The 47343-nt window shown below is 62.8% G+C and carries 50 protein-coding genes (1 of these 50 running past the window's edge); 21 read left to right on the forward strand and 29 right to left on the reverse strand.

Annotated features, from left to right (window positions below):
* From ACTJKL_RS02400 to ACTJKL_RS02410, 3 genes are all read right to left on the reverse strand, one after another.
* Positions 1 to 338, reverse strand: partial view of a hypothetical protein gene (locus ACTJKL_RS02400; RefSeq protein WP_440852078.1) — the 5' end (the start) only. It extends 811 nt beyond the left edge of the window; 338 of the gene's 1149 nt are visible here — the first part of the coding sequence; the start codon lies at positions 336 to 338; its stop codon lies off the left edge, out of view.
* A 61-nt stretch (positions 339 to 399) separates the two neighbouring features.
* Positions 400 to 1488: a hypothetical protein gene (locus ACTJKL_RS02405; RefSeq protein ID WP_440852079.1), complete on the reverse strand. Its 1089-nt coding sequence runs from the start codon at positions 1486 to 1488 to the stop codon at positions 400 to 402.
* 158 nt (positions 1489 to 1646) lie between these two features.
* Entirely contained in the window at positions 1647 to 2234 is a 588-nt protein-coding gene (locus ACTJKL_RS02410; RefSeq protein WP_440852080.1) for a thymidine kinase, read from the reverse strand.
* 309 nt (positions 2235 to 2543) lie between these two features.
* Between ACTJKL_RS02410 and ACTJKL_RS02415 the strand changes: the two genes are divergently transcribed.
* From ACTJKL_RS02415 to ade, 8 genes are all read left to right on the forward strand, one after another.
* Complete coding sequence (locus ACTJKL_RS02415) at positions 2544 to 3500, forward strand: choline ABC transporter substrate-binding protein (protein WP_100671859.1); 957 nt, start codon at positions 2544 to 2546, stop codon at positions 3498 to 3500.
* A gap of 156 nt (positions 3501 to 3656) precedes the next feature.
* Positions 3657 to 4502: a choline ABC transporter permease subunit gene (gene choW, locus ACTJKL_RS02420; RefSeq protein ID WP_003535852.1), complete on the forward strand. Its 846-nt coding sequence runs from the start codon at positions 3657 to 3659 to the stop codon at positions 4500 to 4502.
* On the forward strand, positions 4499 to 5548 hold the full coding sequence (gene choV, locus ACTJKL_RS02425) for a choline ABC transporter ATP-binding protein (RefSeq protein WP_338282750.1): 1050 nt from the start codon (positions 4499 to 4501) through the stop codon (positions 5546 to 5548). Before choW ends, choV begins: the two co-directional genes overlap by 4 nt.
* Before the next feature lie 33 nt (positions 5549 to 5581).
* Positions 5582 to 6325: a HugZ family pyridoxamine 5'-phosphate oxidase gene (locus ACTJKL_RS02430; RefSeq protein ID WP_440852081.1), complete on the forward strand. Its 744-nt coding sequence runs from the start codon at positions 5582 to 5584 to the stop codon at positions 6323 to 6325.
* A gap of 118 nt (positions 6326 to 6443) precedes the next feature.
* The gene (locus ACTJKL_RS02435; RefSeq protein ID WP_020487479.1) at positions 6444 to 6788 is read left to right on the forward strand and encodes an ArsR/SmtB family transcription factor; all 345 of its coding nucleotides are present in this window, start codon (positions 6444 to 6446) and stop codon (positions 6786 to 6788) included.
* 144 nt (positions 6789 to 6932) lie between these two features.
* A complete protein-coding gene (locus tag ACTJKL_RS02440; protein ID WP_440852082.1) occupies positions 6933 to 7466 on the forward strand; it encodes an ATP-binding protein in 534 nt (177 codons plus the stop codon).
* Positions 7467 to 7554: 88 nt separating this feature from the next.
* Entirely contained in the window at positions 7555 to 8883 is a 1329-nt protein-coding gene (aptA, locus tag ACTJKL_RS02445) for an omega-aminotransferase AptA (RefSeq protein WP_440852083.1), read from the forward strand.
* 87 nt (positions 8884 to 8970) lie between these two features.
* Positions 8971 to 10668 carry an adenine deaminase gene (gene ade, locus ACTJKL_RS02450; RefSeq protein ID WP_440852084.1) on the forward strand — a complete coding sequence of 566 codons (1698 nt, stop codon included), beginning with the start codon at positions 8971 to 8973 and terminating at the stop codon, positions 10666 to 10668.
* 45 nt (positions 10669 to 10713) lie between these two features.
* Here the strand turns inward: ade and bglA are convergent, their stop codons facing one another.
* The gene (gene bglA / locus ACTJKL_RS02455) at positions 10714 to 12357 is read right to left on the reverse strand and encodes a beta-galactosidase BglA (RefSeq protein WP_379942915.1); all 1644 of its coding nucleotides are present in this window, start codon (positions 12355 to 12357) and stop codon (positions 10714 to 10716) included.
* 133 nt (positions 12358 to 12490) lie between these two features.
* Here bglA and ACTJKL_RS02460 point away from each other — a divergent pair, with 133 nt between their 5' ends.
* The gene (locus ACTJKL_RS02460; protein WP_379942917.1) at positions 12491 to 13408 is read left to right on the forward strand and encodes a sugar kinase; all 918 of its coding nucleotides are present in this window, start codon (positions 12491 to 12493) and stop codon (positions 13406 to 13408) included.
* Positions 13409 to 13462: 54 nt separating this feature from the next.
* Here the strand turns inward: ACTJKL_RS02460 and ACTJKL_RS02465 are convergent, their stop codons facing one another.
* The 8 genes from ACTJKL_RS02465 to ACTJKL_RS02500 all read right to left on the reverse strand — a co-directional run bounded on the left by ACTJKL_RS02465 (position 13463) and on the right by ACTJKL_RS02500 (position 20935).
* Positions 13463 to 14230 (reverse strand): ABC transporter ATP-binding protein, encoded by a 768-nt coding sequence (locus ACTJKL_RS02465; RefSeq protein WP_440852085.1) that lies wholly within the window; start codon positions 14228 to 14230, stop codon positions 13463 to 13465.
* Positions 14227 to 15060 (reverse strand): ABC transporter ATP-binding protein, encoded by an 834-nt coding sequence (locus ACTJKL_RS02470; protein WP_018095700.1) that lies wholly within the window; start codon positions 15058 to 15060, stop codon positions 14227 to 14229. The genes ACTJKL_RS02465 and ACTJKL_RS02470 overlap by 4 nt, the downstream gene beginning before the upstream one ends.
* On the reverse strand, positions 15057 to 15989 hold the full coding sequence (locus tag ACTJKL_RS02475; RefSeq protein WP_018095701.1) for an ABC transporter permease: 933 nt from the start codon (positions 15987 to 15989) through the stop codon (positions 15057 to 15059). The genes ACTJKL_RS02470 and ACTJKL_RS02475 overlap by 4 nt, the downstream gene beginning before the upstream one ends.
* The gene (locus ACTJKL_RS02480; RefSeq protein WP_440852086.1) at positions 15986 to 17047 is read right to left on the reverse strand and encodes an ABC transporter permease; all 1062 of its coding nucleotides are present in this window, start codon (positions 17045 to 17047) and stop codon (positions 15986 to 15988) included. Before ACTJKL_RS02480 ends, ACTJKL_RS02475 begins: the two co-directional genes overlap by 4 nt.
* A 23-nt stretch (positions 17048 to 17070) precedes the next feature.
* Positions 17071 to 18711 carry an ABC transporter substrate-binding protein gene (locus ACTJKL_RS02485; protein WP_100671868.1) on the reverse strand — a complete coding sequence of 547 codons (1641 nt, stop codon included), beginning with the start codon at positions 18709 to 18711 and terminating at the stop codon, positions 17071 to 17073.
* A 47-nt stretch (positions 18712 to 18758) separates the two neighbouring features.
* A complete protein-coding gene (locus tag ACTJKL_RS02490; RefSeq protein ID WP_440852087.1) occupies positions 18759 to 19814 on the reverse strand; it encodes a dipeptidase in 1056 nt (351 codons plus the stop codon).
* 178 nt (positions 19815 to 19992) lie between these two features.
* Complete coding sequence (locus tag ACTJKL_RS02495) at positions 19993 to 20334, reverse strand: DMT family transporter (RefSeq protein WP_018095705.1); 342 nt, start codon at positions 20332 to 20334, stop codon at positions 19993 to 19995.
* Positions 20335 to 20380: 46 nt separating this feature from the next.
* A complete protein-coding gene (locus ACTJKL_RS02500; RefSeq protein WP_275597518.1) occupies positions 20381 to 20935 on the reverse strand; it encodes a TetR/AcrR family transcriptional regulator in 555 nt (184 codons plus the stop codon).
* Positions 20936 to 21109: 174 nt separating this feature from the next.
* Between ACTJKL_RS02500 and ACTJKL_RS02505 the strand changes: the two genes are divergently transcribed.
* A complete protein-coding gene (locus ACTJKL_RS02505; RefSeq protein ID WP_018095707.1) occupies positions 21110 to 21502 on the forward strand; it encodes a globin domain-containing protein in 393 nt (130 codons plus the stop codon).
* 5 nt (positions 21503 to 21507) lie between these two features.
* Positions 21508 to 21870 carry a DUF423 domain-containing protein gene (locus tag ACTJKL_RS02510; protein WP_018095708.1) on the forward strand — a complete coding sequence of 121 codons (363 nt, stop codon included), beginning with the start codon at positions 21508 to 21510 and terminating at the stop codon, positions 21868 to 21870.
* A gap of 307 nt (positions 21871 to 22177) precedes the next feature.
* On the opposite strand, the gene hmuQ is transcribed toward ACTJKL_RS02510, so the two are convergent.
* The 5 genes from hmuQ to ACTJKL_RS02535 all read right to left on the reverse strand — a co-directional run bounded on the left by hmuQ (position 22178) and on the right by ACTJKL_RS02535 (position 24991).
* A complete protein-coding gene (hmuQ, locus tag ACTJKL_RS02515) occupies positions 22178 to 22492 on the reverse strand; it encodes a heme-degrading protein HmuQ (RefSeq protein WP_440852088.1) in 315 nt (104 codons plus the stop codon).
* 168 nt (positions 22493 to 22660) lie between these two features.
* Positions 22661 to 22927, reverse strand: coding sequence for a hypothetical protein (locus ACTJKL_RS02520; protein ID WP_440852089.1), 267 nt, complete (start codon positions 22925 to 22927; stop codon positions 22661 to 22663).
* 50 nt (positions 22928 to 22977) lie between these two features.
* Positions 22978 to 23391, reverse strand: a complete 414-nt coding sequence (locus ACTJKL_RS02525) for a DUF2325 domain-containing protein (RefSeq protein WP_440852090.1) — start codon at positions 23389 to 23391, stop codon at positions 22978 to 22980.
* A 204-nt stretch (positions 23392 to 23595) separates the two neighbouring features.
* A complete protein-coding gene (locus ACTJKL_RS02530) occupies positions 23596 to 24522 on the reverse strand; it encodes an energy transducer TonB family protein (protein ID WP_127710169.1) in 927 nt (308 codons plus the stop codon).
* 40 nt (positions 24523 to 24562) lie between these two features.
* On the reverse strand, positions 24563 to 24991 hold the full coding sequence (locus ACTJKL_RS02535) for a hypothetical protein (RefSeq protein ID WP_127710171.1): 429 nt from the start codon (positions 24989 to 24991) through the stop codon (positions 24563 to 24565).
* 187 nt (positions 24992 to 25178) lie between these two features.
* Here ACTJKL_RS02535 and hemP point away from each other — a divergent pair, with 187 nt between their 5' ends.
* From hemP to ACTJKL_RS02570, 7 genes are all read left to right on the forward strand, one after another.
* The gene (gene hemP / locus ACTJKL_RS02540) at positions 25179 to 25361 is read left to right on the forward strand and encodes a hemin uptake protein HemP (RefSeq protein WP_100671877.1); all 183 of its coding nucleotides are present in this window, start codon (positions 25179 to 25181) and stop codon (positions 25359 to 25361) included.
* Between the two features lie 10 nt (positions 25362 to 25371).
* Entirely contained in the window at positions 25372 to 26433 is a 1062-nt protein-coding gene (locus ACTJKL_RS02545) for a hemin-degrading factor (protein ID WP_237674187.1), read from the forward strand.
* Between the two features lie 56 nt (positions 26434 to 26489).
* Positions 26490 to 27440 carry a heme/hemin ABC transporter substrate-binding protein gene (locus ACTJKL_RS02550; protein WP_100671987.1) on the forward strand — a complete coding sequence of 317 codons (951 nt, stop codon included), beginning with the start codon at positions 26490 to 26492 and terminating at the stop codon, positions 27438 to 27440.
* On the forward strand, positions 27427 to 28545 hold the full coding sequence (locus ACTJKL_RS02555; RefSeq protein ID WP_198516698.1) for a FecCD family ABC transporter permease: 1119 nt from the start codon (positions 27427 to 27429) through the stop codon (positions 28543 to 28545). The genes ACTJKL_RS02550 and ACTJKL_RS02555 overlap by 14 nt, the downstream gene beginning before the upstream one ends.
* An 8-nt stretch (positions 28546 to 28553) precedes the next feature.
* Entirely contained in the window at positions 28554 to 29345 is a 792-nt protein-coding gene (locus ACTJKL_RS02560) for a heme ABC transporter ATP-binding protein (RefSeq protein ID WP_100671988.1), read from the forward strand.
* A gap of 215 nt (positions 29346 to 29560) precedes the next feature.
* Positions 29561 to 29923 (forward strand): ElaB/YgaM/YqjD family protein, encoded by a 363-nt coding sequence (locus ACTJKL_RS02565; protein WP_324762161.1) that lies wholly within the window; start codon positions 29561 to 29563, stop codon positions 29921 to 29923.
* Between the two features lie 47 nt (positions 29924 to 29970).
* Positions 29971 to 30402, forward strand: coding sequence for a hypothetical protein (locus ACTJKL_RS02570; RefSeq protein ID WP_440852091.1), 432 nt, complete (start codon positions 29971 to 29973; stop codon positions 30400 to 30402).
* Between the two features lie 70 nt (positions 30403 to 30472).
* Here the strand turns inward: ACTJKL_RS02570 and ACTJKL_RS02575 are convergent, their stop codons facing one another.
* From ACTJKL_RS02575 to rsiA1, 3 genes are all read right to left on the reverse strand, one after another.
* A complete protein-coding gene (locus ACTJKL_RS02575) occupies positions 30473 to 31978 on the reverse strand; it encodes a sensor histidine kinase (RefSeq protein ID WP_324762163.1) in 1506 nt (501 codons plus the stop codon).
* 295 nt (positions 31979 to 32273) lie between these two features.
* Positions 32274 to 32828, reverse strand: a complete 555-nt coding sequence (locus tag ACTJKL_RS02580) for an RNA polymerase sigma factor (protein ID WP_003525557.1) — start codon at positions 32826 to 32828, stop codon at positions 32274 to 32276.
* Between the two features lie 7 nt (positions 32829 to 32835).
* Positions 32836 to 33003, reverse strand: a complete 168-nt coding sequence (gene rsiA1 / locus ACTJKL_RS02585; protein WP_018095722.1) for an anti-sigma factor RsiA1 — start codon at positions 33001 to 33003, stop codon at positions 32836 to 32838.
* 161 nt (positions 33004 to 33164) lie between these two features.
* Between rsiA1 and rsiB1 the strand changes: the two genes are divergently transcribed.
* Positions 33165 to 33959 (forward strand): PhyR-type response regulator RsiB1, encoded by a 795-nt coding sequence (gene rsiB1, locus ACTJKL_RS02590; protein WP_003525566.1) that lies wholly within the window; start codon positions 33165 to 33167, stop codon positions 33957 to 33959.
* A 446-nt stretch (positions 33960 to 34405) separates the two neighbouring features.
* Here rsiB1 and ACTJKL_RS02595 read toward each other — a convergent pair whose 3' ends face one another.
* The 9 genes from ACTJKL_RS02595 to ACTJKL_RS02635 all read right to left on the reverse strand — a co-directional run bounded on the left by ACTJKL_RS02595 (position 34406) and on the right by ACTJKL_RS02635 (position 44412).
* The gene (locus ACTJKL_RS02595; RefSeq protein ID WP_100671883.1) at positions 34406 to 35989 is read right to left on the reverse strand and encodes an FGGY-family carbohydrate kinase; all 1584 of its coding nucleotides are present in this window, start codon (positions 35987 to 35989) and stop codon (positions 34406 to 34408) included.
* 84 nt (positions 35990 to 36073) lie between these two features.
* Positions 36074 to 36748, reverse strand: coding sequence for an HAD family hydrolase (locus tag ACTJKL_RS02600; protein WP_198516699.1), 675 nt, complete (start codon positions 36746 to 36748; stop codon positions 36074 to 36076).
* Positions 36745 to 38229 (reverse strand): mannitol dehydrogenase family protein, encoded by a 1485-nt coding sequence (locus ACTJKL_RS02605; protein ID WP_440852092.1) that lies wholly within the window; start codon positions 38227 to 38229, stop codon positions 36745 to 36747. The genes ACTJKL_RS02600 and ACTJKL_RS02605 overlap by 4 nt, the downstream gene beginning before the upstream one ends.
* Before the next feature lie 26 nt (positions 38230 to 38255).
* A complete protein-coding gene (locus ACTJKL_RS02610) occupies positions 38256 to 39029 on the reverse strand; it encodes an L-iditol 2-dehydrogenase (protein WP_440852093.1) in 774 nt (257 codons plus the stop codon).
* Complete coding sequence (locus ACTJKL_RS02615) at positions 39026 to 40027, reverse strand: ABC transporter ATP-binding protein (RefSeq protein WP_018095727.1); 1002 nt, start codon at positions 40025 to 40027, stop codon at positions 39026 to 39028. The genes ACTJKL_RS02610 and ACTJKL_RS02615 overlap by 4 nt, the downstream gene beginning before the upstream one ends.
* Positions 40028 to 40057: 30 nt before the next feature.
* Positions 40058 to 40888, reverse strand: a complete 831-nt coding sequence (locus ACTJKL_RS02620; protein ID WP_018095728.1) for a carbohydrate ABC transporter permease — start codon at positions 40886 to 40888, stop codon at positions 40058 to 40060.
* Between the two features lie 4 nt (positions 40889 to 40892).
* Positions 40893 to 41765, reverse strand: a complete 873-nt coding sequence (locus tag ACTJKL_RS02625; RefSeq protein WP_018095729.1) for a carbohydrate ABC transporter permease — start codon at positions 41763 to 41765, stop codon at positions 40893 to 40895.
* Positions 41766 to 41954: 189 nt separating this feature from the next.
* Positions 41955 to 43265, reverse strand: coding sequence for an ABC transporter substrate-binding protein (locus ACTJKL_RS02630; RefSeq protein ID WP_018095730.1), 1311 nt, complete (start codon positions 43263 to 43265; stop codon positions 41955 to 41957).
* Between the two features lie 193 nt (positions 43266 to 43458).
* Positions 43459 to 44412: a sugar-binding transcriptional regulator gene (locus ACTJKL_RS02635; RefSeq protein WP_440852094.1), complete on the reverse strand. Its 954-nt coding sequence runs from the start codon at positions 44410 to 44412 to the stop codon at positions 43459 to 43461.
* Between the two features lie 200 nt (positions 44413 to 44612).
* Between ACTJKL_RS02635 and ACTJKL_RS02640 the strand changes: the two genes are divergently transcribed.
* Together ACTJKL_RS02640 and preA are read left to right on the forward strand one after the other, a co-directional pair.
* Positions 44613 to 45974: an NAD(P)-dependent oxidoreductase gene (locus ACTJKL_RS02640; RefSeq protein WP_440852095.1), complete on the forward strand. Its 1362-nt coding sequence runs from the start codon at positions 44613 to 44615 to the stop codon at positions 45972 to 45974.
* A gap of 31 nt (positions 45975 to 46005) precedes the next feature.
* A complete protein-coding gene (gene preA, locus ACTJKL_RS02645) occupies positions 46006 to 47319 on the forward strand; it encodes an NAD-dependent dihydropyrimidine dehydrogenase subunit PreA (RefSeq protein ID WP_440852096.1) in 1314 nt (437 codons plus the stop codon).
* The last annotated feature ends 24 nt before the right edge of the window (positions 47320 to 47343 follow it).

The following is a 47343-nucleotide window of genomic DNA, read 5'->3' on the forward strand; positions in this document are numbered from 1 at the left end:
AAATCGACCATTTCCTCGCGCAGCGCATCGGAGGAAGGAATGCTCGCAAGCCGCTTCTCCGCATTCTGCCGGTCGTTTTCGAGTTCCAGCACGTTCTGGAAAACCGGAAAGCCGCTTTCGGCGCGCGAGATGCGAAACTGTTCGACGAAACCGATCCGGTTTTCCCAGCAGGCGATCGAGGCTTTCAGCCGGGAAAGATAGGGACCGATGACTTCGCCGACGACGCTGTCGCGGTAAAGCGGCGAATTGCGGTCTCCGAGGAAGAGCTCGAGCCCTGCGAGCGCCGCCCGGACGGAGCCGAAATATTGCCTGACGGCCGAAGGAATGGCGGTATTCATGGCAGCTCTCCCGGCAAATGCCGAAAGGCGGTCGCAGATCGGATCATTGCCGCCTTGCCGATCACTGCTTCACATAATTTGCTGCATTATGCTTGTCCATCACCGTCTGGAAGCGGCGCGCGAAGGCGTCGTCGGCGAGTTTCTTGCGCCGCTGGATATCCTGCGTCGCAAGCATGTTCTTTTCATGCATCTCGAGCAAATCGCCGATGTGGCGCTGTGCGGCCGCGCCGATCCCGGCCATGGTCTCCTCGGCGGCCGTGTCCACCTGACTGCCGAGCGTGTTGATCTTGTGCGCCACGTCCTGCTGCGCAGCCGTCTTCAACGAATCTTCCAGTGCCTTGTAGAGAACGATGCGCTGTTCCGTGTCGATGGTAAGCTTGTTGATCAGCGTGTTCTGGGCGGCGATCTGGTTGTTCAAAGAATCGACGAAGGTCTGGAACATGGCCGTGTAGCGCTCGAGCGTCTGGCTCTCGGCCAGAAGCTCCTGTTCCTTCGCCTGCTTTTCATTGTATTCGGTCGCAAGCTGCGAGCGTTCGCCTTCGAGGTCGGTTCGGGTCTTCTGGTCTGTCGAGGCGGCGATCCTGTTCTCGATATCGAGCAGCAGCGGGTTGAGCTCTTCGATCCGCTTCTGAGTCTGTTCCAGCGCAGCCATCGTGCCCTTGCGGCGCTCGATCACCTGGATGAGGCTCTGCTCGGAGGTCTTGTAGCGCTGGTCGAGAATCGCCTTCTGGTCCTTGAGGATGCCGACGATGGTATCCGATTTCGACAGCAGTTCCTGCAGGTTGCCGGCAAGCGACATGTTGCGCACGCGATCGGTCCGCAGCCTCTGCATCTTCTGCTTCGAGAAGATTCCGATGAACTTCTCGTAGCCGGTGTAGCTCTTCATGCTTTCGAACTCGGCACCGAAGACGTTGGTGGCGTCCTCCAGTCCGATGATCAGATCGGCGATGTTGGCTTCCATCACCTTCTGCTGGTTGACGACGTCCTGAATGCGGGCGTTCTCGATATCGAAATTGACGTCGCCGAGCTTGGTGTCCGCCTTGGCGAATTGCTCGAGAACGACGCCGGACTGCTCGAGCTTGCTGCGCATCTCCTTGACGACGGTTCTGGTCTTCTCGATCTCGGTGTCAAAATTCTGAAGCGTCGTCATTGCCTTCTCCCCTAAGCCAGCCAGCAGTGCGAGCGGACTATTTCAGCCCTTGATTGCACTTATATAAAGGATGTTTAGCACGGATCGACAAGGGCGGTGGCCGCTTTTTCGAGCGCACGACAGTAGGGCCGGTGCATCGCCGCCGGCCGGCTTGCGCGTCACCCTTCGTGCATCCGGTCTTCCCAATGGCAACGACAATAGGAGACGTATTTCTCATTGCCGCCGACATCCACCTGAGCGCCCTCCCGCATGACCTTGCCGCGGCCGTCGAGGCGAACGACCATCGTTGCCTTGCGCCCGCAATGGCAGATGGTCCTGACTTCGCGCAGCTCATCCGCGATAGCGAGCAGAGCCATGGAGCCGGGGAAGAGCTTGCCCTGGAAGTCCGTCCTCAGGCCATAGGCCATGACCGGAATGCCGAGGCGATCCGCCACACGCGCCAACTGCCAGACCTGATCTTCACCGAGGAACTGCGCCTCGTCCACGAAGACGCAGGCGATTTCACCGGAGCCGTCGCCGTTCAGGCGCTCGATCAGCGCATGGAGATCGTCCTCGCTGCGGAAGGGGATCGCCTCCGATTCCAGCCCGATGCGAGACGCGATGCGACCCTGGCCGGCGCGGTCGTCGAAGGCTGCGATCAGCATCACGACGCGCATGCCGCGCTCTTGATAGTTGTAGGCGGCCTGCAGGAGCAGCGTGCTCTTGCCCGCATTCATCGTCGCATAGCTGAAATAAAGTTTGGACATGGTCCCATCTCCGGACATCGTGCCCGCTACATGACGGGGCACGCGTCCGATGACCAGAGCATCCCGCAGCGACTCACAGATTTCCGAGAGGGCGCACATGCGATGGCCCGCAAGTCCTGCTCGCATCGGGGGGGCGGTATTTCGCGGGCATTGCGACATCAGGCGTCGCTTTGTGCATCCCGTTAATGTACTGAGGCAATACACTTCTTTAAACGCCAGGGCGCTTGAATTCGCGCTTCATTGGTGTTTGGCTAACGCTTCATTGGTGTTTGGCTAAAAAAAAGAACACAAGGCAGGGGAACGACGACGATGATAAGGACGCTTTCTCTCAAATTCACGCTGGCGGGAGCCGTTTGCATGGCAACCCTGACCGCCGGAAGCGCTTTTGCAGCCGAACCGGAAAGCTGCGGCACGGTCCGCTTCTCCGACGTCGGCTGGACCGATATCACAGCGACCACGGCGACCGCGACGACCATCCTCGAGGCGCTCGGCTACGAAACGGACGTGAAGGTCCTGTCTGTGCCGGTTACCTACACATCGCTGAAGAACAAGGACATCGACGTCTTCCTCGGCAACTGGATGCCGACCATGGAAGCGGATATCGCCCCCTACCGCGAGGATAAATCCGTCGAGACGGTGCGCGAAAACCTCGCAGGCGCGAAATACACGCTTGCGACCAATGCCAAGGGCGTGGAACTGGGCATCAAGGACTTCAAGGATATCGCAGCCCACAAGGACGAACTCGACGGCAAGATCTACGGTATCGAGCCGGGCAATGACGGCAACCGCCTGATCATCGACATGGTCGAAAAGGGCACCTTCGATCTCAAGGGCTTCGAAGTCGTCGAATCCTCCGAGCAGGGGATGCTGGCGCAGGTCGCCCGCGCCGAGAAGTCCGGCGACCCGATCGTCTTCCTCGGATGGGAACCGCATCCGATGAACGCCAATTTCAAGCTCACCTATCTTTCCGGTGGCGATGACGTATTCGGCCCGAATTACGGCGGCGCGACGGTGCACACCAATGTGCGCGCCGGATACACGACCGAATGCCCGAACGTCGGCAAGCTTCTCCAGAACCTTTCGTTCTCCCTCCAGATGGAGAACGAGATCATGGGCAAGATCCTCAACGACGGCGAAGACCCGGAGAAAGCTGCGGCCGCGTGGTTGAAGGACAATCCGCAGAGCATCGAACCCTGGCTTGCGGGGGTCACGACCAAGGATGGCGGCGACGGACTGGCCGCGGTCAAGACCGCCCTCGGCCTCTGACCGGCGGCAGATCACGCGTGGCATTTTGAATTGCTGCATGTTCCGTGCTCAAATCGGCTCCGATATGGGAAATGCAGTGAGGCGGGGAAACACCCCGCCTTTTTTCCACCGGTCTTTTGACCTGAGTGTTGACCCTGGCAAGAGGGACCCTGTTTCGTGGAATTCCTGACTGAAAACCCCATCCCGATCGGCGCCTGGGCGAAGTCTTTCGTCGACTGGCTGACGACGAATTTCAACCTGTTCTTCGACCAGCTCGCCAACGTGCTTTCGGCGATCATTTCGGTCCTGCTCTACATCCTCCAGACGCCGCACCCGCTTATCATCATCGCCGTCGTGACGGCGCTCGCATGGTGGTTCCGCCGCTCCCTCGGCATTGCCGCCTTCACCTGTCTCGGGCTACTCCTGATCGTCAATCAGGGCTATTGGCAGGAGACCACGGAAACGCTGGCGCTGGTTCTTGCGGCAACCTTTGTCAGCATGGCCGTCGGCGTGCCCCTCGGCATAGCTGCGGCGCGCCGTGCCTGGATCTACTCGATCATGCGGCCGATTCTGGACCTGATGCAGACGATCCCCACCTTCGTCTACCTCATTCCGGCGCTGATCCTTTTCGGACTCGGAATGGTACCGGGGCTGATCGCCACCGTCATTTTCGCCATTCCCGCGCCGATCCGGCTGACGCGGCTCGGCATCATCTCGACGCCGCCGGCGCTGGTCGAGGCCGCCGAATCCTTCGGCGCGACGCCCTGGCAGGTGCTGCGCAAGGTCGAACTGCCCTTCGCCATGCCGCAGATCATGGCAGGCCTGACCCAGACCATCATGCTGTCGCTCTCGATGGTGGTGATCGCAGCGCTCGTCGGTGCCGACGGTCTTGGCGTGCCCGTCCTCAGGGCGCTGAACACGGTGAACATCGCAAGGGGATTCGAGTCCGGTCTCTGTATCGTCATTCTCGCGATCGTTCTCGACCGTCTTTTCCGCTCGTCCGATGAAGGAGAAGGCGCATGACCGACGCCGTCATTTTCAAGAATGTCGACATCATCTTCGGCAAAAACCCGCAGATTGCGGTGCAGATGGTCGACCAGGGCAAGACGCGCGACGAGATCGGTGCCGCCACAGGCCTAGTACTGGGCGTCGCCGGCGCTTCGCTGACCATCAATGAAGGCGAGATCCTCGTTCTGATGGGGCTGTCCGGCTCCGGCAAATCGACGCTGCTCAGGGCCGTCAACGGCCTCGCGCCGGTGGTGCGCGGCGAGGTCGAGGTCAAGACCGCGAACGGATCGCTGAACCCCTATCGCTGCAACGCCAAGTCTCTGCGCGACTTCCGCATGCATACGGTCTCGATGGTGTTCCAGCAGTTTGCGCTTCTGCCGTGGCGAACGGTGGCGGACAATGTCGGCTTCGGGCTCGAACTGGCCGGCGTTGCCGATGCCGAACGAAGAAAGCGCGTCGGCGAGCAGCTTGAACTCGTCAACCTGGCCAAGTGGGCGGACCGCAAGGTCAACGAGCTCTCGGGCGGCATGCAGCAGCGGGTCGGCCTCGCAAGAGCCTTCGCGACCGGCGCCCCGATCCTGCTGATGGACGAGCCGTTCTCGGCTCTCGACCCGCTGATCCGCACGCGCCTCCAGGACGAACTGCTCGAATTCCAGCGGCGGCTGAAAAAGACGATTCTCTTCGTCAGCCACGATCTCGACGAGGCCTTCCGTATCGGCAACCGCATCGCCATCATGGAAGGCGGAAGAATCATCCAGTGCGGGACGCCGCAGGAGATCGTGAAGGAGCCGGCAAATCAGTACGTGGCCGATTTCGTCCAGCACATGAACCCGATCACCATGCTGACGGCGAAGGATGTGATGCAGACCGGCGTCGGGCGAGCCGCCGCCAGTACCGGCGTTTCGGCAACGGCCAGGCCCACTACGCCGCTCGTCGATATTCTCGACGCCATGTCGCGTCAGCCGGGCAGCATAGGTGTGGTCGACAACGGCTCCGTCGTCGGGACCATCGACGCCCAGAACATCGTCGAAGGATTGACGCGCCACCGCAACAAAAGTTGACGCGGCACGCTGGCCCGCCGGAAGGAGTCGATCATGAGCGAGAAACCCAGTGTGCTACGCGAGACGGACGAGGAAGCACGCAAGCTCGCCCGGGTGCTTCTTCGTTCGGCGAGAAGCGGCGCGCTTGCCGGGATCGAGCCGGAGAGCGATGGTTTTCCCTTCGTCAGCCGTGTACTCGTCGGCATCGATATCGACGGAACGCCGGTCATCCTCGTGTCGCGGCTGTCGACGCATACTCAAGCGCTCACGGCGGACCGGCGCGCTTCGCTGCTGACCGGTGAGCCGGGCAAAGGCGACCCGCTCGCCCATCCGCGCCTGACGGTCCAGTGCGAGGCGGAGGCCGTCCCGCGCGATTGCGCGCTCCACCTGCGTCTTCGCGAACGATTCCTTCGCCGGCACCCCAAGTCCAAGCTCTATGCCGATTTTCCGGACTTCGGCTTCTTCCGTCTCAACCCGCTTCGGGCAAGCCTCAATGGCGGCTTCGGCCGCGCCTATGTGCTGACGGCGGAGGATCTCGCCATCGCTTCGCCGGCCGCTGCCGCCATCGCGGAAATGGAAGGCGGCGCGATCGAGCACATGAACGCCGATCACGCCGAAGCCGTGAGATATTATGCAACCACTCATTGCCGCGCACCGGAAGGCGACTGGAAGATCGTCGGCATCGATTCGGCAGGGCTCGACCTGTCGGACGGCGACCGTCTGCGCCGCCTGGAGTTCGAGACGCCCCTTGCCGACGAGGCCGAATTACGGCCAATTCTAAAAAAACTTTACCGTTAATCGCATCTTAGCTACCCCCATTTCTTGCAGGGGGTGGTTGCCCTTTTATGCATCACGGCTAATTATCGTGCTTCATCAATCATAACTACGTGTGATGAATTCTCGCATGGAGCACACGATGCAGCCTCTTCCGCCTGAAAAACACGAGGACGCCGAAATAGCAGCCGGTTTCCTTTCGGCCATGGCAAATCCGAAACGCCTGCTCATCCTCGACTCTCTAGTCAAGGAGGAAATGGCGGTTGGCGCCCTGGCCCATAAGGTCGGGCTGAGCCAATCGGCTCTTTCTCAGCACCTCTCGAAGCTTCGTGCGCAGAATCTGGTCAGCACTCGTCGTGACGCACAGACGATCTATTATTCGAGCTCGTCCGGCGCCGTGTTGAAGATTCTTGGCGCACTATCCGACATCTACGGCGAAGACACCGATGCCGTGGACGAAAAGCCTCTGGTTCGCAAATCGGCGTAACCTCCCAGCACGTCCGTTCGACCGAACAGCATGCCTCATCAAGCCCCGCCGATCCGATCGCGGGGCTTCATTTTTTGGCGGGCGAGCAGGCCTTCTCGGTCCTGTCGCAGACTGTCCCGCAGCATCGTGCTACATGATCGTGCCATGAACCTTGAAAGCGAAATTCTCATTCTCACCGGGCCACCCGGCTCCGGAAAGACCACGACAGCGCAGGCGCTCGCGGCAGAGCCAGGATCATCGAAGGTCCATCTTCACTGCGACGACTTCTGGCATTTCATCAAACACGGGGCGATACCGCCCTATCTGCCCGAAGCTCACGAACAAAACGCCGTCGTTGTTGACGTGTTGACGAAAGTGGCCGCAACCTACGCACATGGCGGCTATTTCGTCATTGTGGACGGGATCGTCGGACCGTGGTTCCTGGAACCATTCAGGAAAATCACGGCACTGCTCCACTACGTCGTTCTGCGTCCGCCGCTCGACGTCGCCATCCGGCGCTGCCAACAGCGCGGCGGGGACACATTGACAGACCCCGTGCCCATCGCGGCGCTTCATCAGCAGCTCTCATCGCTCGGCCCCCTCGAGCGGCATGTTCTCCCGACCGAAGGACACACTCGGGAGGGCACGCTGAGTGCCGTGATCCAGGCAGTGGAAAGCGGATCGTTTCGCCTGGCTTGACGCCCATCGGCGGGCTGATAGTTTGACCAACGGGTAAAGAATCCGCCCGGCAAATCCAGATTGCCGGGACTCGACGAGGAGGAAAGACATGTCCAACCGCCTGAACACCACGCCCAACGACCTCAGAGCCTTCTGGATGCCCTTCACGGCCAACCGGCAGTTCAAGAAGGAACCGCGGCTGTTCGTCGGCGCCAAGGACATGTACTACACCACCCATGACGGGCGGACGGTTCTCGATGGAACTGCAGGGCTCTGGTGCGTCAATGCAGGTCACTGTCGTCCGAAGATCACCGAGGCGATTCGCGAACAGGCGGGCGAACTCGACTACGCGCCGGCCTTCCAGCTCGGCCATCCGAAAGCCTTCGAGCTCGCAAACCGGCTGGTCGACATCGCGCCCGAGGGCATGAACCACGTCCTCTACACCAACTCAGGATCGGAATCGGTCGATACCGCCTTGAAGGTGGCTCTCGCCTACCACCGCGCCAAGGGCAATGGCTCGCGCTTCCGCCTCATCGGCCGCGAGCGCGGCTATCACGGCGTCAATTTCGGCGGTATTTCGGTCGGCGGCATCGTCGCCAACCGAAAGATGTTCGGCACGCTGCTGACGGGCGTCGATCACCTTCCGCACACGCATCTGCCTGCCAAGAACGCCTTTACCCGCGGCGAGCCCGAGCACGGCGCCGACCTCGCGGCCGAACTCGAGCGCATCGTCACCCTGCATGACGCCTCGACGGTCGCCGCAGTCATCGTCGAGCCCGTCGCCGGCTCGACCGGTGTTCTCATCCCGCCGAAGGGCTATCTCCAGAAGCTGCGCGAAATCTGCACCAAGCACGGCATCCTGTTGATCTTCGACGAGGTCATCACCGGCTACGGCCGCCTCGGCACGCCCTTTGCCGCTCAATATTTCGACGTGAAGCCGGACATCATCACCACGGCCAAGGGGCTTACCAATGGCGTCATTCCGATGGGCGCGGTCTTCGTGACATCGGAAATCTACGACGCCTTCATGACCGGGCCGGAACACCTGATCGAGTTCTTCCACGGCTACACCTATTCGGGCAATCCGATCGCCTCGGCCGCGGCGCTTGGAACGCTGGATACCTACAAGTCAGAAGGGCTGCTGACGCGCGCCGCCGAACTTGCCCCCTACTGGGAGGAGGCGCTGCACTCGCTGAAGGACTGCCCGCATGTCATCGACATCCGCAATATCGGGCTGATCGGCGCGGTCGAACTCGAGCCGATCGCCGGCGAGCCGACAAAGCGCGCCTTCTCCGCCTTCCTCAAGGCTTACGAGAAAGGTCTACTGATCCGCACTACGGGCGACATCATCGCATTGTCGCCGCCGCTGATCATCGAAAAGCAACAGATCGACGAGCTTTTCGACAAGCTGCGCGACGTTCTGAAGAACAATATCTGAGGCATTCCTGCCAAAGGCAAAATCCTTTCCCCGGATACGGGGAGAGGGTTATTGTCATGAAATCAATATCAAGGACGAGGTGCACGCATGTCCGAAGCGCTCGAACGTCTCATCGATCAGGGCGTCGGCCGCGAGCCGGCGGACATCGTGCTCAAGGGCGGGCGGTTCTTCGATCTGGTCACCGGCGAGCTGGTCGCCTCCGACATCGCCATTTCGGGCGAGCGGATCGTCGGCACCTGCGGCGACTATCAGGGCCGTGAGGAGATCGACGTTACCGGCCGCATCGTCGTTCCCGGCTTCATCGACACGCATCTCCACATCGAATCGTCACTCGTCACCCCGCACGAATTCGACCGCTGCGTGCTGCCGCTCGGCGTCACCACTGTTATCTGCGATCCGCACGAGATCGCCAATGTGCTCGGCACCGAAGGCATACAATATTTCCTGGATTCGGCGACAGAGACGATCATGGACATCCGCGTCCAGCTCTCCTCCTGCGTGCCGGCGACCCATCTGGAAACGTCTGGTGCCGACCTGCCGATCGAGCGCCTCACGCCCTTCCGCCACCACCCGAAGGTGATCGGCCTTGCCGAGTTCATGAACTTTCCCGGTGTGGTCAACAAGGATCCGGTTTGCCTCGCCAAGCTCGATGCCTTCCAGGACGGTCATATCGACGGCCATGCCCCCCTTCTCCGCGGCAAGGAACTGAACGGCTATCTCGCCACGGGGATCCGCACCGATCACGAATGCACGAGCGCGGAGGAAGCGCTCGAAAAGATACGCAAGGGCATGCACATCCTCGTTCGCGAAGGTTCCGTTTCCAAGGACCTGCAGGCCCTCATGCCTATTCTCACCGAGCGGCTGTCGCCCTATCTGGCCCTCTGCACCGACGACCGCAATCCGCTCGATATCGCCGAGCAGGGCCATCTCGACCACATGATCCGCACGGCCATCGCCGCCGGCGTCGAGCCGCTCGCCATCTATCGCGCCGCTTCGATTTCCGCCGCGCGCGCCTTCGGCCTGCGCGATCGCGGCCTCGTGGCACCTGGCTGGCGCGCCGACCTCGTCGTCGTCGACAGCCTGGAAAATTGCAAGGCCGAACTCGTCCTCTCCGCCGGCCGGCGCGTTACGGATGCTCTCTTCGCCGGGCGCAAGCCGGTCGAGCCGGTGGGGCTCGACAGCGTCAAGGCACGCGAGGTCAAGGCTGCGGACTTCGGCCTCCCCTACAATGAAGGCGAGACTTCGGTGCTCGGCGTTCTGCCCGGCAAGATCATCACCGAACACCGCCGATATCGCCTGCCCGCCGAAGGCAACCGGACCGGCGTCGATCTCGACCGCGACATCATCAAGGTCGCCGTGATCGAGCGCCACGGGGTCAATGGCAATCATGCCAATGGCTTCGTCCAGGGCTTCGGCCTGAAAAAGGGCGCGATCGCCTCCACGGTCGGCCACGACAGCCACAATATCTGTGTCGTCGGCGTGAGCGAGGAGGACATGGCTGTCGCCGCCAACCGGCTCGGCGAGATCAAAGGCGGCTTCGTCGTCGTCGAGGACGGCAAGGTCACCGGCGAGATCGCCCTGCCCGTCGCCGGCCTGATGAGCCTAGAACCGCACGAGCGCGTGCGCGATACGCTACACCATCTGCGTCAGGCCGCCTTTGCGCTGGGCGCCACGCTGGAAGAGCCCTTCCTGCAACTCGCCTTCCTGCCGCTGCCGGTGATCCCGCATTTGAAGATTTCCGACCGCGGGCTTGTCGATGTGGACAGGTTCATGCTGATCGGGTGAGGGTCGAGGCGCGGCATTCGCTGACGCAGCCGCACCTCGACTCCACTAGCGCAACCTTCCGCAGAAAACGTCGAGCGCGGCGAGACTGATCGCATTATCAGCGAAAACCGGTGCAAAACCGGGCATGGGATGCGGCTCGGCGACGAGCGTCGTCGGAAGGTGAAACGTCTGCGGCTCCTGGGTCAGGTTGAAGACGAACAGCAGCCGCTCGCCTTCCTTTTCTCTGGTGAAGACCAGAAGGTCCTGGTTGGTGCCCAGGAAGGTCATGTCTGCGTCGACCAGCGCGGACTGCGCCCGACGGAACGCAAGGGTCTGGCGATAATGCTCGAGCACCGATCCTTCGACGCCCTCCTGTGCATCCACCGCCAGCCTTCGGTGCCCGTCGCGCACCGGCAACCAGGGAGCCCCTTCGGAAAAGCCGGCATTCGTCAGCTCTCGTTCCCAGACCATCGGGGTCCGGCACCCGTCGCGTCCGGCGAAGGCCGGCCAGAAGCGGATGCCGTAGGGGTCGCGCAATTCTTCGAAGGCAAGCTCCGCTTCCGGCAGGCCGAGTTCCTCTCCCTGATAAAGGCAGATGGTGCCCCGCAGGCTGGCAAGCAGCGAGATCGCAAGCTTCGCCACGCGCTCCCGGTCGGCCTCGCGCGGCGCGAAGCGGCTGACATGACGCATGACGTCGTGATTGGAGAAGGCCCAGCAGACCCAGCCGTCCGTCACCGTTGACTGGAAATTCTCGACGCAGCGGCGGAAGTGGCGCGCGGTGAATTCCGGCCCGAGCAGGTCGAAGGTATAGCACATGTGCAGCTTGTCGCCGCCGCTCGTATAGGCGGCAACCGTCTGCAGCGAGCGTGACCCGTCGCCGACCTCCCCCACCGTCGCACGGCCGCCATATTCATCGAGCAGCGCTCGAAACCGGCGCAGGAAACCGAGGTTTTCCGGCTGCGTCTTGTCATAGAGGTGATCCTGCATGCCGTAGGGATTGACCTCCGGAGCATCGCGGCTCGTTGCATCCGGATCCGGCACCAGCGGCGGATTGTCCCGCAGAAGCTTGTCGTGGAAATAGAAATTCGCCGTATCGAGCCTGAAACCGTCGACCCCGCGGTCGAGCCAGAAGCGGACCGTCGCGAGCACCGCCTCCTGAACCTCCGGGTTGTGGAAGTTGAGGTCCGGCTGCGAAGACAGGAAGTTATGCAGGTAATATTGCCGGCGCACCCCGTCCCATTCCCAGCCCGGACCGCCGAAGATCGAAAGCCAGTTGTTCGGCGCCGTTCCGTCCGGCTTCGGGTCGGCCCACACATACCAATCCGCCATGGCATTGCTCCGGCTCGAGCGGCTTTCGACGAACCAGGGGTGCCGGTCGGATGTATGCGAGATCACCTGGTCGATGATCACCTTGAGCCCCAGCCGATGGGCCTCCGCCAGCATCTCGTCGAAATCGGCGAGCGTCCCGAACATGGGATCGACGTCGCAATAATCCGAAACGTCATAGCCCATGTCGGCCTGGGGCGACGTGAAGAAGGGCGAAAGCCAGATGGCGTCGACCCCGAGCGAGGCGATATGGGGAAGCCGCCGGGTGACACCGCGAAGGTCGCCCATTCCGTCGCCGTCCGTATCCTGGAAGGAGCGCGGATAGACCTGATAGATCACCGCTCCGCGCCACCAGTTTTCGTTCGATCCAGATGCCGCCGGCATGCGCAGCTCTCCATGGTTGGTTCAGCAACCCAGATTTATCTTCACCGCTTCTTCGAGTAAACGCCGCCGTCAACATTCGCTTGCTCGCGCAGTGACATGCGCTTAATTCGGATCAGCGGAAAGGGAGGACTGAATGACGGGCAAACTGCTTTCGATCGGCGAATGCATGGTGGAGCTCATGCAGGCGGAAGGCGACATGCTGCGCAAGGGCTATGCCGGCGACACCTTCAATACCGCCTATTACGCCCGGCTCTTCCTGCCGGCGGACTGGACGGTCGATTATTTCACGGCCGTCGGAACCGACACGGTTTCGGACGAGCTGCTGGCCTTCATCGAGAGCACCGGCGTCGGCGCGGCGCACATCCGCAGGATCGAAGGGCGAACGCCCGGCCTCTATATGATCCACCTCAAGAACGGCGAGCGCAGCTTTTCCTACTGGCGCTCGACTTCCGCTGCGAAACTGCTCGCGGACGATCCCGATCGGCTCCGGACGGCGATCGAGGCGGCGAATGTGGTGTTCTTCTCGGGAATCACCCTGGCGATCCTGTCGCCGGAGGCGGCAGAAACATTGCTTGCGGAGCTTCGGCGGGCAAAGGCGGGCGGGCGGCAGGTCGTCTTCGATCCGAACATCCGGCCACGCCTTTGGGACGACGCCGCACGGATGCGCGCGACGATCGAAGCCGGTGCGCGGGCGGCAACGATGGTGATGCCGAGCTTCGACGACGAGGCCACGCATTTCGGCGATGCATCCGTGGAAGCGTCGATCGAGCGCTATCGGGCACTCGGCGCCGAAAACGTTGTGGTCAAGGATGGTGAAAACGGCGTCACGCTCGATTTTACGGGTGAAGACCGGGTTCACGTTCCCGCCTCGCAGGTTTCCGCCGTCGTCGATACGACCAGCGCCGGCGACAGCTTCAACGGCTCCTTCCTCGCCCGTCTTGCCAGCGGCGACAGTCCGGCCGATGCCGCGGCCTTCGCCGCCCGTGTTGCGGCCGCCGTAATCGGCCACCATGGCGCGCTGATCGGACGGGACAAGCTGCCGCGGGGTTAAAGCGCGATCCGGGTGAAGGTGGCAGCAAGCCCCCCTGCCGGGCGGAGGGGTACCCTACGCGCTTCGTGCCACCGCTTCCCGCCGGAACCCCTTGCTCGCGACCATGAGATTGCGCGTATATTCCTCCGCAATGCGGCCGGCGACCAGGTCGGCCGAGGTCAGCCGCTCCACAACGCGGCCGTTCTGCATCACCGCCAGCCGTTCGCACATATGGGTGACGACGCCGAGATCGTGGCTCACCATGATGAAGGTCAGGCCGCGGTCCCGCCGCACCTCTTCGAGGAGGTTCAGCACTTCGGCCTGCACGGACGCGTCGAGCGCCGAGGTCGGCTCGTCGAGGAGCAGGATCGAGGGTTCCAAGATGAGGGCGCGTGCGATCGCGACGCGCTGGCGCTGGCCACCGGAGAGCTGGTGCGGATAGCGGAAGCGGAAACCGGATCCGAGGCCCACCTCGTCCAGGGCCTTCAGGATGCGGCGCTCGCCGTCGCCGACGCCGTGGATCGCCAGAGGCTCCATCAGCTGCCGGTCGACCGTCTGGCGCGGATGCAGCGAACCGTAAGGATCCTGGAACACCATTTGCACCGCCCGATAAAAGGCCTTGTCACGACGCGTGCCACGAACCTCGCGGCCTGAAACCCGGATCGTTCCTTCGCTTGCCGCGGTGAGACCGGCGACGGCGCGCAGCAGGGTGGACTTGCCCGAGCCGGATTCGCCGACGAGGCCGAAGGACTCGCCTTTCGCGACATCCACGCGGACGGCATCGAGCGCCTTGAACTCGTCGAAGACGACGCTCAGATTTTCGACGGATACGGCCTCGGTCATAGCGCCCACTCCGGTTTACGGTCGAGCACCGGCAACGGATGGCGATCCGCCCCGATCACCGGCATGCAGTTCAGGAGACCTCGTGTATAGGGATGCTTGGCATTGCCGAGTTCCGATGCGGCGATCTCCTCGACGATCCTGCCCGCATACATCACCAGAACGCGGTCGCAGAAGGAGGAGACGAGGCGCAGGTCGTGCGAGACGAAGATCAGCCCCATGCCGCGTTCCGCCACCAGCTTGTCGAGGATCGCGAGGACTTCGAGCTGAACCGTCACGTCGAGCGCCGAGGTCGGCTCGTCCGCGATCAGGAGTTCCGGCCCGGCAACCAGCATCATCGCGATCATCGCCCGTTGTCCCATGCCGCCCGAGACCTCGTGCGGATAGAGGTCGAAGACGCGGGAAGCATCGCGGATCTGCACGGCCGCGAGCATGTCGAGCGCCCTCTCCCGCGCTTCCGCGCGGCCGACCTTCTCATGCCGCCGCAAGGTCTCGACGATCTGCCGTCCAATGCTCATCACCGGGTTCAGCGAATATTTCGGATCCTGCAGGATCATGGCGATGCGCTTGCCACGCAGGTCCCGCCGGAGTTTTGGGGAGGCCGAAAGAAGATCGATCCCTTCGAAGGCAAGCCGTTTCGCCGTCACTTCCGCGTGCGGCGGCGTCAGCCCCATGATGGCACGGCCCGTCTGCGACTTGCCCGAGCCGCTTTCGCCGACGATGCCGAGGCGCTCGCGCCCGAGGGTAAAGGAAACCCCGCGAACGGCCTCGACAACCCCGGTGCGCGTCGGGAACCGGACCCGGAGGTCCTCGACTGTCAGAAGCGCGCTCATTGGCCGCTCTCCCGAGGATCGAGCGCATCGCGCAGCCCGTCACCGAGCAGGTTGAAGCCGAGGCTGACGATCAGGATGGCGATGCCGGGCATGGTCGCCACCCACCACTGGTCGAGGATGAAGCGCCGGCCGGAGGCGATCATGGCACCCCATTCCGGCAGCGGCGGCTGCGCGCCGAGGCCGAGGAAGCCGAGGCCCGCGGCCGTCAGGATGATGCCGGCCATGTCGAGCGTAACGCGGACGATCAGCGACGACATGCACATGGGCATGACATGGCGGAAGACGATGCGCAGGGGCGAGGCGCCCATCAGCCGCACAGCGGCGATGTAATCGGAGTTGCGCACTGTCAGCGTTTCGGCGCGGGCGATGCGCGCATAGGGCGGCCAGGAGGTGATGGCGATCGCGATTACCGCATTTTCGATCCCCGGGCCGAGCGCCGCGACGAAGGCGAGCGCGAGCACGAGCTTCGGAAAGGCGAGGAAGATGTCGGTGATGCGCATGAGGACCGCGTCGACCCATCCGCCGGCATAGCCGGCGACGGCGCCGACGATCAGGCCGACCGGTGCCGCGATGACTGCGACGAGAAGAACGACGAGGAGCGTCAGCCGCGAACCGTGTATCAGCCGGGAGAGGATATCGCGGCCCTGGTCGTCCGTGCCGAGCAGATAGCTTTCGCTGCCGGGCGGCAGAAGCCGCGCGCCGGCAAGGTTTCCGATGACCGGAGAGTGAGGCGCGAGCGCATCGGCGAAGATCGCAACGAATACGAGCGCGAGCAGAATGCAAAGGCCGAGCACCGCAAGCCGGTTGGCGGAGAAGCGCCGCCAGGTCATATAGGCGCGGCCGAGCCGAGCCTGGGTCCGCGACTGCGGGCGATCTGAAAGCAGCCACTCGCGGCGCGTCATCGGGCGTGTTTCGGTGGCAAGGCTCATCGGGCGCGCGTCCTCGGGTCAAGCGTCCGGTAGAGAAGATCGGACAGGAGATTGATGGCGATGAAGACCGATCCGATGATGATCGTGCCGCCGAGAACGGCATTCATGTCGGCATTCTGCAGCGAATTGGTGATGTAGAGGCCGAGCCCCGGCCAGGCGAATACGGTCTCCGTCAGGACCGACCCTTCGAGCAGGCCGGCATAGGAGAGCGCAATCACCGTCACCAGCGGCACCGCCGCATTGCGCAGCGCGTGCGTCCATATGATCCGCGCCTCCGAAAGGCCCTTGGCTCGCGCCGCAACGATATATTCCTGCTGCAGCTCGTTCAGCATGAAGCTGCGGGTCATGCGGCTGATATAGGCGAGCGAGAAATAGCCGAGCAGCGAAGCCGGCAGGATGATGTGCCGGAAGACGTCGCGGAAAACATCCCATTGGCCCTGCCAGGCCGAGTCCAGGAGGTAGAAACCGGTGGCCGGCGTGAAGCTGTATTCGTAGACGATGTCGATGCGGCCGGGATAGGCGACCCATTGCAGCCGCGCATAGAAAACGAGCAGCGCGAGCAATGCCAGCCAGAAGATCGGCACGGAATAGCCGACGAGGCCGATGACGCGAACAACCTGGTCGGCGATGCTGCCGCGCTTGACGGCGGCGAGAACGCCCAGCGGCACGCCGATGAATGCGCCGATCAGGGTTCCGAGCGTCGCGAGTTCCATGGTGGCCGGAAAGACGCGGCGGATATCCGCCATGACCGGATTGGTGGTCAGCACCGAGGTCCCGAAGTCGCCGGTGAATGCTTGCCGGCAGTAGATGAAGAACTGCTGGTAAAGCGGCAGGTTGAGCCCCATCGCCTCGCGCGTGCGTTCCACGAGGTGATTCGGCGCCCTATCGCCGAGAACGGCGAGCACCGGATCGATCGGGATGACGCGGCCGATGAAGAAGGTGACGGCGAGAAGGCCGAGATAGGTGGTTGCCACGACGACGAGAAACTGCAGTACCGCTACAAACGCCTTCCGGGAACGGGCGCGCCGGCGCCCGCTCAAGGGTTCAATTCCGCTCATGCTCAAGGGAACGGTCCTTTCGACTATTCCTTGGATACGTTCCAGACGTAGTTGGTGTCGAAGCTCGGTCCGAGCTTGAAGCCCTCGACGTTGCCGCGGAGGCCGGCGACCTCCGTCTGCTGAAAGATCAGGATGAAAGGACTATTCTCGAGAACCGTCTTCTGCAGCTCCTTGTAGATATCGGCGCGCTTGGCGCTGTCGCGTTCGAGGAGCGCGTCCTTGGTCTTCTTGCTGAGTTCCGGAACGTCCCAGGCGTTGCGCCAGGCGAGCGTCTTGTTCGTGCCTTCGTCGGAATTGTCCGGATTGTTGGTGAAGGTATCGGCATTGGAGTGCGGATCGAAATAATCCATGCCCCATTGACCGATATACATATCGTGGTTGCGGGCGCGGTACTTGGTCAGCGTCTGCTTGCCGTCACCGGGAATGATTTCGAGCTTCACGCCCGCCTCGGCCAGGGTCTGCTGGAAAGATTCGGCAATGCCGGTCACCGGCTGGGTGTTGCGCACATCCATCGTGACCGTGAAGCCGTCGGGATAACCCGCCTTCGCCAGCAGTTCCTTCGCCTTGGCAACGTCGAACGTGTAGGGGTTCTCGTTGAGAGCACCGAGCACGCCCTTCGGCAGGAAGCTCTGGTGAATCTCGCCTATGCCCTTGATCAGCGTCGAGCCGATCGCGTCATAGTCGACCAGATACTTGAAGGCCTGCTGCACCTCGGGTTTTGCCAGCGTCTCGTTCTTCTGGTTGAGACTGATGTAGTAGACCGTGCCCTTCGGCGCGCTCGCCATCGCCAGATCGGCATTCTTGCCGACCGCCTCGTAGTCGCCCGGCTCGAGGTTTCGCGCCACGTCGATGTCGCCGGCTTCGAGCGCCAGCCGCTGGCCGGAGCTTTCCTTCATGTGACGGTAGATGACGCGGGCGAGTTTCGCCGGTTCGCCGTAGAAGTTTTCGTTGCGCTCCAGAACCACGACCTCGTTTGCGCGCCATTCGCGCAGCTTGAACGGACCGGATCCGGCGTAACCGGTCTTCAGCCATTCATTGCCGAAGTCGTTGTCGTATTTGTATTCGTCGCTCGGCGTAACGGATTTCACGTGCTCGAGCACGAGCTTCTTGTCCACGACGGAGGCGACGGTCGCCGTGAGACAGTTGAGCACGAAGCTCGGCGCGTAGGGTTGGTCGACCGTGAAGACGAAGGTCTCGGCGTCGGCGGCCTTCGCCTTTTCCGTGACGTTGTCGCCGGTGAGGCCGAACTGCGTAAGAATGAAGGCCGGGCTCTTGTCGAGCTTGACGGCGCGTTCGAACGAATATGCGACGTCCTCGGCGGTGATCGGATTGCCGGAGGCGAATTTCATGCCGGACTTGAGCTTGAACGTATAGGTCAGGCCGTCATCGGAGACCGTCCAGCTTTCGGCGAGGTCGCCGATGACCTTGGACGTGTCGTTGAGATCGAGCCGGACGAGCAGGCTGTAGGTGTTGCTGGTCATCTCGGCGGTCGACAGCTCGAAAGCTTCGCCCGGATCCATGGTGATGATGTCGTCGAACGCGAATCCCTCGACCAGCGTATCCTTCGGCGTTTCCGCGAAGGACGGCTGGGCCGCACCCATTGCCATGGCGAGTGCCGCCGAGGCGGCAAGAACTCGAAAACGTCCGTTGAGCTTGTGCATCATATCGCGCTTCCCTCTTTTAACCCTTCTCGGGCTTTTCTTCATGATGATCAGGCAGGCTTGTGCCACGCCTGACCCAGAACTCTCAGCCAGTTCTCCCGGCATATTTTCGCCAGGTCGGCGTCACCATATCCGGCGTCTTCCAGCGCGGCAACGAGCTTCTGATTCCCCGCCGCGTCGGCGATTTCCTCGGGGATGGTCGCGCCGTCGAAGTCCGATCCGAGCCCCACGCAATCGATACCGATACGCTCGACCAGATAGTCGACGTGGCGGACCATGTCGGAAAGCGGCGTCGTCGCGTTCTCCTGCCCATCGGGGCGCAGCATCGTCGTCGCATAGTTGAGGCCGACGATGCCGCGGCTCTCGCGGATGGCGTCGAGCTGCCGGTCGGTCAGGTTACGGGCGACCGGCGTCAGCGCATGAACATTGGAATGGCTGGCGACGAGCGGCTGGTCGGTCGTTTTCGCCACGTCCCAGAAACCCTTTTCCGTGATGTGCGCGAGGTCGATCAGAATGCCGAGCCGGTTGCAGGCGCGCACGAGTTCGAAGCCGGCTTCGGTAAGGCCGGCCCCCGTATCGGGCGACATGGGGTAGGCGAAGGGAACGCCATGACCGAACACGTTATGGCGGCTCCATACGGGGCCGAGCGAGCGAAGTCCGGCGGCGTGAAAGGTCTCCAGCGCCGCGAGGTCGGGTCCGATCGCCTCGCAGCCCTCCATATGCAGGACGGCAGCAAACACTTCGTCAGCCATTGCCGCGCGTATCTCTTCAACCGAACGGCAAAGCCGCCAGGCGCCGGCACGGTCGAGCTTGAACGCAATGTCTGCGAGCTCCATGGCGGTCGCGAGCGACGGCAAGTGGTCGAGCGGCGCCGCCATGGGCGTCGCGTAATGGCCATTCTCATCCGGCGTCTTGAGCACCAGATCGCCGGACGGGACGTAAATCGCACAGAGGCCGCCTGCGAGACCGCCTGCCTTGGCGCGCGCCGCATCGATATGGCCCTTATCGGTGCCTTCCGAAAACTCGGCCACCGGGTCGGCACCGCCGCGTGCATGTTGCCAAAGGCGCAAAAGCACATCGTTATGGCCGTCGAAAACCGCCTGCATTCCCAAATTTCCTTCGTTATATCAGGGGGATCGGATGGGACATCGCCACCTCGCGTCCGGACGGAGACGAAAGGCGATGCTATTGAAACGGATTGCGCATTTCAATGAATATCCGGGAATTTCAGTGGATAGGCTGTAGCGAAAACTTGCAGGAAGCCGGCCGCGATCGTCGCCGCGATCAATGGAAGGTGGATTTCGAGAAGAGGTTGAGAACCAGCACGCCGGCGATGATGAGCCCCAGCCCGAGAATGGCCGGCAGATCGAGCTTCTGACCGAAAACCACGTAGCCGGCGATCGAGATCAGCACGATGCCGAGGCCGCTCCAGAGCGCATAGGCGATGCCGACCGGGATGTAGCGGAGCGCATAGGAGAGGAAGAAGAAGGCGACCGCGTAGCACAGAACCATGAGCACGGTGGGCGTCAGCCGCGTGAAGTGCTGCGCCGCCTGCATGGCGGACGTGCCGAGCACTTCGAAGACGATGGCGATCACCAGAACGGTGTAGAGCGTGGCGGGATTCACGGAACGTCTCCGATCGAAGTATGGGAAAGCGGCACGGGTCTGCCCTCTATTCCAGCGAAAGCGCGTTGAGTTTCTGAAGCAGGATTGCCCTGGTCGACGGTTCGATGTCGTGGCTGCGCATCAGATCCGACAGCCAGACGCCATCGGCGGCGAAGCGGGCGAGCAGGCAATTTGGCGAACTGTCCGTCGCGGCGAATTGCGCGGACCGGCGCGCCACCCATTCGCGCCAACGCTCCTTGAGGTGCGGCTCGGCCAAGAGCGCAATGGTCAGCATCTGCCAGCCTTGCGCCTCCGCATCGAGCGCGAAACAGACGCCGAGATAGGCACGCGTAAAGCGTCCCTTCTCGACGTCATCTCCGGCCATCGCTTCGTCGAGGGCGCTGTCGAAACGCACGACAAGATCATCGAAGAGGGCATCGAGCAGAGCCAGCTTGTTCGGGAAATGGTGCAACAGCCCGCCTTTGCTGACACCCGCCGCCTGCGATACGGCGTCGAGGGTGACCGCGGCGATGCCCTGCTCCAGCGACAGGCGTCCCGCGACCTCCAGCAATTGCCGGCGGACGCGTTGCGGCTGCTTTTTTCTTGATGGGGCGTTTGTCATATCTCATAAACATACCGTCTGGACGGTTTGTCAAGTGGCTTTCCTCGGGGCGATGATTGTCGCGCGGAAGGCAGACGACGATGTCTGCCGCGCCGAAAAACCGCAAGCGAAGGAATGGCAAGGCATTGCCCGCCCGGGTCGCGCGCTGTACCAATCCCGGCGAGGAACGTGACCATGACGGAACCGCAAACGACGACGCTTTACGAGGCGATCGGTGGCGACGCCACCGTGCGCGCCCTGACGCGGCGCTTCTACGAACTGATGGACAGCCTGCCCGAGGCGGCGAACTGCCGCGCCATCCACCCGCCGGATCTGACCGGCAGCGAGGAAAAGTTCTACGAATATCTGACCGGCTGGCTCGGTGGACCGCCGATCTATGTGCAGAAACGCGGCCACCCCATGCTGCGTCGCCGGCACTTCATTGCCGGGATCGGGCCTGTCGAGCGCGACGAATGGCTTCTCTGCTTCACCCGCGCACTCGAAGAAACCGTCTCCCACCCGAAGCTGAGGGAGATCATTCTGGAGCCGATCACCCGGCTCGCCCATCATATGCAGAACAAGGAATAGCCAGGATGCCGAACAGCGGACTGCGCTCGACCATGCTTTTCGTAGCCGGCCTCATGGGCCTCTTCGGCGTCGCGAGTGCCGCCGCCGCTTCGCATGGCGATCCGCGTCTTCTCGGCGGCGCATCGGCCATGTGCCTCGCCCACGCACCGGCGCTCGTCGCGCTTCATGCCGGATGGGCGCACTTCCGCACCGCCGCCCTCGCCGCCTTGCTGCTGGCGGCAGGCACGGCACTCTTTGCCGGAGACCTCACCATGCGCCATTTCTCGGGCCACGGCCTCTTCCCAATGTCGGCGCCGCTCGGGGGCCTGACGATGATGGCCGGCTGGCTTGCCGTCGCGATCGGGGCATTCCTGCGCCCGGAAGCGTGAGGAGGGACAAGCCCGAAGTACAGGAATTCCGGTAAGAGGGGAGTTTCAGTATGCAGTCGCACATTTTCGGAGGCAGACTGGCCTTCCGGATGAAAGTGAACCAAACCTGTTGAGATTCGGAGGCCTGCAATCTCTCCTCGCCTCATTCCTGTGCTTGTCACAGGGATCCAGCAGCGCCGCGTCTGCGGCCCGGGAAGCGTTCTTTCAGCCCAAGGACTTGGTCTGGCTGGATTCCTGTGACAAGCACAGGAATGAGGAAATCAAACAAGCCGCCGCGGGTTCGTCAAGCATGACGGCGCGCTGAAGATCAGGCACCCTCGACGACGGTAAAGCCCTCGAACTTCGGGGGACCGAGATACATTGCCTTGTTTTCGCCGGCGCTTCGATGCGCCGCCCGGAAATTCTCGGACTTGGTCCAGGCGATGAAGGCGTCCTTGGTCTCCCAGGCCGATTTCGAAATAAAAGGCGTGTAGCCTTCCTCCGGCACGCTGTCGCCGCGCAGCAGATGGAATTCGATGAAGCCCGGCATCTCCGAGAGAGAAGAGTCGCGCGCCTTCCATACCGCCTCGAAGGCCTCCTCCTGACCGGCTGCGACACGGAAACGGTTCATGGCGAAAAACATGAGCTAGCTCTCCTGTAGCGGGATGAGGAAGTGTGTGCGGTTTTTCGCCCGCATCCCGCGCCTCAACTATTAGCGCATCCCAATGTTTCATGGAAACACTGGAATGCTCTAACCCTTGGTCCAACGCACTTCCGGACGGAAGCCGTTTCAAACTTTGCTGGAAGTGATCTAGGCCTTCTTTTGCGAGACGGGCTGCGCGGTCGTTGATGGAAACGGCAGGACAGCTCCCCCGCTCGGCGGCGCAAGGCCGAGAGGATCCCTCGCCGGCGGGCGCGCTTGCCAGGTCGGAAATTCGGTCACGTTTTCGTTTTCCTCGAGCATCCGTGCTCGGCGCGTGAGAAGTTCGTAGAGCTCGGGAACCAGTCCGTCACCGAATTGCGAAGCGAGTTTGTGGAGATCGATCATCGTCATCTGATCGGGACGTTCGTCATGCATTTGAAAGCTCCATGCGGCCGGCGAATCTCGTCTGGCCGCTCGTAAAGGATTCAGTTCTCGCTGCCGTTTCCGGTCAGATCCTGAAGCGCCCGCTCGAGACTCGACTTCGAGCCGTTGCGCAACGGCACGAAGGCCTTGCCCCACTTCTTGCAGCCGGTCTTCACGCGAAGACACGCATCGTGGCTGATGCAGTCGATCGGGCAGAAGACGCAGTCGACCGAGGGCAGGACGCGATCGATGCGCGACACCGCCTCCCGTAAACCGCCGTCATGGTGGATGAGTTCCGCGCCGTAGGAACTGGCGATCTGGCGCAGATGTGCAACCTGGCAGTCGCGTCCGCCGACATAGAGGAAACTGCGGCCCTCGAGCGTCGCCTTTCCGGCATTGGATTGCGGTTCGCTCTGCGCATCCTTCGCCCTGCCCTTGCCGCCCTTGCCTGCATTCTCGTGCCGCTTGCCACCCATCCGTCGTCTCCGTCTTGCTCCGCGACGCCGGCCCTGCGGCCCATCGCCAATCAGATTTGGCACACACCGATCGGTTGCGTGACGGAGGCAACCTATAAAACTTGACAGCAGGAGTAAAGTATAAACATGAGTGATTTATCATATTTCGATGCTCGCCTTCGCGACTTTTTCCTCGCTCGCGGAAGCAGATTCACAGCCCTGAATTCACCGGGTGAAGGACACCGGGATGTTGAATTCCCATCTGTCGCGGCCCGCACCGGCGGGAATGGCCGGGAAAGGTGCCGCCCGGCGCACGGTTTCCAACGCCGCCTGATCGAGGACGGGTGAACCGGCGCTTTTCGTTATGCCGACCCTTGCCACCCCACCACCGGAAGTTACGGTAAAGCTGACATGGGCAACACCGCGCAGCCCCTGCCTTCTGGCCTCGGCCGGGTAGCGAATAGCGCGGGTCAGCTTTCTTCTGACCTTGCCGGGATAGTTCGACACCGCGGCATTGCCGATTTCCCGCGACGCACCGCGGCTTTCTCCGGTGGCGGCAGCCGCCGTGGCATTCTCCACGCCGTCGGTCTTGCCCTTTTTCTGCGATTTCGCCTGGGCGCCGCCCTCACCTGCCTTTTTTCGGACGACCTTCTTTTTCTTCGCCGGCTCCTTCTTCGGCTCCACCTTCTCGACCTCGGGCTTCAAGACTTCCTCAGGGTCCGGTCTCTCCTGCGGAATGACGGTCTCGACCGGAGCGATGCTTGCGATCACGTCTGCTTCTTCGACCTGGCTCGCCGGCATCTCTTCCGCGGGAAGTATGACGTCCGCCTCCGTCGGCGTCATCTCGGACGGCTCCTGGGCAACAGGTTCGGTCGGCACCGGCTCTACGGCTTCGACCACCTCTTCCGTCGGTTCGATCTCGGTCGGCTTCAGTTCCTCGGGCGTCTCTTCCGTCGGCTCCACCACTTCGGATGGGTCCCCCGCCTGAACGGCATCTTCGAAGGCGTTGCCGAGCATCGACACTTCCACGGTGGAGCCGCCGGCGATGAGCGCCAGCTCCTTTTCCTCATCAGGAGCAAGCAACATCGCCCCGCCGGCGTGCGCCAGCAGGGAAAGGCCGATCGCCGCCGCCCATTTCACCATGTGTTTCATTCTGTCTTGCCTTCCGCCGGCAATTTCGCGAACGCGAACCTCAGCCCTTGAGCTCCACGGCCGATTTCGAGCCGGTCTTCAGGCCCGTCATACATGCACCCTTGTCGACGCCTTCGCCGACGCAGGTCGGCGCATCGTTGATCAGCAGGCTTTTCACCGCCTCGCACTTCGTACCCGGCAGATCGAATTGCCTGACTTTCGTCTTGCCCGCGGGAAGATCCCTGAAATCGAGCACGGCCATGCGCTCGACCAGACCTTTCTGATCGAAGAGCACGAATTCGAACGAGACCTTCGAAAGAGCGAGCGCGCTACTGGCGACGAAGGTCAACTTGCATCCCTTTTCCGACGACGCGATCTCGTTGAGCTCGATCGAAAGGCCGGCTGGCGCGGCAGCATCCTGCGCTCCGGCTGCCCCTGCCGTGAAGAGAGCTGCAAAGGCCGCAAAGGCAAAACGGGAAAAATAAGTCATCCTGGCACCACTCGCTGTCCGCGGCGGTCCTCTCGGTTCCCGCACGCGTTCCTTTTAACTTGACCGCAACATTCCGGTATTGCGTCCTTAATGAAATATGAGTAGTGAAGTCAAGATACTAACTGGAATGGGCGGGATCAATGGATGACGCACTCGTCTCGTCTCCTACTCGCGAACCGGCAAAACCGTGACACCGAACGACAACGATAATCCACGATCCCCGCAGACCGGGACGCCGCTTAACCGGCCGCAACCGATCGTGGAGAGCCACGACCTATTCCGCGGCCACAACGAGATTCTCATTTCCCACGACGGGGCGATCTACCGGATGAAGATCACCCGCCAGGGCAAGCTGATTTTGAACAAGTAGCGAGATGACGATGACTGAGAGCGCTCACCCCACCCCATCCGATATCCGGGCCTATCGCACCGAGAATCCGAAGCTGCGCGAACGCGACATCGCCGCGAAGCTCGGCATTTCCGAGGCAGCGCTCGTCGCTGCCGAATGCGGCCTCACCGCCGTCCGGATCGACTGCAGCGCCAGCCGCTTCCTCGAGCGCGTCGAGGAGCTAGGCGAAGTCCTTGCGCTTACCCGCAACGAAAGCGCCGTCCACGAAAAGGTCGGCGTCTACGAGAACATCAAGCAAGGGCACGGCGCGGCTCTGGTGCTTGGTCCCGAAATCGACCTGCGTATCTTTCCCGGCGCCTGGGCACATGGTTTCGCCGTGACCAAGACGGATGCGACAGGGGAGGTTCGCCGCAGCCTGCAGTTCTTCGACAAGTGGGGCAATGCCGTCCACAAGGTTCACCTGCGTCCTCTCTCGAACCTGGCCGCCTATGAGACGATCGTCGAAGACCTTCGCCTGGACGATCAGTCGCAGGACTTCATCGCCGATCCCGGCGCGCCCACGGACGACGATTCGGCTGATGCTGCAGTCGATACGGCGGAGCTGCGCGACCGCTGGTCGAAGCTCACGGACACGCATCAGTTCCCCGGCATGTTGCGCAAGCTCAATATCGGACGGCGCCGGGCGCTGCACGCGATCGGCGACGACTTTGCCTGGCGGCTCGACACGGCCTGCATCGAGATGATGATGCGCAATGCTGCAGAGACGGCCCTGCCGATCATGTGCTTCGTCGGCAACCGCGGCGTCATCCAGATTCATTCCGGTCCGGTCGTCAAGATCGGTACCATGGGGCCGTGGCTGAACGTGATGGACGAAACCTTCCATCTGCATCTGCGCACCGATCACATCGCCGAACTCTGGGCCGTGCGTAAGCCGACCGCCGACGGACACGTGACCTCCCTCGAAGCGCTCGACGCCAAGGGCGAGATGATCATCCAGTTTTTCGGAAAGCGGAAGGAAGGTTCCTCGGAGAGGGCCGAATGGCGCAGCCTGGTCGAGGCGCTGCCCCGCCTGGAAGCCGTCGTCGCGGCCTGATGGCGCCGCCCAACCGGGCGGCGATTTGGGACGACACGCACAGATCAAAGGAAGTGATGATGAACGGCTTCGGTATCCGCCGTCTTCGGCGTTGGGAAATGGCCCTCGCGGCCTTCGCGCTGTCGGCGCCTTTCGTTCTGCCCCTGCTTGCGCCGGGAACTCCTCCGTTCCTGCGCCCGGCGATGGCCGAGGTGCTCGAGCAGCCGGACACCTCCCGCGTCGTCTCGGTGGGCGGCGCGATCACCGAAATCATCTATGCGCTCGGCGAGGAGAACCGCCTCGTCGGCCGCGATTCCACCAGCATTTACCCGGAGGGGGCGACCAAGCTGCCGGATGTCGGCTACATGCGGCGATTGGCGCCCGAAGGCGTTCTTGCCGTCAACCCGACGGCAATCGTGGCCGTCGAGGGCAGCGGCCCGCCGGAAACGCTCGCCGTGCTCCAAGAGGCGAACATTCCCTTCACCAGCATCCCCGAGACCTATGACAAGGACGGCATCGTCAACAAGATCCGCGCGGTCGGAGCTTTCCTCGGCGTGAAGGAAAAGGCCGAAACGCTCGCGCAATCCGTGGAGAGAGATCTCGCCGCCGCCGTGGCCGACAGTGCCGCTCGCCCGCAAGCCGAGCGCAAGCGTGTCCTCTTCGTTCTGAGCACCCAGGGCGGCAGAATCCTCGCCTCCGGTACCGGCACCGCCGCCGCCGGCATCATCGAGCTTGCCGGCGCGGTCAACGCCGTCGGCACCTCGCCCGGTTACAAGGCATTGACGGAGGAGGCGATCATCGAGGCCAAGCCCGATGTGGTCCTGATGATGAACCGCGGCGATAACCATGCTGCAGGCCCCGACGAACTCTTCGCGCTTCCGGCCCTCAGCCTCACCCCGGCGGCAAAGACCAAGGCGCTGATCCGCATGGACGGGCTGCATCTGCTCGGCTTCGGTCCTCGCACGGCAAGCGCTATCCGCGAACTCAACGCCGCAATTTACGGAAAGAAGACCAATGCCTCGCAGTGAGGCCATGGAAGGCACGATGCGCAGGCCGGCACTTGCCGCCCGGATCGTCCGCGACTGGCGCAACGGAGACCGGGCGGGCCTGGCGCGTGGCCTGATCCTCGTTCTAGCGATACTGGCGGCCGTGACGTTCATGACCTCCATCACCACCGGCGCGGCCGACGCTTCGCTCGGCAATATCCTTCGGTGGTTTTTCGGCGAGGCCGATCAGGCCATGAGCGCCCGCGACCGAATCATCATCCTCGATATCCGTCTGCCGCGTGCCGTGCTCGGCATGCTCGTCGGCGCGTCGCTTGCCGTTTCCGGCGTCGTGATGCAGGGCCTCTTCCGCAATCCGTTGGCCGATCCCGGCCTTGTCGGAGTTTCCTCCGGCGCAAGCCTCGGCGCGGTGCTGCTGATCGTGCTCGGTGACGTTGCCTTTGGCCCGCTGTTCGCGGTCTTCGGCTTCTATGCCCTCCCCTTCGGCGCCTTTCTCGGCGGCCTCGCCACCACGCTGCTGCTCTACCGGATCGCTACCCGCGGCGGCCAGACCTCGGTCGCGACGATGCTGCTGGCGGGCATTGCGCTGGGCGCGCTTGCCGGTGCAGTGACGGGCGTACTCGTCTTCATCGCGGACGACAAACAACTTCGCGATCTCACTTTCTGGGGCCTCGGATCGCTCGCCGGCGCCAACTGGACCAAGATCGCCGCCGCCGGACCGATCATCCTCCTGTCACTTGCAGTCGTCCCCTTCCTGGCGCGCGGGCTCAACGCCATCACGCTCGGCGAAGCCGCCGCCTATCACATGGGCGTCCCGGTTCAGCGGTTGAAAAACATCGCTATCTTCAGCGTCGCCGGCGCCACCGGCGCGTCGGTGGCCGTCAGCGGCGGCATCGGATTCGTCGGCATCGTCGTTCCGCATCTCCTGCGGCTGATCATAGGCCCGGATCACCGCTACCTGCTGCCCGCCTCCGCCCTCCTTGGCGGCACGCTGCTGATCTTCGCCGACATGCTGGCCCGCACCATCGTGTCGCCGGCCGAACTGCCGATCGGCATCATCACCGCCTTCGTTGGTGCGCCCTTCTTTCTCTGGGTCCTGCTCAGGGGCCGGTCGAACTTGGGACTTTGATTGTGAACATGATCAGAGCATCCGACATTTCCGTCCGCCTTGCCGGAAGACAGGTGCTGCACGGCATCTCCCTCGACGCCGCTCCCGGTGCGATGACTGCAATCGTCGGCCCGAACGGATCGGGCAAGACCACGACCTTGAAGGCGATCTCGGGCGAGCTCACGCCTTCGGCCGGTAAGGTCACCATCAACGGTCGCGACATCGCAAGCCTGAAACCATGGGAGCTCGCACTGAAGCGCGGCGTGTTGCCGCAATCGACGGTCATCTCCTTTCCCTTCACCGTCAGGGAAATCGTTCGCCTCGGCCTCGAGGCAAACGGAACCGGCAAATCGGCCGCCGGCGACCGGACAGCCGATGAAGCTCTGGAGGCCGTCGATCTCGCCGGCTTCTCCGGCCGCTTCTACCAGGAACTTTCGGGCGGCGAACAGCAGCGGGTCCAGCTCGCACGCGTCCTCTGCCAGATCTCGGCGCCGGTCGCAGACGGCGAACCGCGCTATCTCCTGCTCGATGAGCCGGTATCGAGCCTCGACATCCGCCACCAGCTCACGATCATGCGGCTTGCGCGCCAATTCTGTGCCGACGGCGGCGGTGTCGTCGCAGTCATGCACGATCTCAACCTTACATCGATGTTTGCCGATCAGATCGTGATGATGAAAGCCGGCCGCATCCGGGCGCGCGGAGCGCCGAAAGACGTGCTGACCGACGAGACCATGGAAGCGGTCTTCGGCTGCCGAATGCGGGTGAGCGTCGCTCCGGCACAGGATATCCCGTTCGTATTGCCGCAGTCCGCCACGATGTGAAGCCGGGCTCACAGCGGCAACGTCAGGATTACCGAAACAAATTCCTCCCTCATGCGTTGATCTACAATGCCGGCGTGTAGACCGCGCCCGCTTGGAGTGCCGCGTGTCCTATCGGGCGCACAAAGAGCCGGGAAGCGTGCCTTCGCCGGCCGATTCGCATGAACCGACCACATGCCGGCCGTTTTCGCGCCGGCACAGCAGCGAGGGAAAAGACAATGGCGACAGGCATGTTCTCGGGCTCGGGCAGCCGCAAGCGCAACGGTAGCGCGATCGACCCGTCGATGGAGGATCAGCTCAACGAAATACGCGAAGACATCGCGCAGCTCATGACGCTGATTGCCGACCGCGGGGCTGCGGCTTCGCGTGATGCAAAGGCCAAAGCGCGCGGCGCCCGTGACCAGGCCGAAACCGATCTGCACGCCTTGTTGGAGAGCGGCGAGCAGATGCTTTCCGACTTGCGCGGCCGCTATGCGGATACGGAAAGGGAGGTTCGTCGAACGATACGCGAGCATCCTCTTGCGACGCTCGGCACCGCAGCCGTTATCGGCCTCATCGCAGCCGCTTTGCTGCGTCGATGAGGACCTGTCAGGCGTCGCGTTGACCGAGTATGAAGGGGAGCTACCTTATGGGGACACTCGGAACTGTCCTGTCGGCCCTGCTTGCGTTCGACGCCGCCGCTGCGGCGTCGCGCTATAAGCGCAATGTGGTCCTCTGGGCCATCATCGCCGTGCTTCTCGGCAGCGCCTACGTCTTCGCCCTGATAGCAATCGCCCTGCTTCTCTCGGCGCGCTATTCGCCGGTCGCCGCAGCGCTGACGGTCACCGTCGCCCTGATCGTGACCGCGCTGGTGGTCATCGGCGTCATGGCCGGGCTGAACGCCCGCGACCGCCGGCTTGCCGACGAACGCCGCCGCCGCTCGGCGATGCGGACGAATCTTGCACTCGTTGCGGTGACAAGCATCCTGCGCAAACAGCCGCTTCTGGGGGCCGCGACCGGGATTGCCGTTGCGGCGCTGCTCGGACTGAGCCGGGGCCGCAAACGCAGCGACGATCGATAGTTGATATCGCACGGAAAAGGCGCCGGCGGGGCCTTTTCCGTGCGCCGAGGCGCGGTCCGTCAGACTGCACTCAAAGCGGCAGTCGGATCAATGCCGTGACCCCCGCAGGCAGATATTCCACTTTCACCGAGCTCCCGATGATCTTGTCCAGGCTGCGCTCGATCAGGATCGAGCCGAAACCGCGGCGACGCGGCTCGCGAATAGGCGGTCCGCCCACTTCGGTCCAGGTCAGATGCAGGACGGTCTCGCCGTCCTCGACCACGCGGCGCGCCGTCAGCACGATTTTCCCCGTCGGGACCGAGAGCGCGCCGTATTTTACCGCATTGGTCGCCAATTCGTGCAGCACCAGTCCAAGCCCAACGGCCTGATCGGGACCCAGCAGGATCTCGTCCTTGTGCAGCTCGACCTGTTGGGAATAATCGCTGACATAGGGCAGCAACTGTTTCGAAATCAGTTCCGACAGGTGGATCGTGCCCCATTCGTAGTCGGAAAGGAGCCCGTGCGCTTCGGAAATCGCCTGAAGGCGGCCGGCAAAGGCGGTCATGAACTCGGCCGGGTCACTCGTTTGCCGGAGCGTCTGGCGGGCGAGCGACTGGAGCATTGCAAGCGTGTTCTTGACCCGATGGTTCAGCTCTTTCAGCAACAGCCGCGTACGGTTCACCGACGCCTGCTGGTCCGAGACGTCGATCGTCATGCCGAGAAAGCTCAGGGGCGCGCCCTTGCTGTCGCGGTCGTGCACGCGGCCGCGGCCCAGAAGCCATCGCCCGTTCGTGCCGATGCGAAACATGCCGTCATATTCCTCGTTGGCAGCCATCGCCTGACGGAGCTTCGAGAAGGTCGGGATCCGATCCTCGGGATGAATGGCGGAAAAGATCGCCTTGGCGCCGACGGTGCGCTCCGGCGGAAGACCGAACATGCGCATCATCGCGCCATTGCCTGAAACCGTGCCGGCGCGAATGTCCCAGAGCCAGCTGCCGACATTGGCCGCGTCGAGCGCCATGGCGAGCCGCTGCTCCTCGCGGGAAAGCGCGGCCTCCTTGAGCGCACGCCGGCGCGTCTCGTCCTTCAGCTTGAACAGCGAGGCGGCGACACCTGCGATGCGCTGCAGCTCGCTTTGCCGTTTGGCCGAGACCTCGGACCGGGGCTCGACATCGAGAACCGCGACGGTTCCGATCGCCTGACCGTCCAGAACAATCGGCGCGCCCGCATAAAAGCGCAGGAATGGCGGGCTGGCGACCGCCCGGCGGTGGCGGAACGCCGGATGACGGGAGGCATCAAGCACGAGGAAGGGGCCGCCGTCGCCTGCCGCAATCGTATGGACGCAGAAGGACTCGCGAACGTGCGACCGTGTTTCAGCCGTGCCTATGCACGCCTTGAACCATTGCCACTCGCGGTCGACCAGGCTGACGAGAGCGATAGGCGCGTCGAAAAGGCTCGCGGCAAGCCGCGCCAGCCCGTCGAAATCCTCGTCGGGAATCGACATGTCCGGCACGGCGGCCTGAAGGACGCCGAGCCGCTCCGGCGCGTCGAGCACCTGCGCTACCGCTGGAAGCATCGCCTCTGTCTTTTCACGCATTCGGCCTGAACTCCAAACTCGCGCAGGCACCTGAATTTCAGCTCCGCTGAATGTTGCCTTCGACCGGAGCCGGTCTAGGGAGGAAAACATACAGCAAATTGGAGCAATATGGCGACCACGCTCCCTCGGTCGAACGCAGCCCTCCGAATGCCCTCTTTCGAGCGCCGCACGAACTTCAATCCGGCACCGGTCTATGCATATGTCCTTGAACCGTTATCGATTCAAGGACAAAACATGCAGCAGATCGAGGTGCTACAGCGACTTCGCGCGGCCGACAGGACGCTGCGGGATCGCATCAGGAAACGAAGGCACGCGAGGTGATGGGTGCGGAGGTCTCGTCGGGCCCGTAGTCGTTTTCTCCCCTAACCTGGAGAATTTCCTGCAGCCGTTGACGCGCTCTGTTGACACGGCTCTTGATCGTTCCGAGCGCACAGCCGCAAATCGTGGCGGCCTCCTCGTAGGAAAAGCCGGAGGCCCCCACAAGGATGATCGCTTCGCGTTGATCGGGCGGCAACTGTTCGAGCGCCCGGCGGAAATCCTGCAGATCGAGCGAGCCGTATTGTTCCGGGTGATGGGCGAGCGTCTCCGTCAAATGGCCGTCGCTGTCCTGCACCTCGCGCCCACGCTTGCGCATCTGACTGTAAAGCTCGTTGCGCAGGATCGTGAAAAGCCAGGCCTTCATATTGGTACCGATCTCGAAATGATCCTGCTTGGCCCAGGCCTTCATGATCGTGTCCTGCACGAGATCGTCGGCCCGGTCATGTCGCCCGATCAGTGACATCGCGAAGGCGCGCAGGCTCGGCAGCGCGGCAAGCATCTCACGCTTGAACTCTTGATTTTCGGATGACATCCGGCGCTTACTCCTTGCCCTGCAGAGCCGATTGCTGTTCCGCAGCTTCCAGCTTTTCCAGTAGATCGAGAAAGCGTGCCGGTATCGCTTCCTCCTGCACCGACTGATAGAGGGCCTTCAGCTTCACCGCAATCTGCGCATTCGGATCGTCGGAGGACGGACTTTTACCGCTCATCCGCCCTGCCCCTGTCGTATATCTCATTGTTGCAATTTCGCCCTTGAAAGTTCGCCTGCTCCATAACGCAGCGGAAAAATGAAATGTTCCGAAGCGGAACCATTTTTTCGGCGAAACGTTTTCGCAACGATATTACGCCCATGGATTGAGGGAGTCCCTGAATGACATTGTCCACCCGTATTGCTCCATTTCTTCCTTATCTGCGCCGCTATTCGCGTGCCCTGACCGGGTCGCAGACCTCTGGAGATGCCTATGTCGCGGCCGTGCTTGAGGCACTTATCGCGGATACGTCGATCTTTCCGGAAGCAAGCAGCGACAGGGTAGCGTTGTTCCGTCTTTTCACATCCATGTTCGGATCGTCTTCCGTCCTCGTGCCGGAGCCGGTGTCGCCCTTTGCCTGGGAACAGCGCGCATCCGTCAACCTCGCGGCCGTCTCGCCGCTCGCACGCCAGGCGTTCCTGCTCGTATCGGTCGAAGCCTTTACCCCACAGGAAGCCGCCGAAGTACTGGATGTAGACGCCGCCAAGCTGGCCGCACTTCTCGACCGCGCATCCCAGGAAATTTCCCGTCAGGTTGCAACCGAGATCATGATCATCGAGGACGAGCCGCTGATCGCGATTGACATCGAGCAAATGGTCGAAAGCCTCGGCCACAGCGTGACCGGGATTGCACGCACCAAGGACGAAGCGATCGCCCTCTATGAGACGACGAAGCCGAACATGGTGCTCGCAGACATCCAGCTCGCCGACGGCAGCTCGGGAATCGATGCCGTCAACGAAATTCTGAAGACGGCTGCCGTTCCGGTGATTTTCATCACCGCCTTCCCGGAGCGTCTCCTGACCGGTGAACGTCCCGAACCCACGTTCCTCGTTACCAAGCCTTTCAATCCGGAAATGGTGAAGGCCCTGATCAGCCAGGCGCTGTTCTTCAACGAGACGACGAAGGCTGCGGCCTGAGTCGAGATTTCCCTCACCACAGGGGCCCCGGCGGCATTGTTTTTACAGTGTCGGGGGCCCTCATCCCTCGTCACCGGATGAGCGCGCCGCGTCTGCGGCGCGGAACTTTCTTTCAGCCGAAGACTTGGGCTGACTGGCTTCCTGGGACAAGCACAGGAACGCCTCGCCTAAGATGATCACCATCGCAAACGCCCGCATCAGGAACTCGGTCGCATCGCCCGATGCCCCGAAGCAAAACAGCCAGTGCCGAGGGAAGGGCACTGGCTGAGCTTTGGCAACTCACTGAGGGGGGATGTGAGTTGGCAACCGGCGGTATGCCTCCGACGTCACATTGGGGGCGATGTGCGTCACCGTCCGGTTATCGCCATAATGCACGAGGCGAAAAAAGGTTCCGCGGATAATCGGCAAGATCTGCAGATGAAAATCTGCACCCCTCGCATGTCGATTCACTCCATCGACTCCAGCTCCTCGCGATGCCGATAGAGCGCGAGGAAGCGCCGATAATCCCGGTCGTAGATGCGGCGCAGCGCCGGGTCGGGGAGCCGTTCCGTTCCAGCCGACGACATCGCCGGTCCGGCGCTGGCGAGGTCCGGATAGAGCTCGCCCGCGACGGCCGCCGTCATTGCCGTGCCGAGGAGAACGGCGTCGGGCGCCTGCGGTGCGACGACCCGGCAGCCGGTGACGTCGCAATAAAGCTCCATTAGCAGGGGGTTGCGCACATGCCCGCCGGTCACGTGCAGCGTGTCGAGTTCGTAGCCCGCTTCCTTCATCATCTCCAGGATGTGGCGAATCCCGAGCGCTATCGCGACGCAGGTCCGCCAATAGAGCCGGCACAGCGCATCGAAGGAGGAGTCGAGCGGCAGTCCGCTGATGACGCCGAGCGCATGCGGATCGGCAAGCGGCGACCGGTTGCCGTGGAAATCCGGAAGCACGTGAAGGCGCTGGGCAAAGTCCGCGCCATGAAGCGCGCGCATTTCCTGCACCCGCTCGATGATCCTCGCATGGGTTTCGGTCGTCGGCGGCAGTCCGCCTCCGTGCAGCCGCACGATATGATCGAGCAGCGCTCCGGTCGCCGACTGACCGCCCTCGATGAGCCAGAGCCCGGGCAAGACCGCTTCGAAATAAGGCCCCCACATGCCGAAACCCGGCTTCATGTCCTTGGAAAAGGCAACAATGCAGCTCGAGGTTCCGCCGATCAGTGCCAGCTGGCGCTCCAGCTTCGCCGGCGCGTCCGCGAAGCCGCCGAGCACGCCGAGCGCCCCGGCATAGGCATCGATCAGCCCCGGCGCGACCTGGCATGCGGTGTCGAGCCCGAGCTCCTCCGCCGCGCTCGCGCTCAGACGCCCGACGGCTCGCTCCACCGGCAGCGTCTCCTCGGGCAAGCCACCACGTTCCAGGAGGTCCTCAAGACCGATCTGGTCCAGATAGTCCTGCTGCCACCCGCGTTTCTCGTGGGCGAGATAGTTCCATTTTGCCGTCAGCGTACAGCGCGAGCGGGCCGGACTTCCGGTCGCCCGCCAGGACATGTAATCCGCGAGGTCGAAGAAATACCCCGCCCGTTCCCATTGCTGCGGGAGGTTGCGCTTCAGCCACATCAGCTTCGGCATTTCCATCTCGGGCGACATCACCCGCCCCGAATGATCGAGAACGGGATGTTTCGTCGCCGTACAGAAATCGGCTTCCGCCAACGCCCGGTGGTCCAGCCAGACGATGGTGTCCCAGCGTGCCTCCCCCTGACGATTGACCGAGAGCGGGAGGCCGTCGCGATCGCGCACGACGAGCGAACAGGTGGCGTCGAAGCCGATCGCCGCAATGCTTTCCGCCGGCACAGCCGCCTTCTCGCGCGCCGATCCGACCGCCCCGCAGACCGCAGCCCAGATGTCCTCGGAATCGTGTTCGGCGTGGTTTTCCTCCGGACGGTTCATCGCAATCGTCCGATCGGCCCGCGCCAGGAGCCTACCTTGCCGGTCGAAGACGCCGGCACGGGCGCTGCCGGTTCCAATATCGACCGCCACGACATATTCGCGCATCAATGGATGCCCCCGTCCCGAAAAAATGATGGATGTTCGCCGAGCGGGACGACGCGGCAGCAAAACCGCCCCGTCCTGCTCTCCCTATTGACGGACAAACTGTATCAATTCGCCCATGTCGTCAAACAGCACGTCGGGTTCGAGGCTGGCGAGCGTCCGCCGGTGGCGGTCGTTTCGTGCGTGGCTGCCCCCCGCGAAGGCGAAGACGCGCATGCCGGCGGACTTTGCCGCCTCGATGCCGGCCGGGCTGTCTTCGATGACGATGCAATCGGACGGGTGATAGCCCATCTTAGCGCTTGCATGCAGGAAAAGGTCAGGCGCCGGCTTGCCGCGCGCCACCATGCTGGCGCTGAAGATGTTCGGCTCGAAGAGATCGATGAGCCCCGTCACGGCCAGCGAGAGGCGGATGCGCTCCGGCTGGCTCGACGAAGCCACGCAATGGGCGGTGCCCAGCCCTTCCACCGCCTCGCGTATGCCGGCGATTGGCCTCAGTTCCTCGCGAAATCGTGCATAGAGCCGTGTCCGCATGCCTTCGAGAAAAACCTCGTCGGTCGCAAGTCCGTGTTCTTCGTGCAGGATCGTCGACATCGTCTTCAAGCTGCGGCCGAGGAAGCGCTCGCTCGCCTCCTCGGTCGTCATCGAAACGCCGGCAGCCGCGAGCGCGTCGACGAGGACCCCGAGCGAAATCGGTTCGCTGTCCACCAATACGCCGTCACAATCGAAAATCACCAGCCTGGAGGCGTGCCCCACCATCGTCATTCCCCGAGGTTTCCGTCCAGATAAAGCTGGAGCGTGGCACGCGTACCCTTTTCCCAAAGCACTTTCAACGCGTGAGCGAAACGGCGGCGGAAGAGATCGGATTGCGCGACATCGCCGAAGATGTCGGAAAGCGCAAGGAACGCCATCGGATCGTCCTTCGCTGCAACCGCGGCGGCATGCAGCCGGTCGGCATTGGCATCGTTGAAAACGATCTCCTTGCCGCTGTCCGACTTGCCGGCGAAATAGCGGCACCACAGCGCCGAAACGAGCGACAACCCGACGACGTCTTCGCCGCGGCGCAGGCGGTCGGCCGTCGACGGCAGGATGAATTTCGGCTGTCGGTTGGAGCCGTCCTGCGCCAGCCGCGCGACCGTGTCGCCGATCTTCGGATTGGAGAAACGCGTCTCGATGAGCTTGTAATAATCCTTCAGATCCGTGTCCGGAACCGGCGGTATCACCGGGATGATCTCGTCGTGCTCCAGCTTTGACAGGAAGGCGCGGATCAACGGCTCCTCCATCGCCTCATGAACGAAATGGATGTCGAGCAGTGCCGCCGGATAGGCGATCGCCGCATGGCCGCCGTTGAGGATACGGATCTTCATATGCTCGTATGGCGCGACGTCCGGCACGAACTGCACGCCCACCTCTTCGAGCGCCGGGCGGCCTTGCGGGAAACGGTCCTCCAGCACCCATTGCTTGAATTCCTCGCAAAAGACCGGCCAGGCATCGTCGATTCCGTATTGCGAGGCGACAATGCCGATCTCGCGGGCACCGGTCGCCGGCGTGATGCGGTCGACCATGCCGTTCGGAAAGGCGACATTGGCATCGATCCAGTCCGCAAAGCCCGGATTGGAAAGGCGCGCCAGACCGGAAACGGCAGCGTGGGTGACCTCTCCGTTTCCAGGAATATTGTCGCAGGACATGATCGTGAACGGCGGAATGCCCTTGGCGCGGCGTTCGGCGAGCCCCGCCAGGATCAGGCCGAAGACGGTTTTTGGAGCCGTCGGATCGCGCGCATCCTCGACGATCGCCGGATGCGCCGGGTCGAAGACGCCGGATGCCGGATCGATGAAATAGCCGCCTTCGGTGATCGTCAGGGAAACGATGCGGATGAGCGGGCTTGCGAGCTGCGCCACGATCGCGGGCGTGTCGCCAGGCTCGAGATAGGCGATCATGGCGCCCGTGACATGCGCGCCCGTGCGGTTGTTGTCCTGCTCGACCACCGTCGTCAGGAAATCCTGCGCTTCGAGCTTGTCGCGCATGACCTTGTCCGATGGCAGGACACCCGCGCCGATAATCGCCCAATCGCGATCGCGTCCCAGGTTGAAAAGGTCATCGAGGTAGACCGCCTGATGCGCGCGGTGGAAATTGCCGACGCCGAAATGCACGATGCCGGCCCGAAGGTCATGCCGGCCGTAGTTCGGGACGCCGGCTCTGGCTTTGACCGCGTCGAGCGTGGCAAGGGAGAGTTTGGTCGCCATCCTTTCAATCCTTTCGCGAACGAGCCTCAGCTCATCCAGTTGCCGCCATCGACGTTATAGGTCTGCGAGACGATGTAGTCGCTTTCCGCCGAGGCGAGGAAGATCGCCATGCCGGTCAGGTCCTCTGCGGTGCCCATGCGCCCGAACGGAACGGCCTCCCCGACCAACCGTTTTTTCTCGCCGCGCGGACGGTTCTCGTATTTGGCGAAAAGCGCGTCGACGCCCTCCCAGTGCTCACCGTCGACGACGCCGGGAGCGATGGCGTTGACGTTGATGCGGTGTTTGATGAGATCGAGACCGGCCGACTGGGTGAGGCTGATGACCGCAGCCTTGGTGGCGCAATAGATCGCCACCAGAGCTTCCCCACGCCTGCCCGCCTGGCTCGCCATGTTGATGATCTTGCCGCCCCTGCCTTGCGCGATCATCTGCCTGGCGGCCGCCTGCAAGGTGAAGAGCGTGCCGGCGACGTTGATCGCAAACAGTTTTTCGTAGCTCTCGCGGGTGATCTCGACGATCGGCGCGAGGTCGAAGAGCGCGGCATTGTTGACGAGGATGTCGAGCCCGCCGGCATGTTCGACGGTCGCGGCGATCGCGTCGTCGATGGAGTCCTGCCGGGTCACATCCATCTCGACCGCATAGGCCACGGACCCGATCTCCGCCGCCGTCCGTCTCGCCCGCTCGATATCGATGTCGGCGATGGCGACCGTGGCGCCCTCGCGCACATAGGCTTCGGCGAAAGCGCGGCCGATACCCCGCGCCGATCCGGTGACCAACGCGCTCTTTCCTTCAAGACGTTTCATCGAATTGCCATTCCCTTTTCATCGAACCTGTGAAGGCGCTCGGGATCCGGCGTCAGATAGACCTGATCGCCATGGGTCACCGCGAAGTCGCCGCCGACGCGCGCCGTCAAAGTACCGATGCCGTCTGCATGCACGTGCAGGAAGGTGTCCGAGCCGAGATGCTCGGCCACTCCCACCGTGCCCCGCCACGTGCCCTGATCCTTCGAAAGGGCAATATGCTCCGGGCGGATGCCGATCGTGTGGGCCTGATGGGCCGCGGCAGGCGCACCGGTGACGAAGTTCATCTTCGGCGACCCGATGAAACCGGCGACGAATAGATTGTCCGGCCTGCGGTAGAGGTCGAGGGGCGAGCCCACCTGCTCGATGCGGCCGCGGTTGAGCACGACGATCTTGTCGGCCATGGTCATGGCCTCCACCTGGTCGTGCGTCACGTAGACCATGGTCGTCTTCAGTTGCTGGTGAAGCTGGCTGATCTCCAGTCGCATGTTGACCCGCAGCGCGGCGTCGAGATTCGACAGCGGCTCGTCGAAAAGGAAGGCTTCCGGCTGGCGGACGATGGCCCGGCCGATCGCGACGCGCTGGCGCTGGCCGCCGGAAAGCTGGCGGGGCTTGCGGTCGAGATAGTCGGTGAGGTTGAGGACGCGCGCCGCGTCCTCGACCTTCTTGTCGATCGTGGCCTTGTCCTCGCCCGCCATCTTCAGCGGAAAGGCGATGTTGGAGCGCACGCTCATATGCGGATAGAGAGCGTAGGACTGGAACACCATCGAAAGGCCGCGCTTTGCCGGCGGCAGCTCGGTGGCGTTGCGGCCGTCGATGACGATCTCGCCGTCGCTGACGTCCTCCAGTCCGGCGATCAGCCTCAGAAGCGTCGACTTGCCGCAACCCGAGGGGCCGACGAAGACGACGAACTCGCCGTCGGTGATATCGAGGTCTATCGAGGGAATGACGGCGTGGGCGCCGAAGACCTTCGATACGTTCTTGAGAGTGATGCTTCCCATGGTTTTACCCTTGTTTGAACCGCGTCGCCCTTATTTGACTGCGCCGAAAGTGAGGCCGCGCACGAGCTGTTTTTGCGAGAACCAGCCGAGGATGAGGATAGGGGCGATCGCCATCGTCGAGGCCGCCGACAGCTTGGCGTAGAAGAGGCCCTCCGGGCTCGAATAGGAGGCGATGAACGCGGTGAGCGGCGCGGCCTTTGCGGCGCTCAGGTTCAAGGTCCAGAACGCTTCGTTCCAGGCAAGGATGATGTTGAGCAGCAGCGTCGAGGCGATGCCGGGGATCGCCATCGGCGTCAGCACATAGATGATTTCCTTGGAGAGCGAGGCGCCGTCCATGCGCGCCGCTTCGAGGATCTCGCCGGGGATCTCCTTGAAATAGGTGTAGAGCATCCAGATGATGATCGGCAGGTTGATCAGCGTCAGCACGATCACGAGCCCTGTGCGCGTGTCGAGCAGTCCCCAGTTGCGGAATATCAGATACATCGGCACCAGCACGCCGACCGGCGGCATCATCTTGGTGGAAAGCATCCACATCAGCACGTCCTTGGTGCGCTTCGTCGGCGAGAACGCCATCGCCCAGGCTGACGGGATCGCGATCAACAGGCCGAGCAGGGTCGAGCCGAAGGAAACGACCACCGAATTCATGAAGTGCTTCAGGTAATCCGACCGGCTCTGCACCTCGGAATAGTTTTCTGTCGTCCAGTCGAAGAAGAGGAAGACCGGCGGAGAGGCGATCGCCTGGGCTTCCGTCTTGAAGCTCGTCAGGAAGGTCCAGAGGATCGGAAAGAAGATCAGGATTCCGATCGTCCAGGCCACCACGGTCGTGATGAGCTTGCGCCCGGTAGAGACATTGCGTGCCATGGTCTCAAGCCTCCAGCGTCTTGCCGATCATGCGCATCAGGAAGAATGCGACGATATTGGCGAGGATGACCGCGATGATCCCGCCCGCCGAGGCGCCGCCCACATCGAACTGCAGAAGGGCTTGGGCGTAGACGAGGAATGTGAGGTTCGTGCTCTGCGTACCCGGACCGCCATTGGTGGTGACGAGGATCTCGGCGAAGACCGACAGCAGGAAGATCGTCTGGATCAGGATGACCACCGTGATCGCACGCGAGAGATGCGGCAGGACGAGATAGATGAAGCGGCTTACCGCGCCTGCGCCGTCCATCTGTGCGGCTTCCTTCTGCTCCTCGTCGAGCGACTGCAGCGCCGTCAGCAGGATGAGCGTGGCGAAAGGCAGCCACTGCCAGGCGACGATCAGAATGATCGAGAGAAGCGGCGCGTTGGCGAGAAAGTCGAACGGCTGCAATCCGAGCAGCTTGGCGAGCCAGGCGAAAAGTCCGTTCACGGGATTCATGAACATGTTCTTCCAGACCAGCGCCGCCACCGTCGGCATGATGAGGAAGGGCGCGATCACCAGGATGCGCACGATCCCCTGCCCGAACATCGGCTGGTCGAGAAGAAGCGCCAGCCCGATGCCGCCGACCACGGTGATGAAGAGCACGCCGAGAACGATGGCGAGCGTGTTGAATATCGCCTGAAAGAAGGCCGGGTCGGTGAGGAAATAGGTGTAGTTCGTAAGCCCGGCGAACTCCTCCATCCCCGGCATCAGCAGGTTGTAGCGCAGCAGCGAGAAATAGACCGTCATGGCCAGCGGCACGATCATCCAGGCCAGAAGCAGGAGCACCGAGGGCGCGATCATCAGTCGCGCGGCGGAGCGGGTGTGCAAGGTCGCCATGGCGTCCCCCGTGTGAAGTCGACGCGGTTCTTCAAAAACGGCACGCGTATTGCCATCCGAATGCGCGCCATGAATTGGAAAAGTCAGAGCGGAACGCGGATCGAAGGCGGGTTGCCCCTTTCCCCGTCCCGCTCTGGAGGTAGCCGGGGCGTTCGCTGTTTCCAGCAGACGCTCCGGCTCCTTGGGAGCTCACTTGATGTAGCCGGCTTTGGTCATTTCGCGGGTCGACAGCTGCTGCGCGCTGGCAAGCGCCTGATCCACGCTCATCTGACCGGCCAGCGCCGCCGAGAACACCTGCCCGACCGCCGTGCCGAGACCTTGGAATTCCGGGATCGCGACGAACTGGACGCCGACATAGGGCACCGGCTTCACCGCCGGGTTCTTCGGGTCGGCGGCATTGATCGAGTCCAGGGTCATCTTCGCGAAGGGGGCCGCCTTCTGGTACTCCGGGTTCTCATAGAGGGAGGTGCGGGTACCGGGAGGAACGTTCGCCCAGCCTTCCTTTTCGGCAACGAGCTTCAGATAATCCTTGCCCGTGGCCCAGGCGATGAACTTCTGCGCCGACTCGGCCTTCTGCGATCCCGCCGGAATGGCGAGGTTCCAGGCCCAGAGCCAGTTGCCGCGCTTGCCGAGGCCGGTGTCGGGAGCGAGCGCGAAACCGACCTTGTCGGCAACGGTCGACTCCTTCGGATTGGTCACGAAGGAGGCGGCCACGGTCGCGTCGATCCACATGCCGCACTTGCCGGTCTGGAACAGCGACAGGTTCTCGTTGAAGCCGTTGGACGAGGCGCCGGGCGGGCCAGCGTCATTCATCAGCTTGACGTAGAAGTCGAGTGTGTTCTTCCACTCCGGCTGGTCGAACTGCGGCTTCCAGTTCTCGTCGAACCAGCGGGCGCCGAAGGCGTTTGCCGTGGCCGTCAGGAAAGCCATGTTCTCGCCCCAGCCGGCCTTGCCGCGCAGGCAGATGCCGTAGATCTCGTTATCCTTGTCGGTGATCTTGCGGGCCGCATCGGCGATGAAATCCCAGGTCGGCGCATCGGGCATGCTAAGCCCGGCCTTCTCGAACAGGTCCTTGCGGTACATGACCATCGAGCTCTCGCCGTAGAACGGTGCCGCATAGAGCTTGCCGTCGATCGTCAGGCCGCTGCGGATCGCCGGCAGAAGGTCGTCGACGTCGTATTCGGGACCGAGATTGTCGAGCGGCAGGAGCCAGCCCTGCTTCGCCCAGATCGGCACTTCATACGTGCCGATCGTCATGATGTCGTACTGACCGCCCTTGGTCGCGATGTCGGTCGTGACCCGCTGGCGCAGCACGTTTTCCTCGAGAGTGACCCACTCAAGCTGGATGTCGGGATTTTTCGACGTGAAATCGTCCGTCAGCTTCTGCATCCGGATCATGTCGCCATTGTTCACGGTGGCAATGGTCAGCGTCTCCGCTTGGGCCAGACCCGCCAGAGCGACTGCCGAGCACGTGCCCAGCAGGAAAGTTCTCAAATTCATCGACTTCCTCCCAGAAGAAATTGAGCATTTGCCTTGCTCGTGAGCAATTACTCACCGATTGAGATGAAATGTCAATCCGCATTTGTCGTTCCGGTGCGGCAGAGCAGCTAAGAAGATGTTTTAGCTTTGGATTTTTTACAGGGATTTCACGAGAACGACGCCGATGCCGCGGCCCCGCGGCCGGCCGCGCGATCTAGACGCGGAGCAGATAGTCGGCCGTAGCCTCATCGGTGACGAGACCGTTGATGATCCTGCCCTTGAGTGCGGCGCGCAGCGCCTCGTATTTGCGCCTGCCCTTGGCGATCCCGATGACCGAGGCGCGGTCGCGCGGCGGCAGCGGAACCGAGGCGACGCGCTCATTGATGCTGTCGGGCAGGAGCACGCCTTCGTGGTCGAACATCCAACCGCAGATCTCGCCGGCAGCGCCCGCGGCCATCAGCCGTGCCATTTCACCGCGCGCCAGGAACCCGTCTTCGCAAAGCGGCGCGTCGGGCCCCAGTTCGCCGACGCCCACGAAGGCGGCGTCGGCCTCGGCGCCGAGTTCCAGGGCGATCTGCACTAGGCTCTGCTTGTGCAGGACTTCGCGCTCTTCCGGCGAGGAGACGAGAACCGGCAAGGGCATGGGAAAATGCCGCGCCTTGATCGTGTCCGCCATGCTGAAGATGACGTTGTAATAGGCAGCCGACCCGTCGAGCCGGATATTGCCGGTGAGCGAAACGATACGGTGCTGCGGGCATTCCATCGATGGCAGCTGGTCGATGGTCGCCTTCAGCGTCCGGCCCGTGCCGATCGCCAGCACCACGGGCTCGGCCGACTTCAGCCAGCGCTCGATTTCCGCCGCTCCGGCCTCGGCAATGCCGACGGTCGTGGATTGGGAACCGGGGTCGCTCGGAACGACGTCGACATGCTTGAGGTCGTATTTCTCCTTGAGACGCGCCGCCATTTCGAGGCAGGCGGCGATCGGATGGTCCAGGCGCACCTTGATCAGCCGCTCGGCCATGGCAAGCGACACGAGACGTTGCGCCGATTGCCGCGAAATTCCCATGACCGACGCAATCTCGTCCTGCGTCCGGCCGGCGACATAATAGAGCCAGCCTGCGCGGGCTGCATCGTCCAGCCTGTTGCTGCTTTCCGCCTTGCGTGCCATCGATTGCCTCCCTTCCCCTTGATTTGCTGCCACTATTTTCCATGCGCTGTCAAACGGGGGGCGATATGCGGCGCGCCTTGGCACCGGCAAGGTCCGCTTTTCCAGGCTTTTGCGGCGGGTTGGAAGGAAATTTTACCGTTTGATAAAAAAATAAAGCGTGTTACCGTTCCGTCATCCTGAGAAAACATTGGGAGCCAAAAATGGGAACGACGCAATCTGGGATTCTCGGCGGGCGGCTGCCGCTTGCCGAGTACGAAGCCAATTTCTCCGACCTTCATGCGCCACTCGACAGGCACGAGGCGCTGGTCGCCGCGGACCGCTGTTATTTCTGTCATGACGCGCCCTGCATGACTGCCTGTCCCACCTCCATCGACATCCCGCTCTTCATTCGCCAGATCGCGACGGGCAATCCGATCGGCTCGGCGAAAACGATCTTCGACCAGAACATACTTGGTGGCATGTGCGCCCGCGTCTGTCCCACCGAAACGCTCTGCGAAGAGGCCTGCGTACGCAACACGGCCGAGGAGCGGCCGGTCGAAATCGGCCGCCTGCAGCGCTACGCAACCGACATCGCAATGCGGGAGAACAAGCAATTCTATACGCGCGCCGCTCGTTCCGGCCGCAGGGTCGCCGTCGTCGGCGCCGGGCCGGCGGGGCTCGCCTGCGCGCATCGGCTGGCCGTAAAAGGCCACGACGTGGTGATCTACGACGCGCGCGAAAAATCCGGCGGCCTCAACGAATACGGCATCGCCGCCTATAAGGCGGTCGACGACTTCGCCCAGAAAGAGGTCGAATACGTGCTTTCGGTCGGCGGCATCGAGGTCAGCCACGGCAAGGCGCTCGGCCGCGACTTCTCCCTTGCCGATCTGGCGGAAGAATTCGATGCCGTCTTTCTCGGCCTCGGTCTTGCCGGTGTCAATGCACTGCGGATCGAAGGCGAGAATGCCCAAGGCGTCGAGGATGCCGTCGACTTCATTGCCGCACTTCGCCAGTCGAAGACAAAGGCCGACATTCCGGTCGGCCGGCGCGTCGTGGTTCTTGGCGGCGGCATGACTGCGATCGACGCGGCCATCCAGGCGAAGCTGCTCGGCGCCGAGGAAGTGACGATCTGCTACCGCCGCGGCAAGGAGCACATGAACGCCTCGGAATTCGAACAGGATCTCGCGGCTTCCAAGGGCGTCACCATCCGCCACTGGCTGCAGCCGAAGCGCATCGCCGTCAAGGACGGCAGGGTCGCCGGCATCGAACTCGACTACACCACGCTCGAGAACGGTAGGCTGACGGCGACCGGCGAGACCGGAATCATTGCCGCCGACCAGATCTTCAAGGCCATCGGCCAGACCTTCGAGGCCTCCGGCCTCGGTGCGCTACGCATGGAAAGCGGGCGCATCGTCGTCGATGCGGAAGGGCGCACCTCGCTCGACAAGGTCTGGGCCGGTGGTGACTGCGTGCTCGGGGGCGAGGACCTCACCGTTTCCGCCGTCGCGATGGGACGCGATGCCGCCGGATCGATCGACCGGGCTTTCGCCGCGGCTCAGCCGCTGGCGAGCGCCGTTGCTTGAAAAGCAGAACAGGATCGAGAGGACGAGAACAATGGCTGATCTTCGCAACAATTTTGTCGGCATCAAATCCCCGAACCCGTTCTGGCTCGCCTCGGCGCCGCCGACGGACAAGGCCTACAACGTCGAACGCGCCTTCAAGGCAGGCTGGGGCGGCGTCGTCTGGAAGACCCTGGGTGAGGAAGGACCGCCCGTTGTCAATGTCAACGGCCCGCGCTACGGCGCGATCTGGGGCGCCGACCGGCGGCTGCTGGGTTTCAACAATATCGAACTCATTACCGACCGCGATCTCTATGTGAACCTGCGCGAAATGAAGCAGGTGAAGATGAACTGGCCGGACCGTGCCCTGATCGCCTCGATCATGGTGCCTTGCGAGGAGAACGCCTGGAAGGCGATCCTGCCGCTGGTCGAGGAGACCGGCGCCGACGGCATCGAGCTCAATTTCGGCTGTCCGCACGGCATGTCCGAGCGCGGTATGGGCTCGGCGGTCGGCCAGGTGCCGGAATATATCGAGATGGTTGTGCGCTGGTGCAAGCAATATACGCGCATGCCGGTCATCACCAAGCTGACGCCGAACATCACGGACATCCGCAAGCCCGCCCGCGCTGCCAAGGCCGGCGGCACCGACGCGGTATCGCTGATCAACACGATCAACTCGATCACCGGGGTCAACCTCGACACTTTCTCGCCGGAGCCCTCGATCGACGGCCGCGGCAGCCATGGGGGTTATTGCGGCCCGGCGGTGAAGCCGATCGCCCTCAACATGGTGGCCGAGATCGCCCGTGATCCCGAGACCCACGGCCTGCCGATTTCCGGCATTGGCGGCGTGACCACCTGGCGGGATGCGGCGGAATTCATGGTGCTCGGGGCCGGCAACGTGCAGGTCTGCACGGCGGCGATGACCTATGGCTTCAAGATCGTCCAGGAGATGATTACGGGCCTTTCCGACTGGATGGACGCCAAGGGCCATCGGTCGCTCGACGACATCAGCGGCCGTGCCGTCCCGAACGTCACCGACTGGCAATATCTCAACCTCAACTATATCACCAAGGCGAAGATCGATCAGGACGCCTGCATCAAATGCGGCCGCTGTCATATCGCCTGCGAGGACACTTCGCATCAGGCGATCACCCAATTCGTCAATGGCGTGCGTCATTTCGAGGTGATCGAGGAGGAATGCGTCGGCTGCAACCTCTGCGTCAATGTCTGCCCGGTGGAGAACTGCATCACCATGGAGCCGCTCGCGGCCGGCACGCTCGACCGGCGCACCGGGAAACCGGTCGACCCGAACTACGCCAACTGGACGACCCATCCGAATAACCCGATGGCCCGCCAGGCCGCCGAGTGAAGACATACGAGTCAGACCGGAGGG

This window comes from Sinorhizobium sp. 22678 (genome assembly GCF_052044265.1).
Classification (GTDB): Bacteria; Pseudomonadota; Alphaproteobacteria; order Rhizobiales; family Rhizobiaceae; genus Sinorhizobium; species Sinorhizobium meliloti_A.

Bases quoted from the DNA above. Each gene is read 5' to 3' on its own strand.
- ACTJKL_RS02405 (WP_440852079.1), bottom strand. From the start codon at position 1,488: ATGACGACGCTTCAGAATTTTGACACCGAGATCGAGAAGACCAGAACC.
- ACTJKL_RS02410 (WP_440852080.1), bottom strand. From the start codon at position 2,234: ATGTCCAAACTTTATTTCAGCTATGCGACGATGAATGCGGGCAAGAGC.
- ACTJKL_RS02415 (WP_100671859.1), top strand. From the start codon at position 2,544: ATGATAAGGACGCTTTCTCTCAAATTCACGCTGGCGGGAGCCGTTTGC.
- choV (WP_338282750.1), top strand. From the start codon at position 4,499: ATGACCGACGCCGTCATTTTCAAGAATGTCGACATCATCTTCGGCAAA.
- ACTJKL_RS02430 (WP_440852081.1), top strand. From the start codon at position 5,582: ATGAGCGAGAAACCCAGTGTGCTACGCGAGACGGACGAGGAAGCACGC.
- ACTJKL_RS02435 (WP_020487479.1), top strand. From the start codon at position 6,444: ATGCAGCCTCTTCCGCCTGAAAAACACGAGGACGCCGAAATAGCAGCC.
- ACTJKL_RS02440 (WP_440852082.1), top strand. From the start codon at position 6,933: ATGAACCTTGAAAGCGAAATTCTCATTCTCACCGGGCCACCCGGCTCC.
- aptA (WP_440852083.1), top strand. From the start codon at position 7,555: ATGTCCAACCGCCTGAACACCACGCCCAACGACCTCAGAGCCTTCTGG.
- ade (WP_440852084.1), top strand. From the start codon at position 8,971: ATGTCCGAAGCGCTCGAACGTCTCATCGATCAGGGCGTCGGCCGCGAG.
- bglA (WP_379942915.1), bottom strand. From the start codon at position 12,357: ATGCCGGCGGCATCTGGATCGAACGAAAACTGGTGGCGCGGAGCGGTG.
- ACTJKL_RS02460 (WP_379942917.1), top strand. From the start codon at position 12,491: ATGACGGGCAAACTGCTTTCGATCGGCGAATGCATGGTGGAGCTCATG.
- ACTJKL_RS02465 (WP_440852085.1), bottom strand. From the start codon at position 14,230: ATGACCGAGGCCGTATCCGTCGAAAATCTGAGCGTCGTCTTCGACGAG.
- ACTJKL_RS02470 (WP_018095700.1), bottom strand. From the start codon at position 15,060: ATGAGCGCGCTTCTGACAGTCGAGGACCTCCGGGTCCGGTTCCCGACG.
- ACTJKL_RS02475 (WP_018095701.1), bottom strand. From the start codon at position 15,989: ATGAGCCTTGCCACCGAAACACGCCCGATGACGCGCCGCGAGTGGCTG.
- ACTJKL_RS02480 (WP_440852086.1), bottom strand. From the start codon at position 17,047: ATGAGCGGAATTGAACCCTTGAGCGGGCGCCGGCGCGCCCGTTCCCGG.
- ACTJKL_RS02485 (WP_100671868.1), bottom strand. From the start codon at position 18,711: ATGATGCACAAGCTCAACGGACGTTTTCGAGTTCTTGCCGCCTCGGCG.
- ACTJKL_RS02490 (WP_440852087.1), bottom strand. From the start codon at position 19,814: ATGCAGGCGGTTTTCGACGGCCATAACGATGTGCTTTTGCGCCTTTGG.
- ACTJKL_RS02500 (WP_275597518.1), bottom strand. From the start codon at position 20,935: ATGACAAACGCCCCATCAAGAAAAAAGCAGCCGCAACGCGTCCGCCGG.
- ACTJKL_RS02505 (WP_018095707.1), top strand. From the start codon at position 21,110: ATGACGGAACCGCAAACGACGACGCTTTACGAGGCGATCGGTGGCGAC.
- ACTJKL_RS02510 (WP_018095708.1), top strand. From the start codon at position 21,508: ATGCCGAACAGCGGACTGCGCTCGACCATGCTTTTCGTAGCCGGCCTC.
- hmuQ (WP_440852088.1), bottom strand. From the start codon at position 22,492: ATGTTTTTCGCCATGAACCGTTTCCGTGTCGCAGCCGGTCAGGAGGAG.
- ACTJKL_RS02520 (WP_440852089.1), bottom strand. From the start codon at position 22,927: ATGCATGACGAACGTCCCGATCAGATGACGATGATCGATCTCCACAAA.
- ACTJKL_RS02525 (WP_440852090.1), bottom strand. From the start codon at position 23,391: ATGGGTGGCAAGCGGCACGAGAATGCAGGCAAGGGCGGCAAGGGCAGG.
- ACTJKL_RS02530 (WP_127710169.1), bottom strand. From the start codon at position 24,522: ATGAAACACATGGTGAAATGGGCGGCGGCGATCGGCCTTTCCCTGCTG.
- ACTJKL_RS02535 (WP_127710171.1), bottom strand. From the start codon at position 24,991: ATGACTTATTTTTCCCGTTTTGCCTTTGCGGCCTTTGCAGCTCTCTTC.
- ACTJKL_RS02545 (WP_237674187.1), top strand. From the start codon at position 25,372: ATGACTGAGAGCGCTCACCCCACCCCATCCGATATCCGGGCCTATCGC.
- ACTJKL_RS02550 (WP_100671987.1), top strand. From the start codon at position 26,490: ATGATGAACGGCTTCGGTATCCGCCGTCTTCGGCGTTGGGAAATGGCC.
- ACTJKL_RS02555 (WP_198516698.1), top strand. From the start codon at position 27,427: ATGCCTCGCAGTGAGGCCATGGAAGGCACGATGCGCAGGCCGGCACTT.
- ACTJKL_RS02560 (WP_100671988.1), top strand. From the start codon at position 28,554: ATGATCAGAGCATCCGACATTTCCGTCCGCCTTGCCGGAAGACAGGTG.
- ACTJKL_RS02565 (WP_324762161.1), top strand. From the start codon at position 29,561: ATGGCGACAGGCATGTTCTCGGGCTCGGGCAGCCGCAAGCGCAACGGT.
- ACTJKL_RS02570 (WP_440852091.1), top strand. From the start codon at position 29,971: ATGGGGACACTCGGAACTGTCCTGTCGGCCCTGCTTGCGTTCGACGCC.
- ACTJKL_RS02575 (WP_324762163.1), bottom strand. From the start codon at position 31,978: ATGCGTGAAAAGACAGAGGCGATGCTTCCAGCGGTAGCGCAGGTGCTC.
- ACTJKL_RS02580 (WP_003525557.1), bottom strand. From the start codon at position 32,828: ATGTCATCCGAAAATCAAGAGTTCAAGCGTGAGATGCTTGCCGCGCTG.
- rsiA1 (WP_018095722.1), bottom strand. From the start codon at position 33,003: ATGAGCGGTAAAAGTCCGTCCTCCGACGATCCGAATGCGCAGATTGCG.
- rsiB1 (WP_003525566.1), top strand. From the start codon at position 33,165: ATGACATTGTCCACCCGTATTGCTCCATTTCTTCCTTATCTGCGCCGC.
- ACTJKL_RS02595 (WP_100671883.1), bottom strand. From the start codon at position 35,989: ATGCGCGAATATGTCGTGGCGGTCGATATTGGAACCGGCAGCGCCCGT.
- ACTJKL_RS02600 (WP_198516699.1), bottom strand. From the start codon at position 36,748: ATGACGATGGTGGGGCACGCCTCCAGGCTGGTGATTTTCGATTGTGAC.
- ACTJKL_RS02605 (WP_440852092.1), bottom strand. From the start codon at position 38,229: ATGGCGACCAAACTCTCCCTTGCCACGCTCGACGCGGTCAAAGCCAGA.
- ACTJKL_RS02610 (WP_440852093.1), bottom strand. From the start codon at position 39,029: ATGAAACGTCTTGAAGGAAAGAGCGCGTTGGTCACCGGATCGGCGCGG.
- ACTJKL_RS02615 (WP_018095727.1), bottom strand. From the start codon at position 40,027: ATGGGAAGCATCACTCTCAAGAACGTATCGAAGGTCTTCGGCGCCCAC.
- ACTJKL_RS02620 (WP_018095728.1), bottom strand. From the start codon at position 40,888: ATGGCACGCAATGTCTCTACCGGGCGCAAGCTCATCACGACCGTGGTG.
- ACTJKL_RS02625 (WP_018095729.1), bottom strand. From the start codon at position 41,765: ATGGCGACCTTGCACACCCGCTCCGCCGCGCGACTGATGATCGCGCCC.
- ACTJKL_RS02630 (WP_018095730.1), bottom strand. From the start codon at position 43,265: ATGAATTTGAGAACTTTCCTGCTGGGCACGTGCTCGGCAGTCGCTCTG.
- ACTJKL_RS02635 (WP_440852094.1), bottom strand. From the start codon at position 44,412: ATGGCACGCAAGGCGGAAAGCAGCAACAGGCTGGACGATGCAGCCCGC.
- ACTJKL_RS02640 (WP_440852095.1), top strand. From the start codon at position 44,613: ATGGGAACGACGCAATCTGGGATTCTCGGCGGGCGGCTGCCGCTTGCC.
- preA (WP_440852096.1), top strand. From the start codon at position 46,006: ATGGCTGATCTTCGCAACAATTTTGTCGGCATCAAATCCCCGAACCCG.